This is a genomic window from Pseudomonas sp. HLS-6 (assembly GCF_002753995.1).
Classification (GTDB): Bacteria; Pseudomonadota; Gammaproteobacteria; order Pseudomonadales; family Pseudomonadaceae; genus Aquipseudomonas; species Aquipseudomonas defluvii.
In genome coordinates, this window is sequence record NZ_CP024478.1 from 5,102,906 (window position 1) to 5,158,949 (window position 56,044).

58 protein-coding genes (2 of these 58 cut by a window edge) are annotated in these 56,044 nt (G+C 60.7%); 28 read left to right on the forward strand and 30 right to left on the reverse strand.

Annotation, left to right across the window (positions count from 1 at the left end; genetic code table 11):
• Window positions 1-591 carry the 3' portion of a guanylate kinase gene (gene gmk / locus CS390_RS24070; protein WP_099776343.1) on the forward strand. 30 nt of this gene lie to the left of the window's left edge, so 591 of the gene's 621 nt are visible here — the last part of the coding sequence; the start codon falls outside the window, past its left edge; it ends in the stop codon at window positions 589-591.
• An 11-nt stretch (window positions 592-602) separates the two neighbouring features.
• On the opposite strand, the gene CS390_RS24075 is transcribed toward gmk, so the two are convergent.
• The 4 genes from CS390_RS24075 to CS390_RS24090 form a co-directional block, all read right to left on the reverse strand.
• The gene (locus tag CS390_RS24075; protein WP_099776344.1) at window positions 603-2,159 is read right to left on the reverse strand and encodes an APC family permease; all 1,557 of its coding nucleotides are present in this window, start codon (window positions 2,157-2,159) and stop codon (window positions 603-605) included.
• A 114-nt stretch (window positions 2,160-2,273) separates the two neighbouring features.
• Entirely contained in the window at window positions 2,274-3,044 is a 771-nt protein-coding gene (locus CS390_RS24080; protein ID WP_099776346.1) for a gamma-glutamyl-gamma-aminobutyrate hydrolase family protein, read from the reverse strand.
• A gap of 14 nt (window positions 3,045-3,058) precedes the next feature.
• Entirely contained in the window at window positions 3,059-4,552 is a 1,494-nt protein-coding gene (locus CS390_RS24085; protein ID WP_099776347.1) for an aldehyde dehydrogenase, read from the reverse strand.
• Between the two features lie 18 nt (window positions 4,553-4,570).
• Window positions 4,571-5,953 carry a glutamine synthetase family protein gene (locus CS390_RS24090; RefSeq protein WP_065758145.1) on the reverse strand — a complete coding sequence of 461 codons (1,383 nt, stop codon included), beginning with the start codon at window positions 5,951-5,953 and terminating at the stop codon, window positions 4,571-4,573.
• Window positions 5,954-6,198: 245 nt separating this feature from the next.
• On the opposite strand from CS390_RS24090, the gene CS390_RS24095 reads away from it, so the two are divergent.
• The 5 genes from CS390_RS24095 to CS390_RS24115 all read left to right on the forward strand — a co-directional run bounded on the left by CS390_RS24095 (window position 6,199) and on the right by CS390_RS24115 (window position 10,892).
• On the forward strand, window positions 6,199-7,074 hold the full coding sequence (locus CS390_RS24095) for a LysR family transcriptional regulator (protein WP_099776349.1): 876 nt from the start codon (window positions 6,199-6,201) through the stop codon (window positions 7,072-7,074).
• A 189-nt stretch (window positions 7,075-7,263) separates the two neighbouring features.
• Entirely contained in the window at window positions 7,264-7,527 is a 264-nt protein-coding gene (rpoZ, locus tag CS390_RS24100; RefSeq protein ID WP_065758143.1) for a DNA-directed RNA polymerase subunit omega, read from the forward strand.
• A 60-nt stretch (window positions 7,528-7,587) separates the two neighbouring features.
• Window positions 7,588-9,696, forward strand: coding sequence for a bifunctional GTP diphosphokinase/guanosine-3',5'-bis pyrophosphate 3'-pyrophosphohydrolase (gene spoT / locus CS390_RS24105; RefSeq protein ID WP_099776350.1), 2,109 nt, complete (start codon window positions 7,588-7,590; stop codon window positions 9,694-9,696).
• A gap of 24 nt (window positions 9,697-9,720) precedes the next feature.
• Entirely contained in the window at window positions 9,721-10,101 is a 381-nt protein-coding gene (locus tag CS390_RS24110) for a RidA family protein (protein WP_043861567.1), read from the forward strand.
• Window positions 10,102-10,160: 59 nt separating this feature from the next.
• On the forward strand, window positions 10,161-10,892 hold the full coding sequence (locus tag CS390_RS24115; RefSeq protein WP_099776352.1) for a hypothetical protein: 732 nt from the start codon (window positions 10,161-10,163) through the stop codon (window positions 10,890-10,892).
• A gap of 12 nt (window positions 10,893-10,904) precedes the next feature.
• Here the strand turns inward: CS390_RS24115 and CS390_RS24120 are convergent, their stop codons facing one another.
• Window positions 10,905-11,762 carry an SDR family oxidoreductase gene (locus tag CS390_RS24120; RefSeq protein ID WP_099776354.1) on the reverse strand — a complete coding sequence of 286 codons (858 nt, stop codon included), beginning with the start codon at window positions 11,760-11,762 and terminating at the stop codon, window positions 10,905-10,907.
• Window positions 11,763-11,954: 192 nt separating this feature from the next.
• Here CS390_RS24120 and exbB point away from each other — a divergent pair, with 192 nt between their 5' ends.
• From exbB to CS390_RS24150, 6 genes are all read left to right on the forward strand, one after another.
• Window positions 11,955-12,929 (forward strand): tonB-system energizer ExbB, encoded by a 975-nt coding sequence (exbB, locus tag CS390_RS24125; RefSeq protein WP_099776355.1) that lies wholly within the window; start codon window positions 11,955-11,957, stop codon window positions 12,927-12,929.
• Window positions 12,930-12,932: 3 nt separating this feature from the next.
• Entirely contained in the window at window positions 12,933-13,358 is a 426-nt protein-coding gene (gene exbD, locus CS390_RS24130; RefSeq protein ID WP_099776357.1) for a TonB system transport protein ExbD, read from the forward strand.
• Window positions 13,355-14,092, forward strand: a complete 738-nt coding sequence (locus CS390_RS24135; RefSeq protein WP_065758137.1) for an energy transducer TonB — start codon at window positions 13,355-13,357, stop codon at window positions 14,090-14,092. The genes exbD and CS390_RS24135 overlap by 4 nt, the downstream gene beginning before the upstream one ends.
• 93 nt (window positions 14,093-14,185) lie before the next feature.
• Window positions 14,186-15,106 (forward strand): hydrogen peroxide-inducible genes activator, encoded by a 921-nt coding sequence (locus CS390_RS24140; protein WP_065758136.1) that lies wholly within the window; start codon window positions 14,186-14,188, stop codon window positions 15,104-15,106.
• Between the two features lie 6 nt (window positions 15,107-15,112).
• On the forward strand, window positions 15,113-17,188 hold the full coding sequence (gene recG / locus CS390_RS24145; RefSeq protein WP_099776359.1) for an ATP-dependent DNA helicase RecG: 2,076 nt from the start codon (window positions 15,113-15,115) through the stop codon (window positions 17,186-17,188).
• Window positions 17,189-17,266: 78 nt separating this feature from the next.
• Window positions 17,267-18,667, forward strand: coding sequence for an aminoacyl-tRNA deacylase and HDOD domain-containing protein (locus tag CS390_RS24150; RefSeq protein WP_099776361.1), 1,401 nt, complete (start codon window positions 17,267-17,269; stop codon window positions 18,665-18,667).
• A 23-nt stretch (window positions 18,668-18,690) separates the two neighbouring features.
• Here CS390_RS24150 and CS390_RS24155 read toward each other — a convergent pair whose 3' ends face one another.
• The 8 genes from CS390_RS24155 to CS390_RS24190 all read right to left on the reverse strand — a co-directional run bounded on the left by CS390_RS24155 (window position 18,691) and on the right by CS390_RS24190 (window position 23,829).
• On the reverse strand, window positions 18,691-19,065 hold the full coding sequence (locus tag CS390_RS24155; protein WP_065758164.1) for a helicase: 375 nt from the start codon (window positions 19,063-19,065) through the stop codon (window positions 18,691-18,693).
• Window positions 19,066-19,192: 127 nt separating this feature from the next.
• Entirely contained in the window at window positions 19,193-20,194 is a 1,002-nt protein-coding gene (locus CS390_RS24160) for a hypothetical protein (RefSeq protein ID WP_099776363.1), read from the reverse strand.
• Window positions 20,195-20,217: 23 nt separating this feature from the next.
• Complete coding sequence (locus CS390_RS24165) at window positions 20,218-21,120, reverse strand: hypothetical protein (protein WP_099776365.1); 903 nt, start codon at window positions 21,118-21,120, stop codon at window positions 20,218-20,220.
• On the reverse strand, window positions 21,117-21,521 hold the full coding sequence (locus CS390_RS24170) for a hypothetical protein (RefSeq protein WP_099776367.1): 405 nt from the start codon (window positions 21,519-21,521) through the stop codon (window positions 21,117-21,119). Before CS390_RS24170 ends, CS390_RS24165 begins: the two co-directional genes overlap by 4 nt.
• Window positions 21,522-21,743 (reverse strand): hypothetical protein, encoded by a 222-nt coding sequence (locus tag CS390_RS24175; RefSeq protein WP_099776369.1) that lies wholly within the window; start codon window positions 21,741-21,743, stop codon window positions 21,522-21,524.
• Window positions 21,744-22,018: 275 nt separating this feature from the next.
• On the reverse strand, window positions 22,019-22,294 hold the full coding sequence (locus CS390_RS24180; RefSeq protein WP_065758133.1) for an HU family DNA-binding protein: 276 nt from the start codon (window positions 22,292-22,294) through the stop codon (window positions 22,019-22,021).
• A 188-nt stretch (window positions 22,295-22,482) separates the two neighbouring features.
• The gene (locus CS390_RS24185; RefSeq protein WP_099776371.1) at window positions 22,483-23,631 is read right to left on the reverse strand and encodes an NAD(P)/FAD-dependent oxidoreductase; all 1,149 of its coding nucleotides are present in this window, start codon (window positions 23,629-23,631) and stop codon (window positions 22,483-22,485) included.
• Between the two features lie 30 nt (window positions 23,632-23,661).
• Entirely contained in the window at window positions 23,662-23,829 is a 168-nt protein-coding gene (locus tag CS390_RS24190; RefSeq protein ID WP_099776373.1) for a rubredoxin, read from the reverse strand.
• Window positions 23,830-23,986: 157 nt separating this feature from the next.
• Between CS390_RS24190 and CS390_RS24195 the strand changes: the two genes are divergently transcribed.
• Complete coding sequence (locus tag CS390_RS24195) at window positions 23,987-24,550, forward strand: chorismate lyase (RefSeq protein ID WP_256587540.1); 564 nt, start codon at window positions 23,987-23,989, stop codon at window positions 24,548-24,550.
• The gene (gene ubiA / locus CS390_RS24200; protein WP_099776377.1) at window positions 24,550-25,440 is read left to right on the forward strand and encodes a 4-hydroxybenzoate octaprenyltransferase; all 891 of its coding nucleotides are present in this window, start codon (window positions 24,550-24,552) and stop codon (window positions 25,438-25,440) included. Before CS390_RS24195 ends, ubiA begins: the two co-directional genes overlap by 1 nt.
• 32 nt (window positions 25,441-25,472) lie before the next feature.
• Here the strand turns inward: ubiA and CS390_RS24205 are convergent, their stop codons facing one another.
• Window positions 25,473-25,847: a hypothetical protein gene (locus CS390_RS24205; protein WP_065758129.1), complete on the reverse strand. Its 375-nt coding sequence runs from the start codon at window positions 25,845-25,847 to the stop codon at window positions 25,473-25,475.
• Window positions 25,848-25,993: 146 nt separating this feature from the next.
• On the opposite strand from CS390_RS24205, the gene phoB reads away from it, so the two are divergent.
• From phoB to CS390_RS24220, 3 genes are all read left to right on the forward strand, one after another.
• Complete coding sequence (phoB, locus tag CS390_RS24210) at window positions 25,994-26,683, forward strand: phosphate regulon transcriptional regulator PhoB (protein ID WP_065758128.1); 690 nt, start codon at window positions 25,994-25,996, stop codon at window positions 26,681-26,683.
• A 97-nt stretch (window positions 26,684-26,780) separates the two neighbouring features.
• Window positions 26,781-28,055 carry a phosphate regulon sensor histidine kinase PhoR gene (gene phoR / locus CS390_RS24215; RefSeq protein ID WP_256587647.1) on the forward strand — a complete coding sequence of 425 codons (1,275 nt, stop codon included), beginning with the start codon at window positions 26,781-26,783 and terminating at the stop codon, window positions 28,053-28,055.
• Window positions 28,056-28,170: 115 nt separating this feature from the next.
• Entirely contained in the window at window positions 28,171-29,511 is a 1,341-nt protein-coding gene (locus CS390_RS24220; RefSeq protein ID WP_065758126.1) for a hemolysin family protein, read from the forward strand.
• Window positions 29,512-29,608: 97 nt separating this feature from the next.
• On the opposite strand, the gene CS390_RS24225 is transcribed toward CS390_RS24220, so the two are convergent.
• The 7 genes from CS390_RS24225 to CS390_RS24255 form a co-directional block, all read right to left on the reverse strand.
• Entirely contained in the window at window positions 29,609-30,508 is a 900-nt protein-coding gene (locus CS390_RS24225; protein ID WP_065758125.1) for a response regulator, read from the reverse strand.
• Between the two features lie 162 nt (window positions 30,509-30,670).
• Window positions 30,671-31,429 (reverse strand): phosphate signaling complex protein PhoU, encoded by a 759-nt coding sequence (phoU, locus tag CS390_RS24230; RefSeq protein ID WP_065758124.1) that lies wholly within the window; start codon window positions 31,427-31,429, stop codon window positions 30,671-30,673.
• Between the two features lie 56 nt (window positions 31,430-31,485).
• A complete protein-coding gene (pstB, locus tag CS390_RS24235; RefSeq protein ID WP_065758123.1) occupies window positions 31,486-32,319 on the reverse strand; it encodes a phosphate ABC transporter ATP-binding protein PstB in 834 nt (277 codons plus the stop codon).
• 82 nt (window positions 32,320-32,401) lie between these two features.
• Window positions 32,402-34,072, reverse strand: coding sequence for a phosphate ABC transporter permease PstA (gene pstA, locus CS390_RS24240; RefSeq protein WP_099776380.1), 1,671 nt, complete (start codon window positions 34,070-34,072; stop codon window positions 32,402-32,404).
• 17 nt (window positions 34,073-34,089) lie between these two features.
• Window positions 34,090-36,378: an ABC transporter permease subunit gene (locus CS390_RS24245; protein WP_099776381.1), complete on the reverse strand. Its 2,289-nt coding sequence runs from the start codon at window positions 36,376-36,378 to the stop codon at window positions 34,090-34,092.
• 138 nt (window positions 36,379-36,516) lie between these two features.
• Window positions 36,517-37,515 carry a phosphate ABC transporter substrate-binding protein PstS gene (locus CS390_RS24250; RefSeq protein WP_099776383.1) on the reverse strand — a complete coding sequence of 333 codons (999 nt, stop codon included), beginning with the start codon at window positions 37,513-37,515 and terminating at the stop codon, window positions 36,517-36,519.
• Window positions 37,516-37,677: 162 nt separating this feature from the next.
• The gene (locus tag CS390_RS24255; protein WP_065758119.1) at window positions 37,678-38,967 is read right to left on the reverse strand and encodes an MFS transporter; all 1,290 of its coding nucleotides are present in this window, start codon (window positions 38,965-38,967) and stop codon (window positions 37,678-37,680) included.
• A gap of 362 nt (window positions 38,968-39,329) precedes the next feature.
• Between CS390_RS24255 and CS390_RS24260 the strand changes: the two genes are divergently transcribed.
• Together CS390_RS24260 and CS390_RS24265 are read left to right on the forward strand one after the other, a co-directional pair.
• Window positions 39,330-39,731 carry an acyl-CoA thioesterase gene (locus tag CS390_RS24260; RefSeq protein ID WP_065758118.1) on the forward strand — a complete coding sequence of 134 codons (402 nt, stop codon included), beginning with the start codon at window positions 39,330-39,332 and terminating at the stop codon, window positions 39,729-39,731.
• Window positions 39,732-39,803: 72 nt separating this feature from the next.
• Window positions 39,804-40,700 (forward strand): D-hexose-6-phosphate mutarotase, encoded by an 897-nt coding sequence (locus CS390_RS24265; protein ID WP_065758117.1) that lies wholly within the window; start codon window positions 39,804-39,806, stop codon window positions 40,698-40,700.
• 36 nt (window positions 40,701-40,736) lie between these two features.
• On the opposite strand, the gene CS390_RS24270 is transcribed toward CS390_RS24265, so the two are convergent.
• From CS390_RS24270 to CS390_RS24295, 7 genes are all read right to left on the reverse strand, one after another.
• Window positions 40,737-41,270, reverse strand: a complete 534-nt coding sequence (locus CS390_RS24270; protein ID WP_099776385.1) for a DUF3299 domain-containing protein — start codon at window positions 41,268-41,270, stop codon at window positions 40,737-40,739.
• 52 nt (window positions 41,271-41,322) lie between these two features.
• Window positions 41,323-41,568 carry a GlsB/YeaQ/YmgE family stress response membrane protein gene (locus tag CS390_RS24275; protein WP_065758115.1) on the reverse strand — a complete coding sequence of 82 codons (246 nt, stop codon included), beginning with the start codon at window positions 41,566-41,568 and terminating at the stop codon, window positions 41,323-41,325.
• Window positions 41,569-41,660: 92 nt separating this feature from the next.
• Window positions 41,661-42,743 carry a 5-(carboxyamino)imidazole ribonucleotide synthase gene (locus CS390_RS24280; RefSeq protein WP_065758114.1) on the reverse strand — a complete coding sequence of 361 codons (1,083 nt, stop codon included), beginning with the start codon at window positions 42,741-42,743 and terminating at the stop codon, window positions 41,661-41,663.
• 10 nt (window positions 42,744-42,753) lie between these two features.
• On the reverse strand, window positions 42,754-43,245 hold the full coding sequence (gene purE / locus CS390_RS24285; RefSeq protein WP_099776387.1) for a 5-(carboxyamino)imidazole ribonucleotide mutase: 492 nt from the start codon (window positions 43,243-43,245) through the stop codon (window positions 42,754-42,756).
• A 203-nt stretch (window positions 43,246-43,448) separates the two neighbouring features.
• Complete coding sequence (locus CS390_RS25790) at window positions 43,449-43,682, reverse strand: reprolysin-like metallopeptidase (RefSeq protein ID WP_157767168.1); 234 nt, start codon at window positions 43,680-43,682, stop codon at window positions 43,449-43,451.
• Window positions 43,574-44,065 carry a hypothetical protein gene (locus CS390_RS24290; protein WP_099776388.1) on the reverse strand — a complete coding sequence of 164 codons (492 nt, stop codon included), beginning with the start codon at window positions 44,063-44,065 and terminating at the stop codon, window positions 43,574-43,576. The genes CS390_RS25790 and CS390_RS24290 overlap by 109 nt, the downstream gene beginning before the upstream one ends.
• A 160-nt stretch (window positions 44,066-44,225) precedes the next feature.
• Window positions 44,226-45,128, reverse strand: a complete 903-nt coding sequence (locus CS390_RS24295; protein ID WP_099776390.1) for a LysR substrate-binding domain-containing protein — start codon at window positions 45,126-45,128, stop codon at window positions 44,226-44,228.
• Between the two features lie 179 nt (window positions 45,129-45,307).
• Here CS390_RS24295 and aspA point away from each other — a divergent pair, with 179 nt between their 5' ends.
• From aspA to CS390_RS24320, 5 genes are all read left to right on the forward strand, one after another.
• Entirely contained in the window at window positions 45,308-46,732 is a 1,425-nt protein-coding gene (gene aspA, locus CS390_RS24300) for an aspartate ammonia-lyase (RefSeq protein ID WP_065758110.1), read from the forward strand.
• A 202-nt stretch (window positions 46,733-46,934) separates the two neighbouring features.
• Window positions 46,935-47,930, forward strand: a complete 996-nt coding sequence (locus CS390_RS24305; RefSeq protein ID WP_099776392.1) for an asparaginase — start codon at window positions 46,935-46,937, stop codon at window positions 47,928-47,930.
• 94 nt (window positions 47,931-48,024) lie between these two features.
• Window positions 48,025-49,017 carry an AraC family transcriptional regulator gene (locus CS390_RS24310; RefSeq protein ID WP_065758108.1) on the forward strand — a complete coding sequence of 331 codons (993 nt, stop codon included), beginning with the start codon at window positions 48,025-48,027 and terminating at the stop codon, window positions 49,015-49,017.
• 132 nt (window positions 49,018-49,149) lie between these two features.
• Window positions 49,150-50,196, forward strand: coding sequence for a histone deacetylase family protein (locus tag CS390_RS24315; RefSeq protein ID WP_065758107.1), 1,047 nt, complete (start codon window positions 49,150-49,152; stop codon window positions 50,194-50,196).
• Complete coding sequence (locus CS390_RS24320; RefSeq protein WP_099776394.1) at window positions 50,193-51,293, forward strand: polyamine ABC transporter substrate-binding protein; 1,101 nt, start codon at window positions 50,193-50,195, stop codon at window positions 51,291-51,293. Before CS390_RS24315 ends, CS390_RS24320 begins: the two co-directional genes overlap by 4 nt.
• Here CS390_RS24320 and CS390_RS24325 read toward each other — a convergent pair whose 3' ends face one another.
• Entirely contained in the window at window positions 51,294-52,823 is a 1,530-nt protein-coding gene (locus tag CS390_RS24325; RefSeq protein WP_099776396.1) for a PLP-dependent aminotransferase family protein, read from the reverse strand.
• A gap of 90 nt (window positions 52,824-52,913) precedes the next feature.
• Between CS390_RS24325 and CS390_RS24330 the strand changes: the two genes are divergently transcribed.
• From CS390_RS24330 to CS390_RS24340, 3 genes are read left to right on the forward strand one after another with little or no spacing between them, the layout of a single operon-like run.
• Window positions 52,914-53,543, forward strand: coding sequence for an FMN-binding negative transcriptional regulator (locus CS390_RS24330; RefSeq protein WP_099776397.1), 630 nt, complete (start codon window positions 52,914-52,916; stop codon window positions 53,541-53,543).
• A gap of 11 nt (window positions 53,544-53,554) precedes the next feature.
• The gene (locus CS390_RS24335) at window positions 53,555-54,001 is read left to right on the forward strand and encodes a GNAT family N-acetyltransferase (protein WP_099776399.1); all 447 of its coding nucleotides are present in this window, start codon (window positions 53,555-53,557) and stop codon (window positions 53,999-54,001) included.
• Between the two features lie 16 nt (window positions 54,002-54,017).
• The gene (locus tag CS390_RS24340) at window positions 54,018-54,692 is read left to right on the forward strand and encodes a GNAT family N-acetyltransferase (RefSeq protein WP_099776401.1); all 675 of its coding nucleotides are present in this window, start codon (window positions 54,018-54,020) and stop codon (window positions 54,690-54,692) included.
• A gap of 4 nt (window positions 54,693-54,696) precedes the next feature.
• Here the strand turns inward: CS390_RS24340 and CS390_RS24345 are convergent, their stop codons facing one another.
• Complete coding sequence (locus tag CS390_RS24345; protein ID WP_099776403.1) at window positions 54,697-55,596, reverse strand: homocysteine S-methyltransferase family protein; 900 nt, start codon at window positions 55,594-55,596, stop codon at window positions 54,697-54,699.
• 110 nt (window positions 55,597-55,706) lie between these two features.
• On the opposite strand from CS390_RS24345, the gene CS390_RS24350 reads away from it, so the two are divergent.
• A protein-coding gene (locus tag CS390_RS24350) for an ABC transporter substrate-binding protein (protein WP_065758100.1) crosses the window boundary here: on the forward strand, window positions 55,707-56,044 show its start. 484 nt of this gene lie beyond the right edge of the window; 338 of the gene's 822 nt are visible here — the first part of the coding sequence; its start codon is at window positions 55,707-55,709; the stop codon falls past the right edge of the window.

A 56,044-nucleotide genomic window follows, 5' to 3' on the forward strand; every position in this document is an offset into this window, starting at 1 on the left:
ATCTCGGCCCCTTCCGGCGCCGGCAAGACCAGCCTGGTCAAAGCCCTCATCGACGCTGAGCCGAGCATTCGCGTTTCGGTCTCGCACACCACCCGCGCCATGCGTCCGGGCGAAGAAAACGGGGTGAACTACCACTTCGTCGATCGCGCCGAGTTCATCCGCATGACCGAACACGGCGACTTTCTGGAGCAGGCCGAAGTCTTCGGCAACCTCTACGGCACGTCGCAGAGCACGCTGCAGCAAACCCTGGACGAAGGCCACGACCTGATTCTGGAAATCGACTGGCAGGGTGCCGAACAAGTACGCAAGCAGATGCCACAGGCACGCTCGATCTTCATCCTGCCGCCGAGCCAGCAGGCCCTGCGCCAGCGCCTGACCAACCGTGGCCAGGACAGCGATGAGATCATCGAGGGACGGATGCGTGAAGCCGTCAGCGAGATGAGCCACTACAACGAGTACGACTTCGTCATCATCAACGATGACTTCGCCGTGGCCCTTGAAGACCTCAAGGCGATCTTCAGGGCCAACCGCCTGCAGCAGAAGAGCCAGCAACAGCGCCACAGCGAGCTACTCAAACAGTTGCTCGCCTGATTGGCGCCGTCTCAGCGTCGGCAGGGCAGCGTTGCCTGCCGATGCAGGGTCATCCCCAGGAAGAACGCTGGTGCACGCATGCGCGACAGCACCATCAGGAAGATGCCCAGCAACAGAATGATCATCGCGATCACGAACACCAGGCCCAGGCCTGCGACATGCGAGCCACTGCCGAACGACGGTGAAGCACTGTCGATGGCGGTCTGAACGAAGATCACCGACAGAATCCCGCCGCCCACGAAGGGGCACAGGCCGCGCATCATGAAGTGACGCAGGCTGTCGAACAGGCTGTCGCGGAAGTACCACACGCACGCGAACGCCGTCAGCGAGTAGTAGAAGCAGATCATCATCCCCAGCGCGGTGATGGTGTCGGCCAATACGTTTTCACTCAGGGTGCGCATGGTGACGTAGAACAGGCCGGCTGCAACGCCTGCACAGATGGTCGCGTAGCGTGGCGTCTGTGAGCGCGGGCAGATGCTGGCAAATCGCTCAGGCACGGCACCGTAGTACCCCATGGCCAGCAGCGTGCGCGCTGGCGAGACGAAGGTCGACTGCAGGGACGCCGCGGTACTGGCCAATACCGCAATGGACATCAGGATAGCCAGCGGCCCCATGACCGGGCCGGCCAGGTGTGCGAAGACGTTCTCTTGAATGCGCGGGTTGCCCAGCCCCAGGCCAATGTCACCGATACCGGCGAACTGCAAGGTAGCAATACCGGTCACAAGGTACAGGCCAAGGATCAACAACACGGTCCAGGTGGCAGCCTTGCCAGGCACTTCTTCACTGCCCACCGACTCTTCGCTCACGGTCAGGCAGACGTCCCACCCCCAGAAAATGAAGATCGACAGCGACAGCCCGGCTGCAAACGAGGAGAACGACTCGACGCCAAACGGGTTGAACCAGTCTGAGTCGAATTGCAGCGGCGGGATGGTCGGCGACCCACCGAACGCGGCCATGGAGAAACCGATCAGCACCACCAGTTGCAAGGCCACCAGGCCATACTGCACCGTCATGGTAGTACCCATGCCACGGCAGCAGATCCACACGGCCATGGCAATAAAGACACAACAGGTGGTGACGTTGACCAACAGGTTATCGCTCAGCGCAGACACCTCATGGCTGCCGCTGAGCTGGCCGAGGAACAGGTAGAAGAAGTCCACCGCCACACCCGCCAGGTTGGACAACACAATGGTCGTCGCGGTGACCAGGCCCCAACCGCCGATCCAGCCAATCATCGGGCCAAAAGCACGGGCAGACCAGGTGAATGACGTGCCGCTATCGGGCTCGGCAGCGTTCAGCTCGCGGTAGCCCAGCGCAACCAGCAGCATGGGCAGGAAGCCGACAAGGAACACCGCTGGCAGGTGTGCGCCGACTTCGCGCACGGTAGGCCCGAGCGCGCCGGTCAGGGTATAAACCGGCGCAATGGTGGAGATGCCAAGCACAATGCTGGCAAGCAGCCCGAGCCGGCCCTTGGCCAGCCCTTTGCTGCGGTGGGTGGAAGCGCCTGAGCTGGCCTGCGCCGACTCTGCCGAGCCCGGAGGCCGACTCGCTTCTGTGTATTCACTCATGAGTATTTGCCGTCGCTATTGGTATTGTTCTAGATGGGCGTCTTGCAAGGCACCCGCTTTCACTCATGGAAAGCTCACTGCTTGATTCATGACATCCGGGGGCGCCGGACAGCCTCAAATGGCCGCCACCTCAACACGCTTTCCCGCCGCATGGGCGATACAAGCCTCGCGGAACGCCTGAAACAGGCGCAACGAGACAGGGTTGTCGGTAAAACGCCATTCCGGATGCCACTGAACGCCAAGAACAAACCCTGGCGCGTTATCCAGCGTGACCGCCTCGACCAATCCATCCGGCGCAACGGCTTCGACCCGCAGGCCACTGGCCAGGCGCTCGATGCCCTGGCCATGCAACGAGTTGACCTCGAAAACCGTGGGCAGCCCCAAGCGCTCGAAAAGCCCACCCGGCTGCACGCTCACTGAGTGCTGCGGGGCGTATTGCACCTCCAGCGCAACGTCTTTCGGCTCGCGGTGGTCCAGGTAGCCAGGCAACTCATGAACCTGTTGATGCAGGCTGCCACCGAGGCTCACATTCAGCTCCTGGAAACCACGGCAAATGCAAAACACAGGCACGCCCGCCGCAATCGCCGCACGCAACAACGGCAGGGTCAGGCGATCACGGTACACATCGTGTCGGGTTCCCTCCGCGCTGGGGCTGCCATTGTAATGATGCGGCTCCACATTTGAAGGCGAACCGGTAAAAAGAATGCCATCCAACCGCTCTAGCACGAGCTCTGCAGCCACAGGCTCGGCACGCGCAGGCAATATCAGGGGAATCCCGGCGAAGCCTGCAGCCTCGACATACTTGTCACCCGCCGTGTGCGAGGAATTCTTTTCCAGTTGCTGGCGGCAGGCAGTGACGCCAATCAGTGGGGTAACCTGCTTCATCTGTCAGCCCTCGTTTACAACTTGATCCAGGTCGCCTTGAGTTCGGTGTACTTGTCGAACGCATGCAGTGACTTGTCACGCCCGTTACCGGACTGCTTGAAGCCGCCGAACGGCGCCGTCATGTCACCACCGTCGTACTGGTTGACCCAGACACTGCCAGCGCGCAGGGCCTTGGCCGTGCGGTGTGCCTTGGACAGGTCGCTGCTCCAGACCGCTGCGGCCAGGCCGAACGGTGAGTCGTTGGCAATGCTGATGGCTTCTTCGGCGGTATCGAACGCAATCACTGACAGCACCGGGCCGAAGATCTCTTCACGGGCAATACGCATGGCATTGTCCACACCATCAAAGATCGTCGGCTCCACATAGACGCCGCCGGTTTCTTCCAGCACGCGCTTGCCACCGGCGACCAGCGTCGCACCGTCGGCGGCACCGGCCTCGACATAGCCCAGCACGGTATCCAACTGGGTGCCGTCCACCAGGGCGCCAACCCGAGTAGTCGGGTCCAGCGAATGGCCGGGCTTCCAGGCCTTGAGCGCCTCGATGACCATCGGCAGGAAGCGATCCTTGATGCTGCGCTCGACCAGCAGGCGCGAGCCCGCCACACACACTTCGCCCTGGTTGAAGGCAATGGCGCAAGCGGCGGCGTCAGCCGCTGCCTGCAGGTCAGGAGCGTCGGCAAAGACAATGTTCGGGCTCTTGCCGCCAGCCTCCAGCCAGACACGCTTCATGTTCGATTCGCCGGCATAAATCATCAGTTGCTTGGCGATTCTGGTCGAGCCGGTGAACACCAGAGTGTCCACGTCCATGTGCAGGGCCAGGGCCTTGCCGACGGTGTGGCCATAGCCTGGCAGCACGTTCAACACGCCCGCAGGAATGCCGGCTTCGATGGCCAGTTGAGCGATACGAATGGCGGTCAGTGGCGACTTTTCCGAAGGCTTGAGGATCACCGAGTTACCGGTAGCCAGCGCCGGGCCAAGCTTCCAGCAGGCCATCATCAGGGGGAAGTTCCACGGCACGATCGCCGCGACCACGCCCACCGCTTCGCGGGTAACCAAACCCAGTTGGTCGACCGGCGTTGGCGCCACTTCGTCGTAGACCTTATCAATGGCCTCGGCGCTCCAGCGGATTGCATTCGCCGCGCCTGGCACGTCGATGCTGAGCGAGTCACTGATCGGCTTGCCCATATCCAGGGTTTCCAGCAGTGCCAGCTCCTCGGCGTTGGCCAACAGCGCGTCAGCGAAAGCAATCAGCACACGCTTGCGCTGGGCCGGTGCCAGGCCCGACCAGGCGCCGCTTTCAAAACTGCGGCGGGCCGCCAGGACAGCACGCTCGGCATCTGCGGCATCACAACTGGCGATATTGGCCAAGTGACGGCCATCGACCGGGCTCAGGCTCTCGAAGGTTTCAGCCGAGACAGCAGCCTGGTACTGGCCATCGATAAAGGCACGCCCTTCGATACTCAGGTTCTGGAAAAGGGATTCCCATTGTGCGCGGGACAAGGTGGTCATGTTCGTGTGCTCCAGGCCTTACACCGTATGCAGGTACCAGTTGTATTCGAGATCCGAGATCGATACTTCAAATTCTGACAGCTCACTTTCCTTGCAGGCGACAAAGACATCGATGTAGTCCGGGCTGATGTACTTGTTCAGCACTTCGCTGTCATCCAGCTCGCGCAGTGCGTCGCGCAAGTTGTTTGGCAAGCTCTGCTCCAGCTGCTCGTAGGAGTTGCCTTCCACCGGCGCACCCGGCTCAATCTTGTTGGTCAGGCCGTGATGAATGCCGGAGAGGATTGCCGCCATCATCAAGTACGGGTTGGCATCAGCACCGGCAACACGGTGCTCGATGCGCACTGCGTCAGCACTGCCGGTGGGTACGCGCAGGGCTACAGTACGGTTGTCCAGGCCCCAGCTTGGCGCATTCGGCACATAGAACTGGGCACCGAAACGCCGGTACGAGTTGACGTTCGGGCAGAGAAAAGCCATCGAAGCCGGCAGGGTTTCCAACACGCCACCAATGGCGTGGCGCAGCGCGTCGTTCTGCTCGGGCTCATCACTGGTGAAGATGTTCTTGCCGGTTTTCTTGTCCAGCAACGAGATATGCACGTGCAAACCGTTGCCCGCCTGGCCAGGGTACGGCTTGGCCATGAAAGTGGAGTCCATTTCATGGTCGTAGGCGATGTTCTTGATCAGACGCTTGAGCAGGACGGCGTAGTCGCAGGCCTTGATCGCATCTTCGACGTGATGCAGGTTGACCTCGAACTGTGCCGGGGCGCTTTCCTTGACGATGGCGTCAGCCGGGATGTCCTGCTCTTTGGCCGCCTCAAGCATGTCCTGCAGGCAATCGACGTACTCGTCCAGATCATCGATCAGGTAGACCTGAGTGGACTGCGGACGCTTACCCGAGATCGGCGAACGGGGCGGCTGTGGGCGGCCATTCACGTTGTCCTGATCGATCAGGTAGAACTCCAGCTCGAAGGCGGCGCAGATGGTCAGGCCCAGCGCATCGAATTTCTCCACCACGCTGCGTAGCACTTCTCGCGGGTCAGCGAAGAAAGGGGTGCCATCCAGCTCGTGCATGGTCATCAGCAGCTGCGCGGTAGGACGCTTCTGCCAAGGCTCGTAGCTCAACGTGCCGGGAATGGGAAAGCAAATACGGTCGGCATCACCGATATCCAGGCCCAGGCCAGTGCTTTCCACGGTCGAGCCGTTGATATCCAGCGCAAACAGCGACGCTGGCAGGTTGATACCTTTTTCGTAAACCTTGTGCAGGCTCGCACGCTCGATTCGCTTTCCGCGCACGACACCGTTCATGTCGGAAATGAGCAGGTCCACGAACTGGACTTCAGGATAAGCCTGGAGAAACTCGCTCATCTCGCTGGAAGGGCTGGCGCACGGGGAGACCGACGTCATGGCTATGCATCCTTTGATTTTTATCGGGCGACAATATGAAGGGGTGTGTTGCAGGCGCCCTGTGGGCGTCGATGGTTGGTTTATTTTTCTAGTATTCCCATCGTGGGAAACAGCCGAATGAACATCCTTATTGCGCTGCACTCGGCACTCTGGCCGGTGGCGAGGTTGATTCGCGGCTGCTGCTTCACTATAGAATGGCCTCAACGCAACAGACATTGGCATTTCGGCAAGCTAAGAGTGCACTCATGCAATATCAGGTCAGCCATACCGATCTCACCCTGGTGCTCGCCCTGGTTCGCGGGCGATCACTGGCAAAAGCTGCCGAACTGCTCAAGGTGGACGTGTCGACCGTCTTTCGCTCGATTCGCAGGCTTGAGGCCTCACTGGGCAAGGCGCTGTTCGATAAAAGCCGCAAGGGCTACGCCCCCACTGGCACAGCTCAAGCGCTGGCGGAGCAAGCCGAGCGCGCCGAACAGGCACTGGATGCGGCCCAGGTGGCGGTGGAACACGGCGACCAGGTGGTCAGCGGCACCGTGCGCCTGACCTGCACCGAAGCGGTATTGCACAGCCTGCTGCTGCCGGCGCTGGCCCATTTCATGCCAACCTACCCGGCGCTGTCGCTGGAGCTGGCAACCTCCAACTCCTTCGCCAACCTCAGTCGACGCGATGCCGATGTCGCCCTGCGCCTGACCAACTCGCCCCCCGAGCACCTGGTCGGTCGCTGCCTGGGCACGGCCTCCTACCTTGTTTATGGGCACGCCGATTATCGCCAGCGCCTGGCCGAGGCTCCGGCATCACTGCCCTGGATCGCACTGGACGACTCGATGTCCGATCATGCTTCGGTGGTCTGGCGCGAGCAGCACCTACCTGGCGTGGTACCACGCTACCGCTGCAGCAGCATGGCCGCCGTCGCGCAACTGGTAGGCGCAGGGCTGGGCGTCGCAGCGCTGGCTGACTACATGGCCGACAGCCTCCCCGGGGTGGAGCGGCTGAGCGATGCCCTGCCCGGCTGCGATACCGAACTCTGGCTGCTGACTCGCCCCGACTGCCGCGCACTGCGCTCAGTACAGACGCTGTTCGACGAACTGACCCCACGCTTGCGTGCGGCAATGGGCGAGTAGCACGAGGGAGTTGTGCTAACCCCACGCAAATGGTTATCGTCTGCTCTAACGCTAAAACTCTCGGCCAAAGCATGCCGCCTGAGCGAGAACTGAAATCAGCGCTTCCCTATTGGCTGGTGATTTTTTAAACTACCGAGTCCGCTCGCCCATCCGGGCTGCTTGCCTATTGCATTTGCTACGAGGAATACCATGGCCCGCGTGACCGTTGAAGATTGCCTGGACAACGTCGATAACCGTTTCGAGCTGGTCATGCTCGCCACCAAGCGTTCCCGCCAGCTGGCAACCGGTGGCAAGGAACCCAAAGTGGCCTGGGAAAACGACAAGCCAACCGTAGTTGCACTGCGTGAAATCGCTGCCGGCCTGGTCGACAACGAATTCGTCGCTCAAGAAGATGTGGTCGTTGAAGAGCCTATCTTTGCCGCATTTGAAGACGAGGCCAACGAGGCCGTCTAAGTTCATGCCTGGTCGACATTGCACGGCGCAAGGCACCAGCCATCGGCAGGAGGTAGTACGTTGCCGAGCATAGATGCCCTTGCCGATCGCCTGTCGACCTACCTCGGCGCTGACCAGGTCAACCTGGTGCGCCGAGCGTATTTCTACGCCGAACAAGCCCACGATGGCCAACGCCGTCGCAGCGGCGAACCTTACGTTACCCATCCCCTTGCGGTAGCGAGCATTCTTGCCGACATGCACATGGATCATCAGAGCCTGATGGCCGCCATGCTGCACGACGTGATCGAAGACACCGGTATCGCCAAGGAAGCGCTTTCAGCGCAATTTGGCGAAACCGTCGCCGAACTGGTCGACGGGGTCAGCAAGCTGACCCAGATGAACTTCGAAACCAAGGCCGAGGCCCAAGCGGAAAACTTCCAGAAAATGGCCATGGCCATGGCCCGGGACATCCGCGTGATTCTGGTCAAGCTGGCCGACCGCCTGCACAACATGCGCACCCTGGAAGTGCTGTCCGGCGAGAAGCGCCGACGCATCGCCAAGGAAACCCTTGAAATCTACGCCCCCATCGCCAACCGCCTGGGCATGCACGCCGTGCGCGTGGAATTCGAAGACCTGGGTTTCAAGGCCATGTACCCGATGCGCTCCGCACGCATCCATCAGGCAGTGAAGCGCGCCCGCGGCAACCGCAAGGAACTGGTCAACAAGATCGAAGAGTCGCTCAGCCATTGCCTGGCGGTCGACGGGATCGAAGGCGAAGTCAGCGGCCGACAGAAACACCTCTATGGCATCTACAAGAAGATGCGCGGCAAACGCCGGGCCTTCAACGAGATCATGGATGTCTACGCGTTCCGCATCGTCGTCGACAAGGTCGACACCTGCTACCGCGTACTCGGTGCAGTTCACAACCTGTACAAGCCACTGCCGGGTCGCTTCAAGGACTACATCGCGATCCCCAAGGCCAACGGCTACCAGTCACTGCACACCACGCTGTTCGGCATGCACGGTGTTCCCATCGAAATCCAGATCCGCACCCGCGAAATGGAAGAGATGGCCAACAACGGTATCGCCGCCCACTGGCTGTACAAATCCAGTGACGACGAACAGCCCAAAAGTACCCATGCCCGTGCCCGTCAGTGGGTCAAGGGCGTGCTGGAGTTGCAGCAACGTGCAGGCAACTCCCTTGAATTCATCGAGAGCGTGAAGATCGACCTCTTCCCGGACGAGGTCTACGTGTTCACGCCCAAAGGCCGCATCATGGAGCTACCCAAGGGCTCCACGGCGGTCGACTTCGCCTATGCCGTGCACACCGACGTCGGCAACAGCTGCATTGCCTGCCGCATCAATCGTCGCCTGGCACCGCTGTCCGAGCCACTGCAGAGCGGCTCGACCGTCGAGATCGTCAGTGCGCCAGGGGCACGGCCAAACCCGGCCTGGCTCAACTTCGTGGTGACCGGCAAAGCCCGTACGCACATTCGCCACGCGCTCAAGCTGCAACGCCGCTCCGAGTCGATCAGCCTTGGCGAGCGCCTGCTGAACAAAGTGCTCCATGGTTTCGACAGCGCGCTGGAGAAAATTCCTCAGGAACGCGTCCAGGCCATGCTCAGCGAATACCGCCTGGAACTGATCGAAGACCTGCTCGAAGACATCGGCCTAGGCAATCGCATGGCCTATGTAGTGGCTCGCCGCCTGCTGTCCAGCGAAGGCGAGCAGTTGCCAAGCCCTGAAGGCCCGCTGGCCATCCGCGGCACCGAAGGCCTGGTGCTGAGCTATGCCAAATGCTGCACACCGATTCCGGGCGACCCCATCGTCGGCCACCTGTCGGCCGGCAAAGGCATGGTCGTGCACCTGGAAAACTGCCGCAACATCAGCGAAATCCGCCACAACCCGGAAAAGTGCATCCAGCTCTCCTGGGCCAAGGACGTCACCGGCGAATTCAATGTGGAGTTGCGCGTCGAACTGGAACACCAGCGCGGCCTGATTGCCCTGCTAGCCAGCAGCGTCAACGCTGCCGACGGCAACATCGAGAAAATCAGCATGGACGAACGCGATGGTCGCATCAGCGTGGTCCAACTGGTGGTCAGCGTACACGACCGCGTACACCTGGCCCGCGTGATCAAGAAACTGCGTGCACTGACTGGTGTGATTCGCATCACCCGCATGCGCACGTAGCCCGACAACAGCAAGGAGTCATCCATGACCAAGACCGTCATCACCAGTGACAAGGCCCCAGCGGCCATCGGCACCTACTCTCAGGCGATCAAGGCCGGCAACACCGTATACATGTCCGGGCAGATCCCGCTCGATCCAAAAACCATGGAACTGGTTGAAGGCTTCGAAGCCCAGACCGTCCAGGTCTTCGAGAACCTGAAAGCCGTCGCCGAAGCCGCTGGCGGTTCGTTCAAGGACATCGTCAAGCTGAACATCTTCCTGACCGACCTGAGCCACTTCGCCAAGGTCAACGAAGTCATGGGCCGCTACTTCGAACAGCCTTACCCTGCTCGCGCCGCCATCGGCGTTGCCGCACTGCCTCGCGGCTCGCAAGTAGAAATGGACGCGATCCTGGTCCTCGAGTAATGCTCCAGATGGCGAACCTTGCAGGGTTCGCCATCGCTTTTCCCTGAAAGGACCCCGCCATGCGCTACGCGCTCGTCCTGTCGTTTGTTGCCGCCCTGCTCGGTGGCTGCGCCAGTCATAAACCTGAAGATTTCAACGGCATCTGGATCAACCAGAACGCCATCGATGCAGCCGCCAAAGGCGGTAACCTGCGTCAGGCCTTGCAAAGCAACGGCCCGAACCTGGAGTGGCGTATCAATACCGCCGCCAACCAGGCCCTGGTTACCAGCGGCTTTGAACTCAGCGAAGCTAAACTGCAGCCCGCCGACAAGGGCTGGAACGCTGTGTTTTATCCCAACTACAGCATTGGCCTGACCCTGGATGGCGACGAACTGGTCCAGGCGGCCAGCGAAAACGACCCAGAGCAGCGCTTCCATAAAGCCGACAAGCCACAACTCGACGCACCGCCCCGCACGACGTTTGAACTGGCCCTCTATGAGGCCTACCTCAAGGGTGACTGGTCAATCGTCGAAGGCCCAGGCCAAGGCGCGACCATGAAGTTCAGCCCCAATGGCAGCCTCGAGGGCATGCCGAACCTGGACCGCTACGCCCTGTGCCTGGACGGCGACTGCGCCACCATGACCGGCGAGTACGACAGCCTGTGGCTGGAGAAGAACCAGCAGGGTAGCCCGTGGATCTTCAAGCGTGATGGCAAGACACTGGAAATTTTCCAGGCCATCAACCAGGCCCGCGACGACGAGATGCCTGAACTGCGTCCAGGCGCCCGCCGCTGGCTGCTGGAGCGCAAGTAAACCTGGGGCGCGTCAATCGCGCCCTGCAAGGATTGCCGCGTAGCCTTCCCGATAACTCGGGTAACGCGGGACCCAACCCAGCGAGCGTGCTCGTGCGTTCCGGCAGCGCTTGCTGCCCGTGCGCCGCACGCGCTCCTGTTCCGACCATTGGGTGACACCCAGGTATTCCCGCAACCAGGCCACCACTTCGAACAGCGGTGCTGGCGCGTCGTCCACACCGATGTAGCAATCTTCCAACGCCCGCCCCTCGCTGTCCGCCTGCAACAGGTACGCCAGCAACCCGGCAGCGTCCTCGGCATGAATCCGGTTGCCATACAGTGGTGGCGTCTCGGTCACCCGGTAACCTTGGCGCACCTGCGTCAACAACCACTCACGCCCAGGGCCATAGATACCGGTCAGACGCACAATCGTCGCCGGTACGGCGCTGTTCAGGGCCACCTGCTCGGCTTCGAGCATCAGCCACCCCGAATAGCCCTCAGGCTCAGTGACCGAGGTTTCATCAACCCACTCCCCATCCTTTTGCGCATAGACACTGCTACTGGACACAAACAGCAACCGTCGTGGCTGCTGCCCCTGCTCGCCAAGCCAACCCAGCACATGCCGCAAGCCATCGACATACGCCGCCCGATAACCCGCCTCATCGTGCTGGCTAGCCGCCACGCAATAGACCAGATAGTCCGGCGCAACCTTTGGCCAGGCGGGCGGGCAGGTCGCATTGCTCAGGTCAGCAGCAATTCCACTGACACCTGCAGGCAACTGCGCGATGTTTCTGCGCAGGCCGCTTACCTGCCAGTGCGCAGCTTGCAATTGGGTCGCCAGGCGGCCACCGACATCGCCACAACCGACAATCAAAACAGAGGGCGCAGACATCTCGAAACTCCGGTTATCAAAGCCACAGCCTATCTGCGAAAATCGATAGGTAGCTAGAGAATATGGAAGAAAGTTACTTTATTACTTTTGCTAACAAGAATTACTTGCAATAATGGCAACCCAATTTGTTCTCGGCCTGCCTCGAGGCCTGGAGAGCATCCACCTCTTTCTTTTTCATCAGGTCGGGCCAGCATGACACGTATCCCTTCTTCCGCTTTGCCAACCCCGTCGCGCGCCTGGCGCACTATCGCCGCGCTGATGTTCAGCCTGGTACTGGCGCCTGCGGCCATGGCCGATGAGCCAGCTGTACAACACAGCTCGCCAGCGGCAGCGGTTGCCCCTGCTGAACCCGCCACGCCTGGCGCCGAAACAGCTGCCGAATCCGCCACTCCTGCCGTAGCACCACTCGAAGGCCACGCCAGCGAAGGTGCAGCAGCCGTTGCCGAAGACACCAGCCTGGGCATGGCCCACGATCTGTCGCCATGGGGCATGTACAAAAACGCCGACGTGGTGGTCAAGGCGGTCATGATCGGTCTGGCCATTGCCTCGATCATCACCTGGACCATCTGGATTGCCAAAGGCCTGGAGCTGATGGGCGCCAAACGTCGCCTGCGGGGTGACATCGCCCTGCTGAAGAAATCCTTGAGCCTCAAGGAAGCCAGCAGCGTTGCCAATACCGAAGGCACCCTGGCCCACCTGCTGGTCCATGATGCCCTCGAAGAAATGCGCCTTTCGACCAATACCCGCGAGAAAGAAGGCATCAAGGAGCGTGTCAGCTTCCGCCTGGAGCGCCTGGTCGCCGCCAGCGGTCGCAACATGAGCAGCGGCACCGGCGTGCTGGCAACCATCGGCTCAACGGCCCCCTTCGTCGGGCTGTTCGGTACGGTCTGGGGCATCATGAACAGCTTCATCGGCATCGCCAAGACCCAGACCACCAACCTGGCTGTGGTCGCCCCCGGCATCGCCGAAGCCCTGTTGGCGACGGCCCTGGGCCTGGTTGCAGCGATTCCTGCGGTGGTCATCTACAACGTCTTCGCCCGCTCCATCGCCGGCTACAAGGCACAGGTTTCCGACGCGTCGGCCCAGGTACTGCTGCTGGTCAGCCGCGATCTGGACCAACAGCCAGGCGAGCGCATCGCTCAGCCACACATGGTGAAAGTGGGGTAAGCGATGGGCCTGCATCTTAACGAGGGCGGCGACGATCTCGCCGAAAACCACGAAATCAACGTCACGCCGTTCATCGACGTGATGCTGGTGCTGCTGATCATCTTCATGGTCGCAGCGCCCCTGGCCACCGTCGATATCAAGGTCGATCTGCCCGCCTCCACGGCCAAGCCGGCACCGCGGCCGGAGAAACCGGTCTTCCTCAGCGTGAAGGCCGATCAAAACCTGTATGTCGGCGACGAGCAGGTTCAGCGTGAGCAACTCGGCGCTGTACTCGACGCCAAGACCAAAGGCGACAAGGACACCACCATCTTCTTCCAGGCCGACAAAGGCGTCGACTACGGAGACCTGATGGAGGTGATGAATGCCCTGCGGGCGGCCGGCTACCTGAAGGTCGGCCTGGTCGGACTTGAGACGGCAGCCAAGAAATGATCAAGACGCGGCATAAACTGACGCGTTACGGCGGTAGCCTGGCGATTGTGCTGGCGGTGCATGCCGTTGCCGTCCTGCTGATGCTCAACTGGTCGGTGCCTCAGGCCATTGAGCTGCCACCGGCAGCAATGATGGTTGCAATGGCCCCGATGCCGGAGCCGGCACCACCGCCTCCGCCCAAGGTCGTGACACCGCCACAGCCACCGGCACCGGTCGAAGCCCCGCCAATGCCGAAACTGGCCGAGGCGCCAAAGCCGAAGATCGCCGTACCAAAACCGGACAAGCCAAAGGCGAAGCCACAACCACCGAAGCCGGAGAAAAAGCCGGAGCCTGTGGAGCAAAAGCCGGCAGAAGAGAAAGCCGTCGATACACCGCCGAGCACCGCGCCCGCGCAGCAATCCGCCGCGCCCAAGCCGAGCATCGCGAGCAACAGTAACGCCTTGCCAACGTGGCAAAGCGACCTGCTGCGCCATCTGGGCAAGTACAAGCGCTACCCGGAAGACGCGCGTCGACGTGGGCTGCAAGGCATCAACCGGCTCCGTTTCGTGGTCGATGGCGAAGGAAGGATTCTGTCCTACTCCCTGGCCGCTGGATCGGGCAGTGCAGCGCTGGACCGTGCGACGCTGGATATGATCCGCAAGGCTCAACCGGTACCCGCGCCGCCAAAAGAGCTTCTCAACAATGGCAGTATCGAAGTGGTTGCCCCATTCGTTTACTCGCTGGACAGACGCTGAACGGGTAATCCTGTCATAAACAGGCAAGTCTGATAACGTGCGTCTATCGAGTGCAGCCGCTATGCTGGGGCCGCAACTTCTTGGACGCACGTTATGACCCTTACAGAATTACGCTACATCGTCACCCTCGCTCAGGAGCAGCACTTCGGCCACGCCGCCGAGCGCTGCCATGTCAGCCAACCGACCCTGTCGGTAGGCGTGAAAAAGCTGGAGGACGAGCTTGGCGTACTGATTTTCGAGCGCAGCAAGAGCGCCGTGCGCCTCACGCCGGTGGGTGAAAGCATCGTCGCGCAAGCCCAGAAAGTACTGGAGCAGGCTCAAGGCATCCGCGAGCTGGCCCAGGCAGGCAAAAATCAGCTGACTGCACCGCTGAAGGTCGGCGCCATCTACACCGTCGGCCCCTACCTGTTTCCGCACCTGATTCCGCAACTGCACCGGGTCGCCCCGCAGATGCCGTTGTACATTGAAGAAAACTTCACTCACGTGCTGCGCGACAAGCTGCGCAATGGCGAACTGGATGCGGTGATCGTTGCCCTGCCGTTCAATGAAGCCGATGTGCTGACCCTGCCGCTGTACGACGAACCGTTCTACGTACTGATGCCCAGCGAGCACCCCTGGACGCAGAAGCAAACCATCGATGCCAGCCTGCTCAACGACAAGAGCCTGCTGTTGCTGGGCGAAGGTCACTGCTTCCGAGACCAGGTACTGGAAGCCTGTCCCACCCTGAACAAGGGCAGCGATGCGGCCAAGCACACCACGGTCGAGTCCAGCTCGCTGGAAACCATCCGTCATATGGTCGCCTCCGGCCTCGGTGTCTCGGTGCTGCCACTGTCGGCGGTCCACAGTCATCACTATGCGCCCGGCATCATTGAAGTTCGCCCGTTGAGCCCGCCAGCGCCGTTTCGCACCGTGGCCATTGCCTGGCGTGCGAGCTTCCCGCGGCCAAAGGCTATCGAGATCCTCGCCGACTCGATCCGCCTGTGCTCGGTGGCCAAGCCACCCGTCAGCCAGTAAGCAGCCATGACCGAGTTGTCCAAGGTATCGGTCACTGCGCTGAAGGGCGTAGGCGAAGCCATGGCGGAAAAGCTCGCCAAGGTCGGTCTGGAAAACCTTCAGGATGTGCTCTTCCACCTGCCACTGCGCTATCAGGATCGCACCCGGGTCGTCCCGATCGGGGCCTTGCGCCCTGGCCAGGACGCCGTGATCGAAGGGGTGGTCAGCGGTGCCGACGTGGTCATGGGCAAACGCCGCAGCCTGCTGGTGCGTCTGGGCGACGGCAGTGGCGTGCTGAGCCTGCGCTTCTATCATTTCAGCAATGCGCAGAAGGAAGGCCTCAAGCGCGGAACGTACCTGCGCTGCTACGGCGAGGCCCGTCCGGGCGCATCGGGGCTGGAGATCTACCACCCGGAGTACCGCGCCCTTACAGGCGATGAACCGGCACCGGTGGAACAGACCCTGACACCGATCTACCCCACCACCGAAGGCCTGACCCAACAACGTCTGCGCCAGCTCTGCCAACAGAGCCTGGCGATGCTCGGCCCACGCAGCCTGCCCGACTGGTTGCCCGAGGAGCTGGCCCGCGACTACCAACTGGCACCGCTGGACGATGCGATCCGCTACCTGCATCACCCTCCCGCCGATGCCGACGTCGACGAACTCGCCCTGGGCCAGCACTGGGCTCAGCACCGCCTGGCCTTTGAAGAGCTGTTGACCCATCAGCTATCCCAGCAGCGCCTGCGCGAAAGCCTCAGGGCCCAACGGGCTCCCGCGCTGCCCAAGGCCAGCCGGCTGCCACAGCAATACCTGGCCAACCTGGGCTTTGCTCCCACCGGCGCCCAACAGCGGGTCGGCAACGAGATTGCCTACGACCTGAGCCAACCCGAACCCATGCTGCGGCTTGTCCAGGGGGACGTCGGCGCTGGCAAGACCGTTGTTGCTGCACTCGCCGCCCTGCAGGCCTTGGAGGCCGGCTACCAAGTGGCACTGATGGCGCCGACCGAGATTCTGGCCGAGCAGCACTTCATTACCTTCAAGCGCTGGCTGGAGCCACTGGGGATCGAAGTCGCCTGGCTGGCGGGCAAGCTCAAAGGCAAGGCACGTGTTTCAGCCCTGGAGCAGATCGCGGGCGGCGCACCGATGGTGGTTGGTACCCACGCCCTGTTCCAGGACGAAGTAAAGTTCCACAACCTGGCGCTGGTGATCATCGACGAACAGCACCGCTTCGGTGTCCAGCAGCGCTTGGCGTTGCGCCAGAAAGGCGTGGGTGGCCGGCTCTGTCCCCATCAACTGATCATGACCGCAACACCCATTCCACGCACCCTGGCCATGAGCGCGTATGCCGACCTGGACACCTCGATCCTCGACGAGCTGCCGCCTGGACGTACCCCGGTCAACACCGTACTGGTGGTCGACAGCCGCCGCCTTGAAGTGGTCGAGCGCGTGCGCGCCGCCTGCGCTGAAGGCCGTCAAGCCTACTGGGTCTGCACCCTGATCGAAGAGTCCGAGGAGCTGACCTGCCAGGCCGCCGAAACCACCTTTGAAGAACTCAGCAGCGCCTTGGGCGAATTGCGCGTCGGCCTGATTCACGGGCGCATGAAACCTGCGGAGAAGGCCGCCGTCATGGCCGAATTCAAGGAAGGCCGTCTGCAACTGCTGGTGGCGACGACGGTCATCGAAGTCGGCGTAGACGTCCCCAACGCCAGCCTGATGATCATCGAGAACCCCGAACGCCTTGGCCTGGCCCAATTGCACCAGTTGCGCGGGCGCGTGGGCCGTGGCAGTGCCGTCAGCCACTGTGTGCTGCTCTACCATCCGCCGTTGTCGCAGATCGGCCGCGAACGCCTGGGAATCATGCGGGAAACCAACGACGGGTTCGTCATCGCCGAAAAAGACCTTGAGCTGCGCGGTCCTGGCGAGATGCTGGGTACCCGTCAGACCGGCCTGCTGCAGTTCAAGGTCGCCGACCTGATGCGTGACGCCGACCTGCTGCCTGCTGTGCGCGATGCGGCGCAGGCACTATTGGCTCGTTGGCCAACACATGTCAGCCCGCTGCTTGAACGCTGGCTGCGCCATGGCCAGCAGTATGGCCAGGTGTAATCCGCCCGACGGAATCGATCCAGCTCAAGGCGCAAGCTGGTTATACTCTCGCGACTGTAAAGAATTTGGATACAGACCATGACTGAAGTTGCACTGGACGCCGCAACCCCCCAAGCCCCGTCTGTTATCCGGTTGCTGCTCGACAAACTGGATATCGCCTACCGTGAAGTGACCGAGCACCCACAGCTGCCGCCCGAGCGTCGGGTGCAGGCTGTACTGCTCGACGATGCAGTCGGTGCGCTGATGGTGTTGTTTCCGCAGAACCAGCTACTGGACCTCAAGCGCCTTACCGAACTGACCGGGCGTGATCTTGCCGCCGTGCCGTTGAAACGCCTGGAGCAGATGCTGGCCAAGCACGGCCTGAAGATTCTGCCGGGCATTCCGGCCCTTACCAGTTCGCCCTGCCTGTACGAAGAAAGCTTGCTGGACGTGCCGAGCCTGCTGATTCATTCAGGTGAAGCCGGCGTGCTGCTGGAAATTGAACGTGACACGTTCAAGAGAATGCTCAGCAAGGCCAGTGCCGGGCGCTTCGGCGAACTGCTGAGCAGTATTCAGCCCAACCTCGACCGCCCGGATGATGACCGCGAGGAGATCACCCAGGCTGTCCATGCGTTCACCGCACGGCGCATCCAGCAGCGTCTGGAATCGACCATCGAGATTCCACCGCTGGCAGAAACGGCGCAGAAGATCATCAAGTTGCGGGTCGATCCCAACGCCACCATCGACGACATCACCGGCGTAGTGGAAACCGATCCGGCATTGGCTGCTCAGGTAGTCAGTTGGGCAGGATCACCGTACTACGCTTCACCGGGCAAGATTCGCTCGGTGGAAGACGCGATCGTCCGCGTGCTGGGCTTCGACCTGGTGATCAACCTGGCACTCGGTCTGGCCCTGGGCAAAACCCTCAGCCTGCCCAAAGATCACCCACAACAGACCACACCGTACTGGCAGCAATCGATCTACACCGCAGCTGTCATCGAAGGCCTGACCCGCGCCATGCCTCGTGCCGAGCGGCCGGAGGCTGGGCTGACCTACCTCGCCGGGCTACTGCACAACTTTGGCTATCTGCTGCTGGCGCATGTGTTCCCGCCGCATTTCTCGCTGATCTGCCGGCATCTGGAGGTCAACCCGCATCTGTGTCACAGCTATGTCGAGAAGCATCTGCTGGGCATCAGCCGCGAACAGATCGGCGCCTGGCTGATGCGTTTCTGGGACTTGCCGGACGAACTGGCCACGGCCCTGCGCTTCCAGCATGACCCACATTACGACGGTGACCACGCTGCATTCCCCAACCTGGTTTGCCTGGCCGTTCGCCTGCTGCGCGCCCGCGGCATCGGCTCAGGGCCGGAAGAAAGCATCCCGGATGAGTTGCTTGAGCGCCTGGGCATGAGCCGCAGCAAAGCCGAAGATGTGGTCAACAAGGTACTTGAAGCCGAGTCGCTGTTGCGCGAACTGGCCTCACAGTTCAACCAGAACTGACCACATGGCCTGGCCCTCGGCGGTCAGGCCTGCTTTTTCGGTTTCAGGAACTTGGTCAGGCCTTGGAACCAGACCACCAGGGCCGGATTACCCTTGATCTGAATGCTCTTGTCCTGAATCCCCTGCATGAACGCCAACTGCTTGTTCTTGGCCTGCAACGTGGCAAAACCGTAGGCCGCATCCTTGAAGGCTATCGCAAACGCCGGCTGCGGATGGGTACCGGCCTTGCTGCTGACGCGCAGGTCCTTGACGATGAAATGCCGAGCAACCTTGCCGTCCAGGGTCTGCAGTTGAAACACCAGGTTCTTGTCGGTCAGTTGCTGCTGGAACGCCGGGTTGTTGCGACTGGCCTTGGCCATGAGCAATCCCAGAGCCCAGAGAAGAAAGCGAAACTTCATGTGCACGCCTCGGCTAAAAAGTGACTGGCGAAGCAGTTTATAGTCTCGCTGCGAAAACACCATACGCCTTCCAGCTTTTCACAAAGGCGCCCGGCATTTGTCCTGAAAGCCGCCAAAACGGGGTGTTTCAATAACACGCCGCCCCTGCCACGGCACCTTGGTCGGTCAGGCGTTGCACGCTGGCGTCAGCGCTCTCGACGCCCTTTTCCTGAGCCAGTCGGTAGCACGCCAAAGCACGCGACAGGTCACGTCCTTGCAAGTCGCCTTGCTCATAGTGGTTGGCAAGAATCGGCAAAGTCTCCCAGCCACCCATTTTTACCGACTTGATCAACATTGCCTCGGCCCTCGCCGGGTCCAGGCACGGCCCGTCACGGGTATCGTCAGTGCCATTGCAGTAGAACTGTGCCAGCAACGCGGCGGCCACCGGCAGGGTTTCCGCCGCGCGGCTCAGCAGTTTCTCGCTGACCTCTGCACTCAGGGCCGGCGCCATGCCGGAAAAGCCGAGGCTGACGGCCTCCAGGCTGGCCTGTGGATTGCCCGAGGCCGCTGCGCAGAGCTTGTTCTGCAGTGCCGCTTCAAAGAACTCGGTGGTCGGTGGATAACGCTCGACACCACCCAGCCCCTGAAAAATTCCACTCTTGAGGTAGCAGATCTCTTCAGCACGGCTCATGTTCGGCATCCCGCTGACTGCCAAACGGCTTTCATCTACCGACCAGTCCTCCATTGCCACCAGCGTCCAACACGCTGCGTACTCAAACAGGTAGGCCTTGATCGCCTCGTTGCCTGCCCGCTTGTCGTCTACCCGAACATGACGGGCGTCGATCCGTTGTACCTCCACCCCCGCCATGCCTGTATCGGTAATGGCCGACATCAACGGCAGCGCCAACTGATCGCCGTGCAACACGCGGACGCTGGGTTGTGCGGAGTCGCCGACGACCTCTAGCGTCGTGCTGAAAACGCGCCCGGCACTGGCCTGGCGCTGCACGTCGATCGTTTGGGAAAAGGCCCGGAGAAACGCCGTGAAATCCGTGGCCGCACATACCGCAGGGGCGGCCACGGCAGTGATAGGGAACGCGCACAGCCACAACATGGCCAGGAACGATGCAGTAATGAAGTTAGCGGATGTCATGGGAGCTGAATCGTCCTGGTTGATTAGCGCGTATTACCGCGACTGCGCTCCAGAGCGCGTGCGGGAATCAGCCGTTCCTTGCCAGCGGCCTGCATGGCCGCAATGTAGGCGGTGTAGTAACCCGCTGCCTGGCTTGGCTTGTACAAGCCCCACAGGGCATCGGCGATGTTCAGTTTCAACACCACGCGCTCAGGCACCACGCGCTCGACCTTGCTGAACAGCTCATACGCCGACGCCTGCCAACTCGCCTCTTGAAGGGCGTAACCGAGATCGTTGTACAGCGGTGCGTTACTTACCGTCAGGGGTTCATCACGCAGCAACTGCGCGACCCTGAGGCTCAGGTAACTACTGACCGCTTCGGTGTCCTTGGCCTTCAAGCGCTCAAGGACAATCCTGTGCGCCAGCTTCAGCGAGTCCCGCTCACGGCCTTGCACCCGCTCTTTGAGCTTCTGCGTTGCCAAGGGTCGGCTGATGTACCAGTGGTAGTTGATCCAGTAGATGGCCATATTGCCCTCATACCCGGACAACACCTGCGAAGCCGCCTCATCCTTGACCAGTGCATCCGCTATCCAGGTGTATACGAAGGCGCGGTACTCCCAGCCCTTGATCGCGTAGGTGTCAAAGCCTGAATGATCAACCGGCCACCGACAGAGCACCACCAGGTAGGGCTTGGTGCTGTCGACCGTATAGGCATCGACAACCTCTGGGTTGCCTCGCTCAGGCAGGCACTTGTCTGGCAGCGCTTCAGTAAACCCCTCGGCGCCTTGCAACTGACCTTGCCACCCCGTGCCCGTGTCGCTCGCCAGGCGCTCGAACTGCACCTGAGTGGCGCCCTTGAAGCTGGGTGTCAGTTGAAACTGCCGTGTCTCGGCCTGCGCCAGAAGCGGCAACAGAGCCCATAGCAGGCTTAGGCCAATAGACTTCACGTGTTCACCTGCTCTGACACATCGACGCTTTGCCGGGCAACCGATGGCCGACGACGGGCAAACACCTGCTCAAGGCCTATCGCCAGTAACGTCACCCCGCCGGCCAGGCAGCTGAAAAACCCGGCCCGCACCGGATGATCCGGCAACAGCCAGTACAGAATCAGTGCGACCATCGCGGCGTTGAGTAACACCTTGAGTTTCCAGCGAGGCAGCAAGGCAATCACCGTGCTGAACACGATCAGGGTATAGAACACCAACCAGACAATGCTGCCCGCTGCCACCCCTCTGGCGGTGAAGCCACCATAGCGCTGCTTGTACAGCGTGACGCCGTAATCGTTGAGCAACAGGAACAGAAAACCGGCAAGACCATAGATGAGCACTACCTTTAGCCAGCGAATCATCTAGGCCACCCGAGTGTTCATGTAGTAGGTGCCAACAATGTGCAGCGCCACCACGGTTGCCAGGCAACCAAGGATCAGCACCCGTAGCCAGGCCCTGTGCCACAAACGCGGGTTCAGGCCACACAGCAGGCCGATCAGGCAGGCAATCGCCAGTGAACCGAACAAGTCGCTATCGGCCAACCCAGCCAGGTAGCCCTTGAAGTAGTCGTCATCAACGTACATCCGCGCAATGCTCCATGGGCAAGGCCAGGGGAAAATAATCAGCGCAGAACAGGGGGGAATACAGACAGGACCGCAGCAAGAAGCGACCGCACAGGCGGGCCGTCTTGTGGGGGTATAACGCAGTAGGCGTATGCCGCTTCTTCCCTGAAACGCGTTGCGGCCAATACACCCTATCGGCCGAGGCGACGTATGCTAGTGAGAAGCAGGGGAGCAGGCAAATAAAAACGGGCGCCGCCTGGGCACCCGTTTTTCATGGCATCAGTTGCCAGGTGGCATCATGGGTTGACGCTGTCCTTGAGGAACTTGCCAGGTTTGAACGCGACGGTATTGCTGGCCTTGATCTTCACCGGCTCGCCGGTTTGCGGGTTCTTGCCCGTGCGGGCACCACGGTGGCGTTGCAGGAAGGTGCCGAAACCCACCAGGGTCACACTGTCTTTGCGGTGCAGGGCGCTGGTGATCTCTTCGAGTACGGCGTTGAGCACGCGATTGGCCTGCTCTTTGGTGAGGTCAGCCTTTTCAGCAATAGCTGCGGCGAGTTCTGGTTTACGCATAGTGAAGCCTCTTTGACGGATTTTTTGTTGTTATGCCGTGCTGCTCCCAGGGAGCAGCGCCCAAGGGGCCGCAGGCTCTAAACTGCGGCAGACGGGTGTGAGAATGGCACGCCGCCCAAAGCCGCGCCAGTCTCTGAGCGACCTTTGTGTTGGCAAAGGATAGGTAAATCCGACAAAACGCCCGGCATTCACGCCATCAGCGCGGGCAACTGGCGGTTCAGCGCCAGTTTTTCCATCACCGCAGTACCGGTCAGTGCGTAGCCCAACAGGTTCCCATCGGCATCATGGCACAGCACCTTGAGGTCAGCGCCCTGCCCTTCAACCTGCCATTGCCCCTCGCTGCCACGCGGCGGCGGTGAAATCACCAGCGGGCATACCGGTGTTTTCACCGTGATCGGCATAGGCCCATAGCTAACCGTTGTCAGCGTGCCCGCGAGGGTCTGGGCCAAGGCACGTGCACAGCTCATCAATGGCATCACATAGAGCAGGTTGAGCCCATCCACTTCGGCACAGTCGCCCAGCGCGTAGATGTTCGCATGCGAGGTGCGCAAAGTACGGTCGACCACCACGCCACGGTTCACCACCAGGCCCGCGGCCGCAGCCAGATCAATACGTGGGCGCAACCCGACCGCCGATACCACCAGGTCGCAGGCGATCACACGGCCATCGGACAGGTGGGCTTCCAGGCCATCCGCTGCGCGCTGCAGACGGGTCAGTACCGGGCCAAGGTGAAAGCGCACACCCAACCCCTCCAGGCCAGCCTGCACGGCACGCGCCGCCGCCGGGTGCAGCAGGGTGGGCATGACCTGTTCGCACGGCGCGACCAGCTCGACCTGATAACCACCACTGCTCAGGTCGTTGGCGAACTCGCAACCGATCAGGCCGGCACCGAGAATCAGCACCCGCTGCTTGCCTGCGGCAGCAGCCCGAAAGCGTGCGTAGTCTTCCAGATCGTTGATCGGAAAAATCGCCTCGCTCGCATCGCCGTCAACCGATACCCGCACGGTTTCCGCGCCCCAGGCCAGGATCAGGTCGCGATAGGACACGGCCTCTTCGCCAATCCACACCCGCTTGTGCCCTGGATCGATGCCACTGATACGGGTGTGCGTGCGCACTTCCGCCTTGAGCTGTTCAGCCATGGCGCCAGGCTCGGCCATGCTCAGGCCATCAGCATCCTTGTGCTTGGCAAAACCGGTGGACAGCATGGGCTTGGAATAGGAGCGCCCATCATCAGCGGTGATCAGCAGCAACGGCGTCTCGCCGTCGAGCTTGCGAAACTCACGGGCGAGGTTGTATCCCGCAAGACCCGTACCGACAATCACCACTGGAGCCGTCATGAAGTGCTTCCTTGTACGTTAAAAAATCGATCAGCCGATGGCGATCATTTCGAAATCGGTCTTGCCCACGCCGCAGTCCGGGCACAACCAGTCTGCAGGCACATCTTCCCAGCGGGTACCCGGCTCGATACCGTCATCCGGCCAGCCTTCGGCCTCGTCGTAAATCAGCCCACACACCACACATTGCCACTTTTTCATTGCTAAGGTTCCTACTCAGGCTTGGCGTGGTCGCTCTGCAACGTGCGGTGGCGACCATCAGGAAGGCTTTGTACTGGAGGGCGACGCCACGATGCAAGCCGGAACGGGCAATCATGCTAAGCTCGCCACCTCACTGGCCTGTAACCGCATACCTACCGTGCCGTACGAAACTTCGCTAGCGCCTACTCCGTACTGGCAGCCACAGCCGCTGCCGACCGCCTCTGTCGACGCGCCAACCCTCGACTGGTTGTTCGACCAAGGCTCCCTGACCCGTCGACTGACTCAATTATCCGCCGATCAATTCTGCGTGACACCCCTTTGCGAAGGCTGGCAGACGCTCCGCGACGACGAGTGCCAGGCACTCGGGCTGGCACCTGGCAGCGAAGGCTGGGTACGCGAAGTGTACTTGCTCGGGCAAGACCAGCCCTGGGTGTTCGCCCGCAGCGTGGCGGCCCGCAGTGCACTGGAAGAGGATGGGCTGGACCTGGAGAGCCTTGGCAGCCGGTCGCTCGGCGAACTGTTGTTCTGTGATCGCGGGTTTACCCGCCAGGCCATTGAAATATGCCGCTACCCTTCGGCCTGGCTACCGCCGGATGTTGCCTGTGATCGACTGTGGGCAAGGCGTTCGCGCTTCGACCGTGGCGCGTTGAGCGTTTTGGTTGCTGAAACTTTTCTACCGGCGCTGTGGCACGCCGCGAATATCCGTCAGGAGGACTGCTGATGTACCTGAGCCTGCTCAAGTCCCTCAATCGCCTGCACCCACGTGCCTGGGACTTCATCCAACTGAGCCGGATGGACAAGCCAATCGGCATCTACCTGCTGCTCTGGCCGACCTTGTCTGCCATATGGATCGCCGGCAAGGGCTCGCCGTCACTGGCCAACGTGCTGATTTTCACCCTCGGGGTCGTCCTGATGCGTGCAGCAGGCTGTGCGATCAATGACTTCGCCGACCGCAAGGTCGATGGCCATGTCAAACGCACCGCCGAACGGCCATTGGCCAGCGGCAAGATCAGCGGCCGCGAAGCCCTGGCGTTGTTCGCCCTGCTGGTAAGCGTAAGCTTCGCACTGGTGCTGTGCACCAATACCACCACGGTCTGGCTGTCGTTCGGCGCAGTGGCGCTGGCATCCTGCTACCCATTCATGAAGCGCTATACCTACTACCCACAGGTAGTCCTGGGTGCGGCCTATTCATGGGGCATTCCCATGGCCTTCACCGCCGAAACCGGCGAGCTGCCGGCCATCGCCTGGCTTCTGTACATTGCCAACCTGCTCTGGACCGTAGGCTACGACACCTACTACGCCATGGTTGACCGTGATGACGACCTGAAAATCGGGGTCAAATCCACCGCCATCCTCTTCGGCGAAGCCGACCGGTTCATCATTGTGACGCTTCAGGGGTTGTCGCTGGCCTGCCTGCTGATGGCCGGCAATCGTTTCGGCCTCGGCAGCTGGTTCCACCTGGGGCTGGTGGCCGCGGCACTGTGCTTTGCCTGGGAATACTGGTCGACCCGCAAACTGGATCGCGAGTCATGCTTCAAGGCCTTCCTGCACAACCACTGGGCCGGCCTGCTGGTGTTTATCGGTATCGTGCTCGACTACGCACTACGCTGACCGCCCTTGGGCGGTCAGCATTTGGGCGGCGCTCAGGGTTTGGCTACGTGCCAGACGTCCTTCATACCGTCGCCAAACATATCGCCGGCTTTCTTGTCATTGATAAAGGTGTACACCGGCTTGCCATCGTAGGCCCACTGCATCGTACCGTCATCACGCTTGATCTGCGTCCATTCACCCTCGGCTTTCTCGCCGGCCTTGACCATCAGCGGCGGCCAGTTCTTGGCACACTCACCACTGCACATCGACTTGCCCCCCATATCCTTGTCAAAGGTATAAAGGGTCATGCCATGTGCATCGACAAGCATGCCGTCCTTTTCCATGGCATATTCGGCCAAGGCCACCCCCGGCAAGGCCAGTGCCGCTACCGTGAAAAGCGCCATCCAGTTCAGCGTATGTCGTGTCATTGGATCCACCTTCTGTTCTCGGGAGTGAGCTTTAAGCCTAGCTCAGTAACAGAATGTTGCTGCAAGCGCCCACGACCTGTCACACGACTGCAATAATTCCGTTATCTAATGCGGGCCAAGACACCTGAATGGTAAGAGGTTAAAGCATGGTTGGCAGAAACATTCTAATCGTCGACGACGAAGCGCCGATTCGCGAGATGATCGCCGTTGCATTGGAAATGGCCGGCTATGAATGCCTTGAAGCAGAAAATTCGCAGCAGGCACATGCCATCATCGTCGACCGCAAGCCCGACCTGATCCTGCTCGACTGGATGCTGCCTGGCACCTCAGGCATCGAACTGGCCCGACGCCTGAAGCGCGATGAACTGACTGGCGACATCCCGATCATCATGCTCACCGCCAAGGGTGAGGAAGACAACAAGATCCAGGGGTTGGAAGTCGGCGCTGACGACTACATCACCAAGCCGTTCTCGCCACGAGAGCTGGTGGCACGCCTCAAAGCCGTGTTGCGCCGCGCCGGCCCAAGTGACGGCGAAGCGCCCATCGAAGTGGGTGGGTTGCTGCTCGATCCGATCAGCCACCGCGTAACCATCGATGGCAAACCTGCCGAAATGGGCCCGACCGAATACCGCTTGCTGCAGTTCTTCATGACCCACCAGGAGCGCGCCTACACCCGTGGTCAGCTGCTTGATCAGGTCTGGGGCGGAAACGTCTACGTTGAAGAGCGCACCGTCGATGTGCATATTCGTCGCCTGCGCAAAGCGCTGGGTGAAGCCTACGAGAATCTGGTACAAACCGTTCGTGGCACCGGCTACCGTTTTTCGACTAAAAGCTGAAGCGTCAACGCGCGCATCGGCTTGCAGCGCGCAGCTGCCTCTGGAAAGGATGTTCCGCTAATTGAACCAGAACTGGCATGGCACACTGATTCGCCACATGTTGCTGTTGATCACGGTCTGCCTGCTGGCAGGCCTTGTCAGCGGCTATTATGGATGGAGCCTGGCGCTGGGCCTGGGGCTCTATCTGGGCTGGACCTTAAAGCAACTCCTGCGCCTGCACGAATGGCTGCGGCTGCATCAGGTCGACGAAGCGCCGCCCGATGGCTACGGCCTGTGGGGCGAGGTTTTCGATAGCATCTATCACCTGCAACGTCGCGATCAGCGCGTTCGCGGACGCCTGCAAGCGGTCATCGACCGCGTTCAGGAGTCGACCGCCGCACTGAAGGATGCGGTGATCATGCTCGACAGCGACGGTAACCTGGAGTGGTGGAACCGTGCCGCAGAAACCCTGCTGGGCCTCAAGACCCCACAGGACAGCGGCCAACCGGTCACCAACCTGGTTCGCCATCCTCGCTTCAAGGAGTACTTCGAACAGGAGAACTACCTTGAACCCTTGGAAATTCCCTCGCCGATCAATGACCGCCTGCGCGTGCAGCTGCACATCACCCGCTACGGCAACAACGAGCATTTGATGCTCGTGCGCGATGTCACCCGCATTCATCAGCTTGAACAGATGCGCAAGGACTTCGTCGCCAACGTGTCCCACGAACTGCGCACACCGCTGACGGTAATCGCCGGTTACCTGGAAACCCTGCTGGACAACGTCGAAGACGTCAACCCGCGCTGGGTACGGGCGCTGCAACAGATGCAGCAGCAAGGTGGGCGGATGCAAACCCTGCTCAACGACCTGCTGCTGCTCGCCAAGCTGGAAGCCACCGACTACCCCTCGGACAACCAACCGGTGGCGATCAATGCCCTGCTGCAGTCGATCAAAGCTGACGCCAAAGCCTTGTCCGGGCAACGCAACCAGAACATCACGCTGGAAACCGAAGGCGACGTGTACCTCAAAGGCAGCGAAGCAGAACTGCGCAGCGCCTTTTCCAACCTGATCTTCAACGCCGTGAAATACACCCCGGATGGCGGCCAGATCCGCATCCGCTGGTGGAGCGATAGCCAGGGTGCGCACCTGAGCGTGCAGGACTCCGGGATCGGCATCGACCCCAAGCACCTACCGCGCCTGACTGAGCGCTTCTACCGGGTCGACTCCAGCCGTGCCTCCAATACCGGCGGCACCGGCCTGGGCCTGGCAATCGTCAAGCATGTGCTGCTGCGCCATCGTGGTCGCCTGGAGATCAGCAGTGTCCTGGGCCACGGCAGCACCTTTACCTGCCATTTTGCGGCCACACAACTGGCCCTGCAAAACGCCTCCTGAACGCGCGCCACTAGGCATTTGCGCCTTCAGCCGCTACATTGGCCCACTTGCGCCGACAGAAGTCGGCGCAGCATCTCTCTATTTCTTCAGAAGACGGACCCCTTAAAAATCCATCATGGACCCTTCCGCTGGTTTTAGCCTCGCTTCACTTTTCGCCGATTTCGGCATGATTCTCTTCGCGCTGCTACTGGTTCTGCTCAACGGCTTCTTCGTTGCCGCCGAGTTCGCCATGGTCAAGCTGCGCTCGACCCGGGTCGAGGCCATCGCTGATAAGAATGGCTGGCGCGGGCACATCCTACGCACCGTACACAGCCAGCTGGACGCCTACCTATCGGCCTGCCAACTCGGCATCACCCTCGCCTCGCTGGGCCTGGGCTGGGTCGGTGAGCCGGCTTTCGCTCACCTGCTCGAACCCCTGCTGGGCGCCGTTGGCGTGCAGTCGCCAGAAGTGATCAAGGCGGTCTCGTTCTTCAGCGCCTTCTTTGTCATTTCCTACCTGCACATCGTGGTCGGTGAGCTGGCGCCAAAATCCTGGGCCATTCGCAAGCCTGAGCTGTTGTCGCTGTGGACAGCCGTGCCGCTGTACCTGTTCTACTGGACGATGTACCCGGCGATCTACCTGCTCAACGCCAGTGCCAACGCCATCCTGCGGATCGCTGGCCAAGGCGAGCCTGGGCCACACCATGAGCACCACTACAGCCGTGAAGAACTCAAGCTGATCCTGCACTCAAGCCGTGGGCAAGACCCAAGCGACCAAGGCATGCGCGTATTGGCCTCGGCAGTGGAGATGGGTGAGCTGGAAGTCGTCGACTGGGCAAACTCCCGGGAAGACATGGTCAGCCTGGAAGCCAACGCCCCCCTCAAGGACATCCTGGCGATGTTCCGCCGACACAAGTTCAGCCGCTACCCGGTCTATGACACGGAGCGTGGTGAATTTATCGGCCTGCTGCATATCAAGGACCTGCTGCTGGAACTGGCCGACCTGGATCATATTCCGGAGTCCTTCAACCTGGCCGAGCTGACCCGACCACTGGAGCGCGTTTCCCGGCATATGCCGCTGTCGCAACTGCTGGAGCAGTTCCGCCAGGGCGGCGCGCACTTCGCCCTGGTCGAGGAAGCCGACGGCAAGGTCATCGGCTACCTGACCATGGAAGACGTACTGGAAGTGCTGGTCGGCGATATTCAGGACGAGCACCGCAAGGCCGAACGCGGCATTCTCGCCTACCAACCGGGCAAACTGCTGGTGCGGGGCGATACGCCGTTGTTCAAGGTTGAACGCCTGCTTGGCGTTGACCTGGACCACATCGAAGCCGAAACGCTCGCCGGGTTGGTCTATGAGACCCTCAAGCGGGTACCGGAAGAGGAAGAAGTGCTGGAAGTCGAAGGCCTGCGAATCATCATCAAGAAGATGAAAGGGCCGAAGATCGTGCTGGCCAAGGTTCTCAAGCTCGACTGACCGCACTACGGGTTACCGGCAGGGTAACCCGCAGGATGGCCTGGTAGAACTGACCTGCAGGGCATGCAGCAGGCCCTACAGGCGTCGACGAGGCGGATCAGGCGCCGGGGGTGAAGTGCTTCTGCGCCGTACCCCGGGCAATCAGCCGCGAAACGTAGTCGAGCTTCTGCGCGTCCTGGTCGACGAAACGGAACGTAATCTGCAACCAGTCGCTGTCCGGCCTTGGCTCCAAGGCCGCTACCGCATGCAGGTAGCCGTTCAAGCGTGCGGTTTCAGCACTTTCGCCCTGCTCCAGGTCGAGCACCGCGCCTTCCAGCACTTGCGGCAGTGTCTCACTGCGGCGCACCACAATCAGGGCTTCCTTGAGGCTCAGGGCCTTGATCACACAGGGCTGAGTACCACTTGGCAAGCGCAGTTGGCCTTGACCACGACCGGCCGGAGCTGCCGCTTTGGCCTGTGGCGTGGGTGCATTGATCAGCGGCTTGGCTGGGGCAACCGCGGGTGCAGCCGTCGGCTTGACGGTTTCGGCCTTGCCGCCGGTCAGGGCGCTCAACGAATCATTGGCAAACGCGGAGTTGGCGCGGGTCGGCGCGCTGGACAGCAGTGCGTCGAGCTTGCCCACCTTGGACAAGGCTTTCTTGACCTTGGTCAGCAACTGCTCGTTCGTGAACGGCTTGCCGATAAAGTCCGAAACGCCAGCCTGGATAGCCTGGACAACGTTTTCTTTATCGCCACGGCTGGTCACCATGATGAAGGGCAACGCCTTCATCGACTCCTGCTGGCGACACCAGGTCAGCAGCTCAATACCCGACATTTCCGGCATTTCCCAGTCGCACAACACCAGGTCAAAGGCCTCACGGGACAAGATTGCCTGAGCCTTGCGACCGTTGACCGCATCTTCGGTCACGATGCCGGGAAAGGCATTGCGCAGGCATTTCTTTACCAGATCGCGGATGAAGGGCGCATCATCCACCACCAAAACACTGACTTTACTCATCGCCACTCCTTTTCAACCCCGGCTAGCATAACGCTGACTGATGGCCATCTGCCAAAAACGGGTCACGCCGGGACTCTCTTGCGTTCGCGGGGTGCCACCTCACTTGCTCGACCGCAAACGAAAACGCCCGGCCAAGGCCGGGCGTTCATTCTCGGGGCAGTCTTACTTATCGTCCGATTTGCCGGGAACATTAGCCTTTTCGGCGCCGCCCTGAACCTCTTCTTTCATCCTTGCCAAGCCCAGATGGCGAACGTCGGTGCCGCGCACCAGATAAATCACCAGCTCGGCGATGTTGCGTGCGTGGTCACCGATACGCTCGAGCGAGCGCAAAGCCCAGATCACGCTCAATACCCGCGAAATAGAACGCGGGTCTTCCATCATGTAAGTCACAAGCTCGCGCAGCGCCGTTTTGTACTCACGGTCGATGGTCTTGTCGTACTGGGCCACCGACAACGCCAGGTCGGCGTCGAAGCGGGCGAAAGCGTCCAGCGCATCACGAACCATGTTACGCACCTGGTCGCCAATGTGACGTACTTCGACATAACCGCGTGGCGACTCGCCCTCTTCGCACAGCTGGATGGCTCGACGGGCGATCTTGGTCGATTCGTCACCAATGCGCTCCAGGTCAATCACCGACTTGGAAATGCTGATGATCAAACGCAGGTCGGAGGCAGCCGGCTGTCGACGGGCCAGAATGCGTACGCACTCTTCGTCGATGTTGCGTTCCATCTGGTTGATCTGCTCGTCCACCTCACGCACCTGCTGGGCAAGGCCCGAGTCGGCCTCGATCAGCGCGGTCACCGCGTCGTTGACCTGTTTCTCGACCAGGCCACCCATCGCCAGGAGGTGGCTGCGCACTTCTTCAAGCTCGGCGTTGAACTGCTGGGAGATGTGATGGGTAAGGCTGTCTTTATCGATCATGGAGAATCCTTGGGGCATCCGGTGAATACGGTCAGGCGGCGTTCAGGCGCTGAGCCCTAGCCATAGCGACCGGTGATGTAGTCTTCGGTCTGTTTCTTCGCCGGGTTGGTGAACAGGGTGTCGGTATCACCAAACTCGACCAGTTTGCCCATGTACATGAACGCGGTGTAGTCCGATACCCGTGCAGCCTGTTGCATGTTGTGGGTGACGATCACGATGGTGTACTTGGATTTCAGTTCGTAGATCAGCTCTTCGACCTTCAGCGTGGAGATCGGGTCGAGTGCCGAACACGGTTCGTCGAGCAGCAAGACTTCCGGCTCAACGGCGATGGTACGGGCAATCACCAGACGCTGCTGCTGACCACCGGACAAACCCAGCGCCGACTCATGCAGGCGATCCTTGACCTCATCCCACAGTGCTGCGCCCTTGAGCGCCCACTCAACGGCCTCGTCGAGCACACGCTTCTTGTTGATGCCCTGAATACGCAGGCCGTAGACCACGTTCTCATAGATGGTCTTGGGGAACGGGTTCGGCTTCTGGAACACCATGCCGACGCGACGACGCAGCTCGGCGACATCCTCGCCCTTGCGGTAGATGTTGTTGCCATACAGGTTGATCGCGCCTTCGACACGGCAACCGTCGACCAGATCGTTCATCCGGTTGAAGGTTCGCAGCAGGGTCGACTTGCCGCAACCGGACGGGCCGATGAAGGCAGTAACGCGCTGCTTGGGAATATTCATGCTGACGTCAAACAGTGCCTGCTTTTCGCCGTAGTACAGGCTCAAACCCGGCACTTCGATGGCCACGGTTTCTTCCGCCAGGCGCAGGCTCTGCTTGTCGCGACCCAGGGCCGACATATCGATGCCGTGGGCGTGGGATTCATGCTGCATGGTTAGACTCCATACGCTATCAATTTCGTTTCATCGAACCGCCCGGCGACCGGGCGGCACTTGCAATTCAGGGGGCTGTCGATCAGCTGTCCAGCGCCTTGTACTTCTCGCGCAGGTGGTTACGGATCCACACCGCCGAAAGGTTGAGGGTGGCGATCACCAGCACCAGCAACAGGGCGGTGGCGTACACCAGCGGCCGCGCGGCCTCGACGTTCGGGCTCTGGAAGCCCACGTCATAGATGTGGAAGCCCAGGTGCATGATCTTCTGGTCCAGGTGCAGGTACGGGTAGTTACCGTCCACTGGCAACGACGGCGCCAGTTTCACCACACCTACCAGCATCAGCGGCGCCACCTCACCGGCGGCACGCGCAACGGCGAGGATCATGCCGGTCATCATCGCCGGGCTGGCCATTGGCAGAACGATCTTCCACAGCGTTTCGGCCTTGGTCGCACCGAGGGCCAACGAGCCCTCACGCACGGTACGCGGGATACGCGCCAGGCCTTCTTCGGTAGCCACGATCACCACCGGCACGGCCAGCAGGGCCAGGGTCAGCGAGGCCCACAGCAGGCCTGGAGTACCCAAGGTTGGCGCCGGCAGGGCTTCGGGGAAGAACAGCCGGTCGATCGAGCCACCCAGCACGTAGACGAAGAAGCCCAAGCCGAACACACCGTAGACGATCGCCGGAACACCCGCCAGGTTGTTCACCGCAATACGGATCAAGCGCGTGACCGGGCCCTGACGTGCATATTCACGCAGGTACACCGCCGCCAGTACGCCGAACGGCGTGACGATCACGGCCATGATCAGGGTCATCATCACCGTACCGAAGATCGCCGGGAAGATCCCGCCCTCAGTGTTGGCTTCACGCGGGTCGTCGCTCAAAAACTCCCAGACCTTTGCGAAGTAGGTGCCCAGCTTGGTAAAGGTACCCATGCCGTTTGGCTGATAGGCATGCACCACCTTGTCCAGGTTGATCTCTACTTCGCGACCATTACCATCACGGGCAACCAGACTGTCGCGGCTGAACTCGCGATGCAGCGCGCCCAAGCGGTCCTCAACGGCCTTGTAGCGGCTGTCCAGCTCGGCGCGCTCGGCGTCCATGTCCGCCTGAGCAGCGGCGTCCAGCTTGCCGTCAAGCTCAAGTTTACGGCTGTGAAGGCGCAGGCGCTCCAGGCCATGGTTGATCGCACCGATGTCTTTCTTCTCAAGGGTCTGCAGGTCGCCGGCCAGTTTGCTGGCACGCTTGAGGCGCGCTTGCAGCTCGCCCCAGGCCGCTTGACCTTCGGCGACAACCTTGCCGTTTTCCTTGACGCTGACCAGGTAGCCGTAGAAGTTACCCCACTCGCGGCGTTCCAGAGCGATCAGTTCGGCGGGGGTGGTTTGATCCACCAGCCAGTCACCGACCACCCAGGTGAAGTCGCTGCCATTGAGGTCGCGATTACCGACCTTGATCAGCTCGCGGGTCATGAACTCCGGGCCGTTGTCCGGCACCGGCAGACCGGCGCCCTTCAAACGCGCCAGCGGCACCTCTTCCTTCTGTACCACTTCACCGATGACCACATGATCAGCCTGGCCCGGCACCTTATAGGTAGCCTGGATCAGGTCGGCCGGCCAGAAGTGGCCTAGGCCACGCACGGCGATCACCGCCAGCAGGCCCACGGTCATGATCACCGCAATGGCGACCGCGCCACCGCTGATCCAGACGCCAGGGGCGCCGCTCTTGAACCAGCTTTTGAGGGAATCCTTTTTCACGGATCTCTACCTTCCTATCAAAGCGACGAGTATTTCTTGCGCAGACGCTGGCGAATCAGCTCGGCCAAGGTGTTCATCACGAAGGTGAACATCAGCAGTACCAGCGCGGCGAGGAACAGCACGCGGTAATGGCTGCCACCGACTTCCGATTCCGGCATCTCCACCGCGACGTTGGCCGCCAGGGTGCGCATACCTTCAAACAGGTTCAGTTCCATGACCGGGGTGTTACCCGTGGCCATCAGCACGATCATGGTTTCACCGACCGCACGGCCCATACCGATCATCAGCGCCGAGAAGATCCCCGGGCTGGCGGTCAGGATGACCACACGGGTCAGGGTCTGCCACGGCGTGGCGCCCAGCGCCAAGGAACCCAGGGTCAGGCTGCGTGGCACGCTGAACACGGCGTCTTCGGCAATCGAGTAGATGTTCGGGATCACCGCGAAGCCCATGGCGATACCAACTACCAGGGCGTTGCGCTGGTCGTAGGTGATGCCCAGGTCGTTGCTGATCCAAAGGCGCATGTCGCCGCCGAACCACCAGGTTTCGATGAACGGACTCATGTACAGGGCGAACCAGCCGGTGAACAGGATCACCGGGATCAGGATCGCTGCTTCCCAGCCATCTGGCACACGCAGGCGCAGCGATTCCGGCAGGCGGCTCCAGGCGAAGCCGGCCAGCAGGATGCCGATCGGCATCAGCAGGAAGAGGCTGAAGACACCCGGCAGGTGGCCTTCAAGGTACGGTGCGAGGAACAGGCCGGCGAAGAAGCCGAGGATCACCGTCGGCATCGCTTCCATCAGCTCAATCACCGGCTTGACCTTGCGGCGCATGCCTGGGGCCATGAAGTAGGCGGTGTAAATCGCTGCGGCAATAGCCAAGGGTGCCGCCAGGATCATCGCATAGAACGCGGCCTTGAGGGTACCGAAGGTCAGTGGCGAAAGGCTCAACTTAGGCTCGAAGTCGGTGTTCGAAGCAGTCGACTGCCAGACGTACTTGGGCTCGTCGTAGTTCTCGTACCAGACCTTGCTCCACAGCGCGCTCCAGGATACTTCCGGGTGCGGGTTCTTCAGGCTCAAGGGCAGCAGCTTGCCGCCTTCTTCGATGAAGATGCGGTTGGCCCGCGGCGACAGGGCGAGGATGCCTGCGCCCTCGGCAGCAGGCTCGACCAGCAGGGTGCGGTGCGCGGTGCTGTGGAACACGCCGAGCTTGCCCGAGCTGTCCAGGGCGATGAAGCCTTTGCGGCGATCTTCGGCGTCTATCTGGACTACGGGTGCAGTGCCCATCTGGAAGCTACGAATCAGCTTGAAGCGCTGCTCGCCATCCGGATCGCGGGCCATGAACCACTGGCTCAGGCCACCCTTGGAGTCACCGAAGACCAGCGATATACCGCCGACCAGTTGGGCACTGGCAGTGATCTCGGCCTGGCCATCGTCGAGCAGCTTGTAGCGACCATTAAGACTCTTGTCGCGCAGGCTGAACACATCGGCCTGGGCGCGACCGTTAACCACATACAACCATTGCTGACGCGGGTCGATGAAGATCGCCTTCACCGGCTCGGTCATCTGCGGCAGGTCGATGCGGTTCTGCTCGCTGGTGACCTCACCGGTCATCATGTTCTCTTCGCGAGTCAGCTGGGTCACCAGCAGTTGCGAGCCGTGCGAGCCTGCCACCGTTATGGTCTCGCCGTTGACGTTGACGCTGACGTGCTCAAGTGCGCGGCCCTGCTCGTCGAGCACGAACGGCTCTTGGCCATACGGGAAGTCGATGCCAGGGGTGATGGTCTTCTTGTTGTCCGGATAGGTGATCTTGTAGGCGTGGTGGAATACCACGGCCTGACCGTTGGACAAGCCCAGCACGATCAGCGAGCTACCCGGCTGGTCGGTACTGATCGAAGTCACCTGGGTGCCGGCCGGCACGGGCAGGTCGACGCGGTTGATTTCAGCACCGGTCTTGGTGTCGAAGAACAGCGCCTGGCCCTTGTCGGACACACGCATACCGACGAGGTTTTGCTCCTCAAGAGCAATCATCAGCGGTTTGCCGGCATCCTGCTGCAGCCAGGTCGGCTCCATGGCTTTCTTACTGGTCAGCTCGGCGCCCTGAAACAGTGGCAGCACGACATAAGCCAGATAGAAAAAGATCAGGGTGATCGCCGCCAGCACGGCAAGCCCGCCTACCAGTACATACCAGCGGGTCAGGCGATCCTTGAACGCACGCATCTTGCGCTTGCGTTGCAACTCGGGCGCATTGAAATCAATCCGCACGGGGGGAGAATTTTGGGTCATGGTGGAGTTGGCCAGATCATTCATGCGCACACCCTAGCGGTCCCGTATTACAAAAACATGACAGCGCATTGACGCAAAAAAGCCCGCCGCTCAGGAGTTCTGGCTTCGGACCGGGAATGGGTGGGAGGGCTAGCCGTAGGCCAGCCCTCACCGGGGTCTCACTTACTTCTTGGCAACGTTACCGTTGTGCGACAGACCGAGATCCGCCATGGCCTTGTCGACCACTTTCTTCGGCAGCGGGATGTAACCATCTTTCACTACGACCTGCTGGCCAGCTTGCGACAGGACCAGCTTGATGAACTCGGCGTCCAGCGGGGCCAGAGGCTTGTTCGGGGCCTTGTTGACGTAAACGTAGAGGAAGCGCGACAGCGGGTAGGTGCCGTTCAGGGCGTTGCTTTCGTTGTCTTCAACGAACTCGCCGCCTTCTTTCTTGGCCAGGGCTACAGTCTTGACGCTGGCGGTTTTGTAGCCGATGCCCGAGTAACCGATGCCGTTCAGCGAGCTGCTGATCGACTGCACGACCGAAGCCGAGCCTGGCTGTTCGTTGACGTTAGGCTTGAAGTCGCCTTTGCACAGGGCTTCTTCCTTGAAGTAGCCGTAGGTGCCGGACACCGAGTTACGACCGAACAACTGAACCGGCTTGTTGGCCAGGTCGCCGGTCACACCCAGGTCACCCCAGGTTTTGACATCGTTCTTGCCACCGCACAGGCGAGTCGACGAGAAGATCGCATCGACCTGAGCCATGGTCAGACCCTTGATCGGGTTGTCCTTGTGCACGAAGACAGCCAGGGCATCAACAGCAACCGGGATTGCGGTTGGCTTGTAGCCATACTTCTGCTCGAACGCCTGCAACTCGACGTCCTTCATCTTGCGGCTCATCGGGCCCAGGTTAGCGGTGCCTTCAGTCAGTGCAGGCGGTGCGGTGGAGGAACCGGCAGCCTGAATCTGAATGTTCACGTTCGGGTATTCTTTTTTGTAGGCTTCAGCCCACAGGGTCATCAGGTTGGCCAGGGTATCGGAACCGACGCTGGAGAGGTTGCCCGACACGCCTGTGGTTTTGACGTAAGTCGGAATAGCAGGGTCAACAGCGGCAACCGCATTAGCGGTGGCAACGCCAGCGGCGGCAAACGTCAGGGCCGCCATCAAACGCTTCAGTTTCATGCCTTGCTCCTAGCAGGAATTGGGGTTGAGATGAATCGGGCCCCAGTATCTGCAGGGCGTATGACCACTCTATGAAGTGAATATGACAATTAGATGAATGGCCATCACCGCTCAGGCAGGAAGGCCTTTTCAAAATGTAACGACTGCTGGGCTAGAGCGCTTTCAGCGCTTCGTTGCCAGTAAATAGCAACCCACTAGCAGACCAATGGTGCAAATACCGGCCACGTAATAGGACGGGCCCATGGGGCTGAGCTTGAGCAGATAGGTCACGACCATCGGCGTCAGGCCACCAAAAATGGCGTACGCCAGGTTGTAGGAGAAGGACAGGCCACTGAACCGCACCACAGGCGGAAACGCCCGTACCATCACATAAGGCACTGCACCGACGATGCCGACGCACAACCCGGTCAGTGCATACATCGGAAACAGCCACTCGGGATGGGTCGCCAGGCTGTGATAAAACGCCCATGAGCTGGCCAGCAGGCACAGGCTGCCCACCACGAACACCCGCCCGGCACCGAAGCGATCAGCGAGCATGCCGGCGGCGACACAGCCGAAGCTGAGCAGGACAATGGCCAGGCTATTGGCCTGCAGCGCAACGGTCATGGGAATACCGTAGACCGTCTCCAGCACGGTCGGGGTCATCAGGATCACCACGATGATGCCCGCCGACAGCAGCCAGGTCAGCAACATCGACAGGATGATGGCACTGCGGTGATCACGCAGCACCGCACGCAGCGGCACTTCTTCGGCCAACGCCTGGCGCGCCTTCATCTCGGCGAACACCGGGGTTTCGTGCAACCAGCGACGCAGATAGACCGAAAACAGACCAAACACACCCCCCAGCAGGAACGGAATCCGCCAAGCGTAGTCAGACAGTTCCTGCTCACTGTAGAGGCTGCTAATGAGGGTAGCCACCAGCGAGCCGAGCAGAATGCCGGAGGTAAGCCCCGCCGTGAGGGTGCCGCAGGCATAGCCGGTATTGCGTGCCGGGACATGCTCGGAGACGAACACCCAGGCGCCTGGGACTTCGCCACCGATGGCCGCGCCCTGGATCACCCGCATCAACAACAGCAGGATCGGCGCCCACATGCCAATCTGCGCGTAGGTCGGGAGCAAGCCCATGATCAGTGTCGGCACAGACATCATGAAGATGCTCAGGGTGAACATCTTCTTGCGCCCCAACAGGTCACCGAAGTGTGCCATGACGATACCGCCCAGTGGGCGTGCCAGGTAGCCGGCAGCAAAGATGCCGAAGGTCTGCATCAGGCGCAGCCATTCAGGCATGTCGGCGGGGAAGAACAAGTGGCCGACCACTTTGGCGAAGAACACAAAGATAATGAAGTCGTAGAACTCCAGCGCACCACCCAGGGCGGAAAGCGACAAGGTCTTGTAGTCACTGCGAGTCAGCGGCCGCGAGGGCTGCGCGATACTGGTGGGCACGGAGGTCATCGACGCGTCTCTTATTGATGGTTAAAGCGGCAACAGCGCTGGTTGCAGCCAGGGAAAAATGTTGGATCCGAGGCAATTTGCTTGAAAACGTACAGGATGTACACATTCACGACAGATAATGGTGACCGTATGGTCGTCGCTGCACGCGAGGCTCTATATACTGGCCCCATGCAGGAAAAGGCTACGCCTTATGGAGGATGTTGTGCGAAAGCGCCGCTGAATATACTTAGTCGGTTTCGCAGAGTTTCCTTTCGCCGCCTGGCTAAAGCGAACGCAGCGTAGCGTGCGTATGCTGAATCGTTTGTCGAGGCGTCCACACTGCGCTAACCAATGAAGCGTCACGGGTCAGAGGCTACCCCGGCATGATTGAACTCGAACAAGAAGATCCTATCCCGCAAGGCGACCTGGCCCTGCAAATCACTGCATTGCCACGTGAAACCAACGGTTTCGGCGATATCTATGGCGGCTGGCTGGTCGCCCAGATGGACCTCGCCGGCACGGCCATGGCCAGCCGTGTTGCAGGAGGCCGCGTGGCTACCGTCGCAATTGATCGCATGGCCTTCCTGGTGCCTGTCGCCGTCGGCGCACAACTGTCCTTCTATACCCAGACCCTGGAGATCGGCCGCAGCTCGATCCAGATGATGGTCGAAGTGTGGAGCGATGATCCGCTGTCCAGCGAATGGCGCAAGGTCACCGAAGCGGTGTTCGTCTTCGTTGCCATCGACGGCAGCGGTCGCACCCGCTCGGTTCCACCTCGTCGCTGAGCGGCTGGCGCGGTACACTCGGCGGTAGACGAGAGGTCAACGACCTTACGGCAACCGAACGAGATCAGACGCATGTCCACACCCAAGGTAGAGTCGGAAAAACACGGCGAGCTCAACTGCTGGCGCATCACCAGCGACAGCGCTGAGCTACTGATCGCCCAGCAGGGTGCCCAGGTGCTGAGCTACCAACGGGTTGGCGAGCCGCCGCTGCTGTGGTTGAGCGACCAGGCCCTGTTCAAGCAGGGCAAGTCGGTACGCGCAGGCGTGCCGGTATGCTGGCCCTGGTTTGGCAACCTGGCGCGCAACCCGCAAAGCGTGCAGGCCATGTACCAGGCCAGTGAAGCGCCCGCCCACGGCCTGGCACGCGGGCGCGACTGGCAACTGTTGGGCATCGACAGCAGCAGCACTGAGTTGCGTATCGACTTCACCCTGCCGCAAGCCCTGGGCAACCTGCCCGGCTGGCCGCATACCGTCGCGCTAAACCTGAGCATCGTCATGGGCGAGCAACTCAGCCTGACCCTGAGCAGCGAAAACCTGGGTAGCGACCCTGTCACCATCAGCCAGGCGCTGCACAGCTACTTCGCTGTCAGTGATGTACGTCAGGTTCGGGTCGAGGGCGTGGCCGGGCTGAACTACATCGAAACGCTGGCCAACTGGGAGCAACGCAACCAACAGGGTGACCTGGGTTTTGCCGGGGAAACCGACCGTATCTACCTGCAAGCGCCTGAGCAACTGAGCATTGTCGACCCGGCCTGGAACCGTCGCATCCTGTTGCGCAGCAGTGGCTCGCGCTCGGCCGTCATCTGGAACCCCTGGACCGACCGCGCCGCCGAGCTGATCGACATGGCCAACGATGGCTGGCAGCGCATGCTGTGCATAGAGACGGCGAATGTCTGGGACGATCTGGTGCAACTGGCACCAGGCGCCCGTCACACCTTGAGCCTGAGTATCGGCAGCGAGCCGCTCTAAACCCGGACTACTGTGGGCGTTGGCTTGCCAACGCCATCAAAGGTCAGCGTCCGTCACCACCCGCACCTGCCCGGCGTCCAGCGCATAGGCTGCGTCCGCCAGGTCGTTGCTGACCTTCTCGACCTTCAACGTGCCAGTGACCCATAACGGCGTGTAGATATCGTCCAGTTTCAAGCCTTTGGGGTAGCGCACCAGTACCAACTGGTTCGGTGGCGGTGGCGGCACGTGAATGCAGGCACCTGGGTAGGGCACCAGGAAAAACAAGGTGCTTTTGCCTTTGGCATCGGTTTCCAGAGGTACCGGATAGCCACCCAGGCGGATGTGCTTGCCGTTCATGGACGCAACGGTCTTGCTCGAGTACATCACCGCTGGCAGTCCCTTGCTTTGCTTCAAGCCGCCCTTGTTGCTGAACGTGCCATTGGCTTCGGGAGAGTTGTGGTCAATTTCGGGCATTTCCTCAAGCGCCTTCTGGTCCGACTTGGGCATCAGCTCCAACCAGTCGGTTTCCGGCAACTCGGCATGGGCCAGGCCACTGCAAAACAGGAGAGCACACAGGAAAATACGGCGCATGAAAAACTCGGCAACAAGGGGAACGTAAGTTGCCGAGCATTCTAGCCTGACGTCAGTTCTTTTTGATGAAACCGAAGATCAGCAGCAGCACAATCGCACCGACCAGCGCGCCGAAAAAACCTGCCCCCTCGCCAGCATGGTAGATCCCCAAGGCCTGGCCACCATAGGTGGCAGCCACGGATCCACAGATGCCGAGCACAATCGTCATGATCCAGCCCATGTTGTCGTCGCCTGGCTTGAGGAAGCGTGCCAGCAGACCCACGACCAGGCCGATGAAGATAGTTCCAATGATGCCCATGGCGATCCCTCTGAAGTGCGTGCATTGGCCAAAGCCTAGTCAGCGCTTTGGCATCCTGCCATCAGAGGGACGCGGGAGCAGGAAGGTTCCGCTCAGGCGGAAATCAATGCTTCAACCTGCTGGATTTTCTGCTCGAGCGTGGCCTTGTCGGCACAACGCAGGGTGGCGTGGCCAACCTTGCGCCCGGCCTTGAAGGCTTTGCCGTAGTGATGCAGATGGCAGTCGTCGATAGCGATGACCTGCTCCACCGCCGGCACTTCGCCGATGAAGTTGAGCATGGCGCTTTCGCCGACCTTGTCGGTCGAACCCAGCGGCAGGCCCGCAACGGCGCGCAGGTGGTTCTCGAACTGGCTGCACTCGGCGCCTTCGATGGTCCAGTGCCCGGAGTTGTGAACCCGCGGCGCGATTTCGTTGGCTTTCAGGCCGCCATCCACCTCGAAGAACTCGAACGCCAGCACACCCACGTAGTCGAGGTGCTTCAGCACACGCCCGGCGTAGTCTTGCGCCAACGCCTGCAGTGGATGCTCGCTGCTGGCAACCGACAAGCGCAAGATGCCGCTCTCGTGAGTGTTGTGGACCAGCGGGTAGAAACGGGTTTCACCGTCACGGGCGCGCACGGCGATCAACGAGACTTCGCCAGTAAATGGCACAAAGCCTTCCAACAGGCACGGCACGCTACCCAGCTCGGCGAAAGTACCCACTACATCGGCTGCAGTTCGCAGTACTTTCTGGCCTTTTCCGTCATAACCCAAGGTACGGGTTTTCAGCACTGCAGGCAGGCCGATGCTGGCCACCGCGGCGTCTAGGTCAGCTTGCGACTGGATATCGGCGAAGGACGGGGTTGGAATACCCAGGTCCTTGAACATGCTCTTCTCGAACCAGCGATCACGCGCAATACGCAGGGATTCGGCGCTTGGGTAAACCGGTACGAACTGCGACAGAAAGGCGACGGTTTCGGCTGGCACGCTTTCGAACTCGAACGTTACCAGATCGACTTCGTCGGCCAATTGGCGCAAGTGGTCCTGGTCACCGTAATCGGCGCGCAGGTGCTCGCCCAACGACGCAGCACAGGCGTCCGGTGCAGGGTCAAGGAAAGCGAAATTCATGCCCAGCGGAGTGCCTGCCAGGGCCAACATGCGGCCCAACTGGCCGCCACCGATTACACCGATTTTCATGCTCGTGACCTCAGGCCTGGCGTGGATCTGGATTGTCCAGAACGCTGTCTGTCTGCTCGGCGCGGAACTGCTTCAGCACGGCGTGGAAATGAGGGTGCTTGGCCCCCAGGATGCTCGCTGAAAGCAACGCGGCATTGATCGCACCGGCCTTGCCGATAGCCAGGGTTGCCACCGGAATACCGGCGGGCATCTGCACGATCGACAGCAACGAGTCGACACCCGAGAGCATCGAGGACTGCACAGGCACACCCAAAACCGGCAGGTGAGTCTTGGCAGCGCACATGCCCGGCAGGTGGGCTGCGCCCCCTGCACCGGCGATGATCACCTCGATGCCACGGCCCTCAGCTTCTTCGGCATACTGGAACAGCAGGTCCGGCGTGCGATGGGCGGAGACCACCTTCACTTCGTAGGGAATGCCGAGTTTTTCCAGCATATCGGCGGTGTGGCTAAGGGTGGACCAATCGGACTTGGAGCCCATGATCACGCCAACCAGTGCACTCATCGTCGAGCCTCTTCTCTTGGGCGCCTTCAGGCGCGTCAAAAAACAACAAGCCACGCGGGACGACCGGCGTGGCTTGTTATGCGAATTCATTGGCAGGTGGGACCAGCCAAGGGCCGCGCAGTATACCGTAAAGCAGCCAGAAGAAAGCCCCCTTGCCGACCATTAGTCAGTGCAGCAAGGGCGCATTGCTTTTGTACCCGGTATTACTCTACCGATGCGAGAAAATCGGCCATACGGCTGCGATTGACGTCAGAGAATCTGTAGTCCTTCGCATAGAGCGGATTGTTGGCTTCATGCATGTAGGTTTGTGTTGGCGGGATGCCAAACGTCACTTCCGCATGCTCATGCGAAGCGTTGAATGTATGGCCCAGTTCATGGGCGATATGCTGGTAACCCTGAACGGACGCCAGGAAAAAATTCCCGCCAACCTGGGCCATGCCATGCCATGCACGCTGCTGGAGATCCCGTCCTGGGTGATGAGCCCATAACGATAGTTGTGGCGGTAGGACAGATCGTTCTCCTGGGCAAACGTTGCTCCGCGCGAGGCGAACTCATCGAGACTCGATCGCTCGCTGCCCAGTTCGGTCTTGTAACTGAAGTCGGTCACACCTGGGATGGCATAGTGAAGCTCGACAATGATTTCACGCTGGAATACCTGCTCCAGCTCATACATCAAGTCCTTCAGATAGTCGCGGTAGATGATCGGTCGATAGCCTTCATCGAGATCATCGTGGCAGAACAGGTAGATGAACACGGGCTTTTTCTCGTACTTGTCAAAGTCCCCGTACTTTTCGTAAAGATCGTATTTTTTATAGAGCATTCCGAAATCCTTTCAGAAGAGTGCGCCCGTCCTAATGACAGGCGCGGCGTGAAGAAGCCGTCGACATAACCTACAAGTCATGCCAGCGCCCGGCATTCAGCCATCGCCTCTTCATCGTGTAGCGCTTGCAGCTAAACGGTGTAGGAAGCCCACAAAGACATCAGTTTGCCGCAGCCTGCTCCAGCTTGCGCCAGAGCAATCGAACATTGGCCTTGCGCACCAGCGCGCAGCGATACACGCGGATCTCCAGTGGCACGTGCCACTGGCTGCCACCACAAATCACCAGTTCCCCCCGTTCCAACTCAGCCCTTACCGATAGCCGTGGCACCCAGGCGATACCGAGCCCCTCCAGCGCCATGCTCTTGAGGCTGTCGGCCATGGCCGTCTCGTAGACTGTGGTGAAGCGCAGGTTGCGCTGACGCAACAACAGGTTCACCGAGCGCCCGAGGAATGCCCCGGCGCTGTACGCCAGCAACGGCACACTGCCCTCGCCTTCGAGGTCGAACAGCGGCTTGCCGTCCGCGTCCGCCGCGCAGACTGGGAGCATCTCGGTATGCCCCAAGTGCAGCGACGGGAAGATTTCCGCATCCATCTGCAGCGCGGCATCCGGGTCATAGAACGCCAACATCAGATCGCAACCCCCTTCACGCAAGGCATGCACCGCATCGCCAACGTTAGTTGCAACCAAACGTGTCGCGATATTGAGCCCATCGTTGCGTAATTGGGCGATCCAGCGCGGGAAAAAGCCCAGTGCCAGAGAGTGCGCCGCGGACACCTGAATGACCTCGCCCTGCCCACCTTCGAGGTGATGCAAATGGCGCAGTACCTCGCCCAACTGATCGACCACAGTACGCGCCGTCACCAGAAACAACTGGCCAGCAGCCGTCAACTCAATGGGTGTACGCGAACGGTTGACCAGGGTCAGACCCAACGCCGCCTCCAGGCTGCGAATACGCCGGCTGAAGGCCGGCTGGGTCACGAAACGGCGCTCGGCCGCTTGCGAAAAGCTCCGGGTAGCGGCCAGCGCACTGAAGTCTTCCAGCCATTTACTTTCAAGGTTCATCAAGGGTCTCCAGGCATGCACCAAAATGGCACACGCTCGAATAGCTGTTGGCGTCACATCGACCATTATGCCGTTTGTGCATAGGTTAGCGTGCAACAGCATTGGCCGCAAAACTCCCGCAGACCTAGGATTGGCGCCATTCCGGCATGTGCCGGGCCAAACTCGAGATGATATCTATCATGTCCGCTGCTGCATCGTTCCGTGTTGAAAAAGACCTGCTTGGCACCCTCGAAGTCCCTGCTGATGCCTACTACGGCATCCAGACCCTGCGTGCTGCCAACAACTTCCACCTCTCCGGCGTACCGCTGTCGCACTACCCTAAGCTGGTCGTGGCCCTGGCCATGGTCAAACAGGCTGCTGCTGACGCCAACCGCGAGCTGGGCCACCTGAACGATACCAAGCACGCTGCCATCAGCGAGGCTTGCGCCCGTCTGATCCGTGGCGACTACCACGAGCAGTTCGTGGTGGACATGATCCAGGGCGGTGCTGGCACTTCGACCAACATGAACGCCAACGAAGTCATCGCCAACATCGCACTTGAGGCCATGGGCCATCAAAAGGGTGAGTACAAGTACCTGCACCCGAACAACGATGTGAACATGGCGCAGTCGACCAACGACGCCTACCCGACCGCAATCCGTCTGGGCCTGCTGCTCGGTCACGATGCCCTGCTGGCCAGCCTCGACAGCCTGATCCAGGCCTTCGCTGCCAAGGGTGAAGAGTTCAACCACGTACTGAAGATGGGCCGTACCCAGCTGCAGGACGCGGTACCGATGACCCTCGGCCAGGAATTCCGTGCCTTTGCCACCACCCTGACCGAAGACCTCAACCGCCTGCGCACCCTGGCGCCGGAAGTCCTGACAGAAGTCAACCTGGGCGGTACCGCCATCGGTACCGGCATCAACGCCGACCCAGGCTACCAGCACCTGGCCGTACAGCGCCTGGCAGAAATCAGCGGCCAACCGCTGGTACCGGCTGCCGACCTGATCGAAGCTACCTCGGACATGGGCGCCTTCGTCTTGTTCTCCGGCATGCTCAAGCGCACTGCGGTCAAGCTGTCGAAGATCTGTAATGACCTGCGTCTGCTGTCCAGCGGCCCACGCACCGGCATCAACGAAATCAACCTGCCAGCACGCCAGCCGGGCAGCTCGATCATGCCAGGCAAGGTCAACCCGGTGATCCCGGAAGCCGTCAACCAGGTGGCCTTCGCCATCATCGGTAACGATCTGGCCCTGACCATTGCAGCCGAAGGCGGCCAACTGCAGCTGAACGTGATGGAACCGCTGATCGCCTACAAGATCTTCGATTCGATCCGCCTGCTGCAACGCGCCATGGACATGCTGCGCGAGCACTGCATCGTCGACATCACTGCCAACGAGCAGCGCTGCCGTGAACTGGTAGAGCACTCGATCGGCCTGGTCACTGCCCTGAACCCGTACATCGGCTACGAAAACGCCACCCGTATCGCCCGTATTGCGCTGGAAAGCGGCCGCGGCGTACTGGAACTGGTGCGCGAAGAAGGCTTGCTCGACGACGCCATGCTCGACGACATCCTGCGCCCGGAAAACATGATTGCACCGCGTCTGGTACCGCTGAAGGCTTAACCCTCAGTACCTCACGCAAACCGCTCACCAGGTCGAGGGACTAGACACCTCTCACCTTTTGAGGGCCTGGAGCCGAATGCTCCAGGCCCTTTTTTTTGCCTGCGATTTCATCTACAGCTTTTACCCTGCTGACGCAGACAAGGCTCCCGACGATGGCGTACTGTGATCTGCTTCTAACAAGACTGACCACGGAGACAGGCGAATGAACCCCGTTACCGCGCATCCCGCTCGAAATATCATGGTGCTCTACACCGGTGGCACCATCGGCATGCAGGCCAGCGCCCACGGCCTGACGCCGGCCTCAGGCTTTGAACAACGGATGCGCGAACAACTGACGGGCCTGGCGTTGCCCCATTGGCAGTTTCGCGAACTGCTGCCGCTGATCGACAGCGCCAACATGACCCCGCAATACTGGCAGCGCCTGCGCGAAGCCATTATCGACGCGGTCGACAGCCAAGGCTGCGATGCCGTGCTGGTGCTACACGGTACCGACACCCTGGCCTACAGCGCGGCCGCCATGAGTTTCCAATTGCTGGGGTTGCCGGCACCGCTGCTGTTTACCGGCTCGATGCTGCCAGCCGGCGCCCCCGACAGCGATGCCGAAGAAAATATCGTTGGCGCTTTGCAGACACTGGCCGCCGGGCACGTATCGGGCGTGCAACTGTACTTCCACGGCGAGCTGCTTACGCCGACCCGCTGCGCCAAGGTCCGCAGCTATGGCCGCCATCCCTTTGCTACATTGAAACGCTTCGGTGGTGCAGCCAAGGCTGCATCGCTACCCGCCGAGCTGGACTACCGTCACGCCAAGCAAACCGCCCAGGTTGCGGTACTGCCACTGGTGCCCGGTTTTGCTGCCCAGCCACTGCTGGCGGTACTCGACAGTGGTGTTCAAGCCGTCATCCTGGAATGCTTCGGTAGCGGCACGGGCCCCTGCGATGACGTCGAGTTTCTTGCCAGCCTGAAGCTCGCCCAGACCCGCGGCATTGTGGTGGTGGCAATCACACAGTGTCACGAGGGCGGTGTCGACCTGAATGTCTATGAGGCCGGCAGTCGACTGCGTGAAGTGGGCGTAGTGTCTGGCGGCGGCATGACCCGCGAAGCAGCCTTCGGTAAATTGCAGGCCTTGCTGGGCGCGGGGCTGCCGGTGGACGAAGTACGTCGCCTGGTTGAACTCGATGTGTGCGGGGAACTGCGTTGAGTGCATCGTCAGGAAAAATAGACCTTGCTGGCAAAGGCGCCTTGAAGGCACATAAATTGCTGAGTTTCAGGCAGCCCTTTGTCGGATCTCAAACATGCTGCACTCGCACCTGACCACCCTCAATGCTGTGTCGCTCATGCTGAACGCCTTTCAGAGCGAAGGCCTGTGCAGCGAGAAATTACTTGTCGGCAGCGGTATCAGCCTGACCGACCTAAAGCGCTCAGACCCGCGCATCACCACCCGCCAGGAGATGCTGGTGTGTGCCAACGCCGTTGCTCTTCGTCGTGAAATCGGCCTGGAACTTGGGCCGCGCATGCATGTCTCGTCCTACGGCATGCTCGGTTACGCACTACTTTCCAGTGCCACCCTAGGTGACGCTTTACGATTGGCCCTGCGCTACCCCGCGCTGCTGGGAACACTTTTTCATCTGCGCCTGATCGAAGACGGCGACAAAATATGGCTCAGCGCCAGTGACTACCGCGAACAACCCCAACTGGCGGCGTTCAATGCCGAGTTGTGCATAGGATCGCTGAAAGTGATTTGCGACGACCTGTTAGGCTGCCCATTGCCGTTGCTCGGTGCGCGATTCGCCTATCCGCAACCCGACTACCATGAGCGTTACCGCCAGACGTTTTCCTGCCCATTGCATTTCGACGCCATCGATAATGCCTTTGCCTTCTGCGCTGACTGGCTGGCTCACCCCCTGCCACTGGCGGATGCCGTTACTCACAGGGCCATGGCCGAACGCTGTCGGCAGCAGAACCTGGAGTTTACCGGGCGCCAGGCCTGGCTCGGCCGAATTCGCCAGTTGCTACTGCAACAGCTCGATGCACCGCCCGGCCTTGAGGGTCTGGCCCGCCAGATGAACTGCTCTTCACGCACCTTGCGCCGCCACCTGCAAGAACTGGGCAGCAGCTACCAACAGTTGCTTGATGAGTTGCGCTTTGAACGCGCCAAACAACTACTGAGCGAAGACCAGATGCCGATCCATCGCATTGCCGAACTGCTCGGTTTCAGCGAGACCGCCAGTTTTCGCCACGCTTTCTTGCGCTGGAGTGGCGTGGCACCAAGTCATTTCCGCATCTGAATAGCCGTATAAAGGGCGAAATGCGGACAGTCAGGCTGGCCATATCGATCCCCTTTTGGCCGTATTCGACGTTCTCCACAGGCAACGTACCCATCAACAATGGGCCAAGCCAGTCAACGCGGAGAACAATAAATGCTGACGATCTATTCTGATGACCACCGCCTCCACCACGGCCGCTGCGAGCTGATCGACGGGCAACTGATGCCCTGCTTTGAAATGCCTTCACGCGCTGATCATGTGCTGGAGCGCATAAAAGTACGCGAAATAGGCCCAGTACAGGCACCACAAGACTTCGGCCGAGAACCGATACTACGGGTGCATACACCCGACTATCTCGCCTTTTTTGAGCATGCCTGGCAGCGTTGGAGCGATATGGGTCATACGGGAGACCTGCTGCCTTTCACCTGGCCCGCTCGCACATTGCGACAGGTCAAACCACGCGGCCTTTTGGGCGAGTTGGGCTATTACAGCTTTGACGCCGGCGCACCGATCACTGCAGGCACCTGGCAGGCTGCCTACAGTGCAGCTCAGGTTGCCCTGACTGCGCAAGCGGCTATCCAGGCCGGCGCGCACAGTGCCTTTGCCCTATGCCGACCGCCAGGACACCACGCAGCGAGCGATGTAATGGGCGGTTACTGCTACCTGAACAACGCTGCGATTGCCGCTCAGGCGTTCTTGGACCAGGGCCATGAGCGCGTGGCGATCCTTGACGTGGACTACCACCACGGCAACGGCACTCAGGAAATCTTCTACTCGCGCAGCGACGTGTTCTTTGCTTCGATCCACGGCCATCCACAGGCAGAGTTCCCCTTCTTCCTCGGCTATGCCGACGAGGAGGGCGACGGCGAAGGTGTTGGCTATAACGTCAACTACCCGCTGCCAGCCGGGAGCGACTGGGCGACCTGGAGCGCAGCACTGGAAATGGCCTGCCAGCGGATCGAGGCCCATGCTGCGCAGGTGCTGGTGATTTCATTGGGCGTCGACACCTTCAAGGACGATCCGATCTCGCAGTTCAAGCTGGACAGCCCCGATTACTTGCGCATGGGCGAGCGCATCGCGCGCTTGGGCATACCGACGCTGTTCGTCATGGAGGGCGGGTATGCCGTAGCGGAAATCGGTATCAACGCGGTGAACGTGCTGGAAGGTTTCGAACGCGCTCTACAGGAGGTACACCCATGATTCGACTCAAACGCCTACTCACCCCACTGCTCTGCAGCACACTACTCGCCAGCAGCCTTCAAGCCGCCGAGCAACGCACGCTACGGGTGTACAACTGGTTCGACTACATCACCCCGCAAACCTTGGACGGCTTCCGCAAGACAACCGAGAGCAAGCTGATCTACGACATTTTCGACACCAACGAAGCGTTGGAGGCCAAACTGCTGACCGGTAACTCCGGTTACGACGTGGTGGTACCGTCCAACGTGTTCCTGGCCAAGCAGATCGAAGCAGGGGTGTTCCAACCGCTGGATCGCAGCAAGTTGCCGAATTGGGAGCATCTGGACCCAAAACTGATGAAATTGATCGAGGCCAACGACCCCGGCAACCAATTCGCCGTGCCCTATATGTACGGCACCGTGCTAATCGGTTTCAATCCGGCCAAGGTCAAGGCAGTGCTCGGCGACAACGCCCCGGTGGACAGCTGGGACTTGATCTTCAAAGAAGAGAACATCGCCAAACTCAAGCAGTGTGGTGTCGCGCTGCTTGATTCACCGTCAGAGATCCTTCCACTGGCGCTGCAATACCTGGGACTGGAACCGAACAGTAGCGCGCCGGCCGACTACAAGAAAGCCGAGGATCTGATGCTGAAGATTCGTCCATACATTACCTACTTCCATTCTTCTAAATACATGGCCGATATCGCCAATGGAGACATCTGCGTAGCCGTCGGCTACTCGGGTAGCTTCTCTCAGGCAGCCAACCGCGCCAGGGAAGCGAAGAACGGTGTAATCGTGGACATGCGCTTGCCGAAGGAAGGCGCACCGATCTGGTTCGACATGCTGGCCATCCCCAAAGGTGCGGCCAACCCCGAAGATGCGCACGCTTTCATCAACTACTTGTTGCAACCAGAGGTCGTTGCACCGATCAGCGACTTCGTCGGCTACCCGAACCCAAACAAGGACGCTACAGAACGGGTCAATCCAGCCATCCGTAACAACCCGAACCTGTACCCGACCGAAGAGGCCATGGCGAAACTTTATGCACTGAAGCCACTGCCTCGCGATGCGGAACGGGCACGTACCCGGGCCTGGACCAAGATCAAGTCCGGCACCTGATCAGCGACGCCAGGCACGCCGCAGGCGTGCCAAGGCATCGGCGATCGCGGCTTCAGGCACCGCAGCAAAGCCCAGTACCAGGCCGGCGCGTTTATCCACAGGGGTGCTTGAGTCCTCCAGCCAGTAATCGCTCAGTGGATTCAGTTCAACCCCGACGGCCTCCGCGCGGGCGATCAGTTCACGTTCGCGTGCCAGGCTGTCCACATCGACTTTGACATGCAGGCCCGCCGCCACCTCAGGCATTGCCCCACAGCCGGGGATATCCACAGGCCACCCCGCCTTGAGCACATTGCGCCGACTCAACGCTGCCCGGCGCATACGACGGATATGCCGCTGAAAATGCCCCTGTGCCATGAACTGCGCCATCACCACCTGATTACCGATTTCCGAATGCCGCACCGCCAGTGCCCGACAGCGGGAAAATGCCTCAACCAATGGCGGCGGCACGACCAGATAACCCATGCGCAGGGCCGGAAAGGCGATCTTGCCGAAAGTACCGACATACAGCACACGGCCATGTGGGTCCAAGGCTGCCAAGGGCGCCAAGGGCGCACCGCTGTAGCGGTATTCGCCGTCATAATCGTCCTCGACAATCCAGCCATCGCTGCGTTCAGCCCAGGCCAGCAGCTCCAGACGCCGGGCCAGGCTCATGGTGACGCCCGTAGGGTACTGGTGTGAAGGCGTCACGTAGCTCAGGCGGCACTGGGGCAGTGCCGACAAGGCTGCGCAATCCATCCCTTCGTTATCTACCGCGACACCGAACACCCGTGCCCCGGCAAGCGCGAACGCATGCCCGGCAGCCCGGTACCCAGGGTTTTCCACAGCCACCCCATCGCCAGGCTCCAGCAACAACTGTGCACAAAGGCTGATCGCCTGCTGTGCGCCACTGGTGATCACAATTTGTTCAGCGCTGCAGGAAAGCCCCCGAGAACGACGCAGGTAGGTCGCAATCAGTTCGCGCAAAATCGGCTCGCCTGCTGGATCGCCGTACCCAAGCAGGGCCGGATCGGGCTTACGCCAGAAACCCGCTTGTAGCTTGGCCCACGTCTCGAAGGGGAATAGATCGAAAGCGGGCGCACCGACCCGGAATGCCCTCGGTGGCCCGCTTTTCGGTGCTGGCAAATGATGCTTTTCAAGCCGACTCAAAGGCCCAGTGTGGATAACTTTACTGGTTAGATGCTCAGTGCTTTCTGGCGATTTTGTGGATAAGGCTGTGGAAAAACCCCGGGATAACCCTGTGGATACATTTGTGGATAGTTTTGGCAACTGAGCAACATAGGTGCCGTCCCCTACCCGACTTTCAATAAAACCTTCGGCGTAAAGCTGGTCATAGGCACGCACCACACTGTTGCGCGACAGTGCCAATGCCTTGGCCAGGTCGCGACTGGCCGGTAAACGTGTACCGCTGCCCAGCCGCCCGTCCAGCACTCTGGCACGCAAGACTTGATACAACTGGCGACTCAACCCCAGACGCCGATCAAGTACGATACCCGTTGGATCAAAGGGCAATGACAGGGGCTGCTCGCGCACGGTATTGGACCTATAAAATCGATAGTGAATGGCTCTTACCATAGACCAATAGCCTGCCTAGGATGGCTGCATTCGCCAAGGACTATCGCCATGTATATACCCAGTGCGTTCCGGGACACAGATCTCGACAGCCTGCACCAGCAAATCGAACAGACTCGCCTTGCCGTTCTTGTCACACACGGCCAGCAGGGCTTGCAGGCGAGCCACCTGCCGTTGCTGTTGAAGCGCGACGAAGGCCCGAACGGCACACTCTACGGGCATCTGGCCAAAGCCAACCCCCAGTGGCAGGACCTGGCCACTGGCAGCGAAGCGCTGCTGATCTTCGCGGGAGCCGACGCCTATGTCAGCCCGAACTTCTACCCAAGCAAAGCCGTGGACGGTAAAGCCGTACCCACCTGGAATTACCTGGCGGTGCATGCCTACGGCTGCGCCGAGGTGTTTGACGACCCGCAACGCTTGCACCCATTGCTCGACAGCCTCAGTGAGCGCCATGAACGTGGCCGCCCCCAGCCCTGGTCGATCGACGACGCACCCGTCGACTATATCAATGGCATGCTCAAAGCGATTGTCGGCTTCGCCCTGCCGATTGAGCGTTTGCAAGGCAAACGCAAGACCAGCCAGAACCGCAACAGCGCCGACATTGAAGGCGTACGCAAAGGCCTGAGCGAGAGCCCAGACCCACTGGATAAACAATTGGCCGCCCTGATGCGCCAACCCTGAAGGAGCCTGAAATGCCCACCGTACAGATCCGCCCGGTCGAAGCCGACGACCATAGCGCCTGGCTGCCCCTGTGGCAGGCCTACCAGCGTTTCTACGAAACCCAGATTGATGAGCAGGTCAGCGCAGTGACCTGGCAACGCATGCTCGACCCCGCCGAACCCATTAATGCAGCACTGGCCTGGGTCGACGGCAAGGCCGTGGGCATGGTCCATTGGATCTATCATCGTTCCTGTTGGACCACGGAAAACTCATGCTACCTGCAAGACCTGCTGGTCGCTCAGGAGCAACGTGGCCAGGGCATTGGTCGGCAGTTGATCGAGTTCGTCTACGCGACTGCCAGCGCTGCGGGATGCGCCAAGGTCCACTGGCTGACCCACGAGACCAACACCACCGCCATCGCTCTCTACGAGCAGTTGGCCGAACGTCCGGGCTTCATTCAGTTCCGCAAACTGTTGTAATTCGAGGAGCCGTCCCATGAACACTCTGCTGAACTGGCACCCCGCCAAACTACCACCCGCCACCCCGTTGACCGGGCGTTTCATCCGCCTGGAGAAACTCAACCCGCGCCAGCACCGTGACGACCTCTGGGAAGTGTTCAATGGCCCCGATGCTGACGCTGCGCTATGGAGCTACCTGCCCTACGGCCCTTTCGAAGAGCGTGAGGCGTTCGACCACTGGCTCGACAGTAATGCCGCCACCAGTGACCCGCTGTTCTACACCGTCATTGACCTGCACAACGGCCAGGCCCAGGGCATTCTCAGCCTGATGTCGATAGTGCCAGCACACGGTCGCATCGAGATTGGCCATGTCGCCTTCGGCGCCGCCATGCAGCGCACACCGAAAGGTACCGAAGCCATCTACCTGCTGGGCAAGCTGGCCTTTGAGCTGGGAAACCGCCGCCTGGAGTGGAAGTGCAACGACGCCAATAGCCGTTCAAAACGGGCGGCTGAACGCTTTGGCTTCCACTATGAAGGGCTGTTTCGCAAGCATATGGTGGTCAAGGGACAGAACCGTGATACGGCCTGGTACTCGATCACCGACGATGAATGGCCTGCCATCGCTGCCGGTTTCGAGCGCTGGCTCGCGGCAGAAAACCAGCGCCCTGACGGTCAGCTCAGAACGCTGGAGGCGTGTCGCGAATCCGCCTGAAGGATCAGCGCAGGCGTTGCGCCAGGACGGCTATGTGCTCCGGGCCAATGCCACAGCAACCACCCAGGTGGCTTGCACCGCGCTGACGCCAATTTTCAGCCCAGTGCAGGTAGCCCGGCGGATCAAGGTCTTCGCGTAGCTCGTCCAGCCCATCGTTGGCGGTAGCGTCCTTGGGTTGCGGCGGGAACGCATTGGCGTAGGCGCCGATGGCAATCTGTACACCCAACCGCTCGAAGGTTTCGCGTGCGGCATCGATAGCCGCGCCGATGACTTCCGGCTGGCTGCAGTTGAACAGCAAGGTCTGCACACCCAGCTGTGCGGCTACTTCGGCAGCCTCACTGACGGGCTCGCCAGAGCGCAGACGTGGCAGGTCATCGACATCGTCGTCCTGCAGGGTGAAGGACAGCCAGAACGGCTTGCCATCGTTGGGCAGGCCGGCACGAATGGCCCGCGCTTCGACGATGGAGCTCTGGGTCTCGGCCAACCACAGGTCGACATGCTCAGCCAGGCCTTCAACCAACGGCGTCAGGACTTCGCTGACCCGAGCGGCATCGAACAGGTCGGGACGGTACGAGCCGAACAGGGGTGGCAATGAACCGGCAACCCGTACCGGCTGGCCACTGGCGTCCGCAGCAGCGCGGGCCAGTTGCCCGGCGGTCGAGGCCAAGGCCCGCCCTTCAGCGGCAAAGCGGGCCTCGCCGATGTGGAATGGCACCACGGCATAGCTGTTGCTGGTAATGACCCGCGCCCCGCTTTCGATGTAGGCCGCATGCACGGCCACCACAGCCTCCGGGGCCTCGCTCAAGGCCAGCGCCGACCATTCCGGTTGCCGAAAGGGCGCGCCACGGCGCTGCAGCTCACGGCCCATGCCACCATCGAGAATCACCACCGCACTTTCACCCATATAACGTCCACTTCTATGAATATAAATAAAACTTACTAGTAGAGTTTTTCTTATAACTATTTAATACGCCGGACATTCAATTTAACAACTCTTTTTTCAGGTGATTTTCCATGCGTTTTTCCACCTTGTTGGGCGCCAGCCTGCTGGCACTGAGTGTGACCACCCAAGCCCTGGCGGGGGCAACGCTGCAACGCGTGGAAGAACGCAAGGAACTGGTCGGCGTGCTGATGGAAAGCTACCCGCCATTCTCTTTCCTCAACGAGCAGAACCAGCTGGACGGCTTCGATGTCGATGTGGCGAAGGCCGTAGCCGAAAAACTCGGTGTCAAACTGCGCCTGGAAACCCCATCCTGGGACGTGATCGCCGCCGGTCGCTGGAGCGGTCGATACGATATCTGCATCTGCTCGATGACGCCGAGCAAGGCTCGCGCCCAGGTCTTCGACTTCCC

Bases quoted from the DNA above. Each gene is read 5' to 3' on its own strand.
- CS390_RS24075 (WP_099776344.1), bottom strand. From the start codon at position 2,159: ATGAGTGAATACACAGAAGCGAGTCGGCCTCCGGGCTCGGCAGAGTCG.
- CS390_RS24080 (WP_099776346.1), bottom strand. From the start codon at position 3,044: ATGAAGCAGGTTACCCCACTGATTGGCGTCACTGCCTGCCGCCAGCAA.
- CS390_RS24085 (WP_099776347.1), bottom strand. From the start codon at position 4,552: ATGACCACCTTGTCCCGCGCACAATGGGAATCCCTTTTCCAGAACCTG.
- CS390_RS24090 (WP_065758145.1), bottom strand. From the start codon at position 5,953: ATGACGTCGGTCTCCCCGTGCGCCAGCCCTTCCAGCGAGATGAGCGAG.
- CS390_RS24095 (WP_099776349.1), top strand. From the start codon at position 6,199: ATGCAATATCAGGTCAGCCATACCGATCTCACCCTGGTGCTCGCCCTG.
- rpoZ (WP_065758143.1), top strand. From the start codon at position 7,264: ATGGCCCGCGTGACCGTTGAAGATTGCCTGGACAACGTCGATAACCGT.
- CS390_RS24110 (WP_043861567.1), top strand. From the start codon at position 9,721: ATGACCAAGACCGTCATCACCAGTGACAAGGCCCCAGCGGCCATCGGC.
- CS390_RS24115 (WP_099776352.1), top strand. From the start codon at position 10,161: ATGCGCTACGCGCTCGTCCTGTCGTTTGTTGCCGCCCTGCTCGGTGGC.
- CS390_RS24120 (WP_099776354.1), bottom strand. From the start codon at position 11,762: ATGTCTGCGCCCTCTGTTTTGATTGTCGGTTGTGGCGATGTCGGTGGC.
- exbB (WP_099776355.1), top strand. From the start codon at position 11,955: ATGACACGTATCCCTTCTTCCGCTTTGCCAACCCCGTCGCGCGCCTGG.
- exbD (WP_099776357.1), top strand. From the start codon at position 12,933: ATGGGCCTGCATCTTAACGAGGGCGGCGACGATCTCGCCGAAAACCAC.
- CS390_RS24135 (WP_065758137.1), top strand. From the start codon at position 13,355: ATGATCAAGACGCGGCATAAACTGACGCGTTACGGCGGTAGCCTGGCG.
- CS390_RS24140 (WP_065758136.1), top strand. From the start codon at position 14,186: ATGACCCTTACAGAATTACGCTACATCGTCACCCTCGCTCAGGAGCAG.
- recG (WP_099776359.1), top strand. From the start codon at position 15,113: ATGACCGAGTTGTCCAAGGTATCGGTCACTGCGCTGAAGGGCGTAGGC.
- CS390_RS24150 (WP_099776361.1), top strand. From the start codon at position 17,267: ATGACTGAAGTTGCACTGGACGCCGCAACCCCCCAAGCCCCGTCTGTT.
- CS390_RS24155 (WP_065758164.1), bottom strand. From the start codon at position 19,065: ATGAAGTTTCGCTTTCTTCTCTGGGCTCTGGGATTGCTCATGGCCAAG.
- CS390_RS24160 (WP_099776363.1), bottom strand. From the start codon at position 20,194: ATGACATCCGCTAACTTCATTACTGCATCGTTCCTGGCCATGTTGTGG.
- CS390_RS24170 (WP_099776367.1), bottom strand. From the start codon at position 21,521: ATGATTCGCTGGCTAAAGGTAGTGCTCATCTATGGTCTTGCCGGTTTT.
- CS390_RS24175 (WP_099776369.1), bottom strand. From the start codon at position 21,743: ATGTACGTTGATGACGACTACTTCAAGGGCTACCTGGCTGGGTTGGCC.
- CS390_RS24180 (WP_065758133.1), bottom strand. From the start codon at position 22,294: ATGCGTAAACCAGAACTCGCCGCAGCTATTGCTGAAAAGGCTGACCTC.
- CS390_RS24185 (WP_099776371.1), bottom strand. From the start codon at position 23,631: ATGACGGCTCCAGTGGTGATTGTCGGTACGGGTCTTGCGGGATACAAC.
- CS390_RS24190 (WP_099776373.1), bottom strand. From the start codon at position 23,829: ATGAAAAAGTGGCAATGTGTGGTGTGTGGGCTGATTTACGACGAGGCC.
- ubiA (WP_099776377.1), top strand. From the start codon at position 24,550: ATGTACCTGAGCCTGCTCAAGTCCCTCAATCGCCTGCACCCACGTGCC.
- CS390_RS24205 (WP_065758129.1), bottom strand. From the start codon at position 25,847: ATGACACGACATACGCTGAACTGGATGGCGCTTTTCACGGTAGCGGCA.
- phoB (WP_065758128.1), top strand. From the start codon at position 25,994: ATGGTTGGCAGAAACATTCTAATCGTCGACGACGAAGCGCCGATTCGC.
- phoR (WP_256587647.1), top strand. From the start codon at position 26,781: ATGTTGCTGTTGATCACGGTCTGCCTGCTGGCAGGCCTTGTCAGCGGC.
- CS390_RS24220 (WP_065758126.1), top strand. From the start codon at position 28,171: ATGGACCCTTCCGCTGGTTTTAGCCTCGCTTCACTTTTCGCCGATTTC.
- CS390_RS24225 (WP_065758125.1), bottom strand. From the start codon at position 30,508: ATGAGTAAAGTCAGTGTTTTGGTGGTGGATGATGCGCCCTTCATCCGC.
- phoU (WP_065758124.1), bottom strand. From the start codon at position 31,429: ATGATCGATAAAGACAGCCTTACCCATCACATCTCCCAGCAGTTCAAC.
- pstB (WP_065758123.1), bottom strand. From the start codon at position 32,319: ATGCAGCATGAATCCCACGCCCACGGCATCGATATGTCGGCCCTGGGT.
- CS390_RS24245 (WP_099776381.1), bottom strand. From the start codon at position 36,378: ATGAATGATCTGGCCAACTCCACCATGACCCAAAATTCTCCCCCCGTG.
- CS390_RS24250 (WP_099776383.1), bottom strand. From the start codon at position 37,515: ATGAAACTGAAGCGTTTGATGGCGGCCCTGACGTTTGCCGCCGCTGGC.
- CS390_RS24255 (WP_065758119.1), bottom strand. From the start codon at position 38,967: ATGACCTCCGTGCCCACCAGTATCGCGCAGCCCTCGCGGCCGCTGACT.
- CS390_RS24260 (WP_065758118.1), top strand. From the start codon at position 39,330: ATGATTGAACTCGAACAAGAAGATCCTATCCCGCAAGGCGACCTGGCC.
- CS390_RS24265 (WP_065758117.1), top strand. From the start codon at position 39,804: ATGTCCACACCCAAGGTAGAGTCGGAAAAACACGGCGAGCTCAACTGC.
- CS390_RS24270 (WP_099776385.1), bottom strand. From the start codon at position 41,270: ATGCGCCGTATTTTCCTGTGTGCTCTCCTGTTTTGCAGTGGCCTGGCC.
- CS390_RS24275 (WP_065758115.1), bottom strand. From the start codon at position 41,568: ATGGGCATCATTGGAACTATCTTCATCGGCCTGGTCGTGGGTCTGCTG.
- CS390_RS24280 (WP_065758114.1), bottom strand. From the start codon at position 42,743: ATGAAAATCGGTGTAATCGGTGGCGGCCAGTTGGGCCGCATGTTGGCC.
- purE (WP_099776387.1), bottom strand. From the start codon at position 43,245: ATGAGTGCACTGGTTGGCGTGATCATGGGCTCCAAGTCCGATTGGTCC.
- CS390_RS25790 (WP_157767168.1), bottom strand. From the start codon at position 43,682: ATGGCCCAGGTTGGCGGGAATTTTTTCCTGGCGTCCGTTCAGGGTTAC.
- CS390_RS24290 (WP_099776388.1), bottom strand. From the start codon at position 44,065: ATGCTCTATAAAAAATACGATCTTTACGAAAAGTACGGGGACTTTGAC.
- CS390_RS24295 (WP_099776390.1), bottom strand. From the start codon at position 45,128: ATGAACCTTGAAAGTAAATGGCTGGAAGACTTCAGTGCGCTGGCCGCT.
- aspA (WP_065758110.1), top strand. From the start codon at position 45,308: ATGTCCGCTGCTGCATCGTTCCGTGTTGAAAAAGACCTGCTTGGCACC.
- CS390_RS24305 (WP_099776392.1), top strand. From the start codon at position 46,935: ATGAACCCCGTTACCGCGCATCCCGCTCGAAATATCATGGTGCTCTAC.
- CS390_RS24310 (WP_065758108.1), top strand. From the start codon at position 48,025: ATGCTGCACTCGCACCTGACCACCCTCAATGCTGTGTCGCTCATGCTG.
- CS390_RS24315 (WP_065758107.1), top strand. From the start codon at position 49,150: ATGCTGACGATCTATTCTGATGACCACCGCCTCCACCACGGCCGCTGC.
- CS390_RS24320 (WP_099776394.1), top strand. From the start codon at position 50,193: ATGATTCGACTCAAACGCCTACTCACCCCACTGCTCTGCAGCACACTA.
- CS390_RS24330 (WP_099776397.1), top strand. From the start codon at position 52,914: ATGTATATACCCAGTGCGTTCCGGGACACAGATCTCGACAGCCTGCAC.
- CS390_RS24335 (WP_099776399.1), top strand. From the start codon at position 53,555: ATGCCCACCGTACAGATCCGCCCGGTCGAAGCCGACGACCATAGCGCC.
- CS390_RS24340 (WP_099776401.1), top strand. From the start codon at position 54,018: ATGAACACTCTGCTGAACTGGCACCCCGCCAAACTACCACCCGCCACC.
- CS390_RS24345 (WP_099776403.1), bottom strand. From the start codon at position 55,596: ATGGGTGAAAGTGCGGTGGTGATTCTCGATGGTGGCATGGGCCGTGAG.